A 57,007-nucleotide genomic window follows, 5' to 3' on the forward strand; every position below is an offset into this window, starting at 1 on the left:
TGCTCCCGAGCGTGGGGTTGTGGGGTGCGGTGGGAGCCCCCGCCCGCCGTTTGGGCGCCCGCGGGGGGGGCGCGCACCGCCGCGCCGTTGACATGAAGGGCGATCACCCAGTCGGGTGGTCGCCCTTCCGCGTTCCCGCAGGGGCTGCCTTGCTCTTCGTGCGACGGCGGGTATCGTGATCATCGCCGTGCCGCCGCCCGCCGAGTGACCTTCCGCATGGGGTGGGGGGCCTTGACGAACCGCATGGAGCGCGCAATTCTCAGGACGCGTCGTCACAATCGATCCGGATCCGAGGCATGGATCGGTGACGCAGAGGGCAGTAATGGTGTGCGCCTACGGCGCGAGGCTTGCAGCGGTTGAGACAAGGGTGTTGAGAACAACGAGGGTGTCGGAAAACCGGCTCTGGACATCAGTGTGCCAAGTGGCTACACTGACCCTTTGCGCTGCCTGTTAGCTGCTCCCTGCCCGTCACCAGGGGCACCCCCTCGCATGAGCATCGGTGATTGAACAGCTCCGAACTGGGCTTTCTCTCTCGATGTCCGGCTTGGGACACCGGTACGCGCGTAGTGAGTCCGAGCCCTCGGAAGGACCCCCTCTTGGCCGCCTCGCGCAACGCCTCGACCACGAATACGAACAACGGCGCAAGCACTGCCCCGCTGCGCATCTCCTTTGCAAAGATCAAGGAGCCGCTTGAGGTTCCGAACCTCCTGGCGCTCCAGACCGAGAGCTTTGACTGGCTGCTCGGCAACCCCGCCTGGAAGGCTCGTGTCGAGGCGGCTGTCGAGAGTGGACAGGACGTCCCCAGGAAGTCCGGTCTGGAGGAGATCTTCGAGGAGATCTCCCCGATCGAGGACTTCTCCGGGTCGATGTCGCTGACCTTCCGCGACCACCGCTTCGAGCCCTCGAAGAATTCGATCGACGAGTGCAAGGACCGCGACTTCACGTTCGCCGCCCCGCTCTTCGTGACCGCCGAGTTCACCAACAACGAGACCGGCGAGATCAAGTCCCAGACGGTCTTCATGGGCGACTTCCCGCTCATGACGAACAAGGGCACCTTCGTCATCAACGGCACCGAGCGTGTCGTGGTGTCGCAGCTCGTCCGCTCGCCGGGCGTGTACTTCGACTCCTCCATCGACAAGACGTCCGACAAGGACATCTTCTCCGCCAAGATCATCCCGTCCCGGGGTGCCTGGCTGGAGATGGAGATCGACAAGCGCGACATGGTCGGTGTCCGTATCGACCGCAAGCGCAAGCAGTCCGTGACCGTCCTCCTCAAGGCTCTCGGCTGGACGACCGAGCAGATCCTGGAGGAGTTCGGCGAGTACGAGTCCATGCGCGCCACCCTGGAGAAGGACCACACCCAGGGCCAGGACGACGCGCTGCTCGACATCTACCGCAAGCTGCGTCCGGGCGAGCCCCCGACGCGCGAGGCGGCCCAGACGCTGCTGGAGAACCTCTACTTCAACCCGAAGCGCTACGACCTCGCCAAGGTCGGCCGCTACAAGGTCAACAAGAAGCTCGGTGCGAACGAGCCGCTGGACGCCGGCGTGCTCACCACCGACGATGTCATCGCCACCATCAAGTACCTGGTCAAGCTGCACGCGGGCGAGACCGAGACGATGGGTGAGTCCGGCCGCTCGATCATGGTCGAGACCGACGACATCGACCACTTCGGCAACCGCCGCATCCGTAACGTCGGCGAGCTGATCCAGAACCAGGTCCGTACGGGTCTCGCCCGTATGGAGCGTGTCGTGCGTGAGCGCATGACCACCCAGGACGTCGAGGCGATCACGCCGCAGACCCTGATCAACATCCGGCCGGTCGTCGCCTCCATCAAGGAGTTCTTCGGCACCAGCCAGCTGTCCCAGTTCATGGACCAGAACAACCCGCTGTCGGGGCTGACGCACAAGCGTCGTCTCAACGCCCTCGGCCCGGGTGGTCTCTCCCGTGAGCGGGCCGGCTTCGAGGTCCGTGACGTGCACCCCTCGCACTACGGCCGCATGTGCCCGATCGAGACGCCGGAAGGCCCGAACATCGGTCTGATCGGCTCGCTGGCCTCGTACGGCCGGATCAACGCGTTCGGCTTCATCGAGACCCCGTACCGCAAGGTCGTCGGCGGTGTCGTCACCGACGAGGTCGACTACCTGACGGCCGACGAGGAAGACCGCTTCGTCATCGCCCAGGCCAACGCGACGCTCTCCGAGGAGATGCGGTTCACCGAGCCGCGCGTCCTCGTCCGGCGCCGTGGCGGCGAGATCGACTACATCCCCGGCGACGACGTCGACTACATGGACGTCTCGCCGCGCCAGATGGTGTCGGTCGCGACCGCGATGATCCCCTTCCTGGAGCACGACGACGCCAACCGTGCCCTCATGGGCGCGAACATGATGCGTCAGGCCGTGCCCCTGATCACGTCCGAGGCGCCGCTCGTCGGCACCGGCATGGAGTACCGCTGCGCGGTCGACGCCGGTGATGTCGTCAAGGCGGAGAAGGCGGGTGTGGTCCAGGAAGTCTCCGCGGACTACATCACCGTCACCAACGACGACGGCACGTACACGACGTACCGCATCGCCAAGTTCTCCCGCTCCAACCAGGGCACCTCGGTCAACCAGAAGGTTGTCGTCAACGAGGGCGACCGGGTCGTCGAGAGCCAGGTCCTCGCCGACGGGCCCGCCACCCAGCAGGGTGAGATGGCGCTCGGCAAGAACCTCCTCGTGGCCTTCATGCCGTGGGAGGGCCACAACTACGAAGACGCGATCATCCTCAGCCAGCGGCTGGTCCAGGACGACGTCCTCTCCTCGATCCACATCGAGGAGCACGAGGTCGACGCCCGGGACACCAAGCTCGGCCCCGAGGAGATCACCCGGGACATCCCGAACGTCTCCGAGGAGGTCCTCGCGGACCTCGACGAGCGCGGCATCATCCGTATCGGTGCCGAGGTCGTCGCCGGGGACATCCTGGTCGGCAAGGTCACGCCCAAGGGTGAGACCGAGCTGACCCCGGAGGAGCGCCTGCTCCGCGCGATCTTCGGCGAGAAGGCCCGTGAGGTCCGCGACACCTCGCTGAAGGTGCCGCACGGCGAGGTCGGCAAGGTCATCGGCGTCCGCGTCTTCGACCGCGAGGAGGGCGACGAGCTGCCGCCCGGCGTCAACCAGCTCGTCCGCGTCTACGTCGCCCAGAAGCGCAAGATCACGGACGGCGACAAGCTCGCCGGCCGTCACGGCAACAAGGGCGTCATCTCGAAGATCCTGCCGATCGAGGACATGCCGTTCCTGGAGGACGGCACTCCGGTCGACATCATCCTCAACCCGCTGGGTGTCCCGTCCCGAATGAACCCGGGACAGGTCCTGGAGATCCACCTCGGCTGGCTCGCCAGCCAGGGATGGAAGGTCGAGGGCAACGAGGAGTGGATGGAGCGGCTGAAGGTCATCGGCGCCGACGAGGTCGCGCCCGGCACCAATGTCGCCACCCCGGTCTTCGACGGCGCCCGCGAGGACGAGATCTCGGGCCTCTTCGAGTCGACGATCCCGAACCGCGACGGCGAGCGGATGGTCAAGGGCTCCGGTAAGGCCCGGATGTTCGACGGCCGCTCCGGTGAGCCGTTCCCCGACCCGATCTCGATCGGGTACATGTACATCCTCAAGCTCCACCACCTGGTCGACGACAAGCTGCACGCCCGCTCGACCGGCCCGTACTCGATGATCACCCAGCAGCCGCTGGGTGGTAAGGCTCAGTTCGGTGGTCAGCGCTTCGGTGAGATGGAGGTGTGGGCGCTGGAGGCTTACGGCGCCGCGTACGCCCTCCAGGAGCTGCTGACGATCAAGTCCGACGACGTGACCGGCCGCGTGAAGGTCTACGAGGCCATCGTCAAGGGCGAGAACATCCCCGAGCCCGGCATTCCCGAGTCCTTCAAGGTGCTCATCAAGGAAATGCAGTCGCTCTGCCTCAACGTGGAGGTGCTGTCCTCGGACGGCATGTCCATCGAGATGCGTGACACGGACGAGGACGTCTTCCGCGCGGCGGAGGAGCTCGGTATCGACCTGTCCCGGCGCGAGCCGAGCAGCGTCGAAGAGGTCTGACGGGTTCGCCGGCCGGATCCCGTATCCGGCCGGCTCTCCCCGGACCCGTTCAGACCATTGCTGAAGTGCCCCATCTACTCGCTCACGCGAGGGGCTCGAACCCCCGAAAGAGGGATTGACGACAAGTGCTCGACGTCAACTTCTTCGACGAGCTGCGGATCGGCCTTGCCACCGCGGACGACATCCGGACCTGGTCGCACGGCGAAGTGAAGAAGCCGGAGACCATCAACTACCGCACGCTCAAGCCCGAAAAGGACGGACTCTTCTGCGAGAAGATCTTCGGTCCGACCCGGGACTGGGAGTGCTACTGCGGCAAGTACAAGCGTGTCCGCTTCAAGGGCATCATCTGTGAGCGCTGTGGCGTGGAAGTCACGCGCGCCAAGGTGCGCCGTGAGCGGATGGGCCACATTGAGCTGGCCGCGCCTGTCACCCACATCTGGTACTTCAAGGGCGTGCCCTCGCGCCTCGGATACCTGCTCGACCTCGCGCCGAAGGACCTCGAGAAGGTCATCTACTTCGCCGCGTACATGATCACGTTCGTGGACGAGGAGCGCCGTACGCGCGATCTGCCGTCGCTGGAGGCGCATGTCTCCGTCGAGCGCCAGCAGACCGAGAACCGCCGCGACTCCGACCTCGAAGCCCGCGCCAAGAAGCTCGAGACCGACCTGGCCGAGCTGGAGGCCGAGGGCGCCAAGGCCGACGTGCGCCGCAAGGTGCGCGAAGGCGCCGAGCGTGAGATGAAGCAGCTCCGGGACCGCGCGCAGCGCGAGATCGACCGTCTCGACGAGGTGTGGAACCGCTTCAAGAACCTCAAGGTCCAGGACCTGGAGGGCGACGAGCTGCTCTACCGCGAGCTGCGCGACCGCTTCGGTACCTACTTCGACGGCTCGATGGGCGCCGCCGCGCTGCAGAAGCGCCTGGAGTCCTTCGACCTGAACGAGGAGGCCGAGCGCCTCCGCGAGATCATCCGTACCGGCAAGGGGCAGAAGAAGACCCGCGCGCTCAAGCGCCTCAAGGTCGTCTCCGCGTTCCTCCAGACCAGCAACAGCCCCAAGGGCATGGTGCTGGACTGCGTGCCGGTGATCCCGCCGGACCTGCGTCCGATGGTGCAGCTCGACGGTGGCCGCTTCGCGACCTCCGACCTGAACGACCTGTACCGCCGTGTGATCAACCGGAACAACCGCCTCAAGCGGCTTCTCGACCTCGGTGCCCCCGAGATCATCGTGAACAACGAGAAGCGGATGCTCCAGGAGGCCGTCGACGCGCTGTTCGACAACGGCCGCCGCGGCCGTCCGGTCACCGGTCCGGGCAACCGCCCGCTGAAGTCCCTGAGCGACATGCTCAAGGGCAAGCAGGGCCGTTTCCGTCAGAACCTGCTCGGCAAGCGCGTCGACTACTCGGCCCGTTCCGTGATCGTCGTCGGCCCGCAGCTCAAGCTGCACCAGTGCGGTCTGCCGAAGGCCATGGCGCTGGAGCTCTTCAAGCCGTTCGTGATGAAGCGCCTGGTGGACCTGAACCACGCGCAGAACATCAAGTCGGCGAAGCGCATGGTCGAGCGCGGCCGTACGGTCGTGTACGACGTGCTCGAAGAGGTCATCGCCGAGCACCCGGTGCTGCTGAACCGTGCGCCCACCCTGCACCGTCTGGGCATCCAGGCGTTCGAGCCGCAGCTCGTCGAGGGCAAGGCCATCCAGATCCACCCGCTCGTCTGCACCGCGTTCAACGCGGACTTCGACGGTGACCAGATGGCCGTCCACCTGCCGCTCTCCGCGGAGGCGCAGGCCGAGGCCCGCATCCTGATGCTGTCCTCGAACAACATCCTCAAGCCGGCCGACGGCCGTCCGGTCACCATGCCCACCCAGGACATGGTGCTCGGCCTCTTCTTCCTCACCACCGACGAGGAAGAGCGCACCGTCAAGGGCGAGGGCCGTTCCTTCGGCTCCACCGCCGAGGCCACCATGGCGTTCGACAACCGGGAGCTGTCGCTCCAGGCCAAGGTCGACATCCGCTTCCCGGTGGGCACCATCCCGCCGCGCGGCTGGACCCCGCCGGTCTCCGAGGAGGCCGACACCGACGGCACCGCGGTGGCGTGGCAGCAGGGCGACCCGTTCCGGCTGCGGACCACCCTGGGCCGCGCGCTCTTCAACGAGCTGCTGCCCGAGGACTACCCGTTCGTCGACTACACGGTCGGCAAGAAGCAGCTCTCCGAGATCGTCAACGACCTCGCCGAGCGCTACCCCAAGGTCATCGTGGCGGCGACGCTCGACAACCTGAAGGCGGCCGGCTTCTTCTGGGCGACCCGCTCCGGCGTCACCGTCGCCATCTCCGACATCGTCGTCCCCGACGCGAAGAAGGCGATCGTCAAGGGGTACGAGGCGCAGGACGAGAAGGTCCAGAAGCAGTACGAGCGCGGTCTGATCACCAAGGAAGAGCGCACGCAGGAACTCATCGCGATCTGGACGAAGGCGACCAACGAGGTCGCCGAGGCGATGAACGCGAACTTCCCGAAGACCAACCCGGTCTCGATGATGGTCAACTCGGGTGCGCGCGGAAACATGATGCAGATGCGTCAGATCGCCGGTATGCGTGGTCTGGTGTCCAACGCCAAGAACGAGACGATCCCGCGTCCCATCAAGGCGTCCTTCCGTGAAGGTCTGTCCGTGCTGGAGTACTTCATCTCCACCCACGGTGCCCGTAAGGGTCTGGCCGACACCGCCCTGCGTACCGCCGACTCGGGTTACCTGACCCGTCGTCTGGTGGACGTCTCGCAGGACGTCATCATCCGCGAGGAGGACTGCGGCACCGACCGCGGTCTGAAGCTGCGGATCGCCGAGCGCGGCGCCGACGGTGTGCTGCGCAAGGCGGAGGACGTCGAGACGTCCGTGTACGCGCGGATGCTCGCCGAGGACGTCGTCGTCGACGGCAAGGTCATCGCGCCGGCCAACGTCGACCTGGGCGATGTCCTGATCGACGCCGTCGTGGCCGCCGGGGTCGAGGAGGTCAAGACCCGCTCGGTCCTGACCTGCGAGTCCGCGGTCGGCACCTGTGCCTTCTGCTACGGCCGCTCGCTGGCCACCGGCAAGCTGGTCGACATCGGTGAGGCGGTCGGCATCATCGCCGCCCAGTCCATCGGTGAGCCCGGTACCCAGCTCACGATGCGTACCTTCCACACCGGTGGTGTGGCCGGTGACGACATCACCCAGGGTCTGCCCCGAGTCGTCGAGCTCTTCGAGGCCCGTACGCCCAAGGGTGTCGCCCCGATCTCGGAGGCGGCAGGCCGCGTCCGTATCGAGGAGACCGAGAAGACCAAGAAGCTCGTCGTCACCCCGGACGACGGCAGCGACGAGACGCCGTTCCCGATCTCGAAGCGTGCCCGTCTGCTCGTGGGCGAGGGCGACCACGTCCAGGTGGGCCAGAAGCTCACCGTCGGCGCCACCAACCCGCACGACGTGCTGCGGATCCTCGGTCAGCGCGCGGTCCAGGTCCACCTGGTCGGCGAGGTCCAGAAGGTCTACAACTCGCAGGGTGTGTCGATCCACGACAAGCACATCGAGATCATCATCCGGCAGATGCTGCGCCGTGTGACGATCATCGAGTCGGGTGACGCGGAGCTGCTGCCCGGCGAGCTGGTGGAGCGGTCGAGGTTCGAGACCGAGAACCGCCGTGTGGTCACGGAAGGCGGCCACCCGGCCTCCGGCCGTCCGCAGCTCATGGGTATCACCAAGGCGTCGCTGGCCACCGAGTCGTGGCTGTCGGCGGCGTCCTTCCAGGAGACGACCAGGGTCCTGACCGACGCGGCGATCAACGCCAAGTCGGACTCCCTGATCGGCCTCAAGGAGAACGTCATCATCGGTAAGCTCATCCCGGCCGGTACGGGTCTCTCCCGTTACCGCAACATCCGGGTCGAGCCGACCGAGGAGGCCAAGGCCGCGATGTACTCGGCCGTCGGCTACGACGACATCGACTACTCGCCGTTCGGCACGGGCTCCGGCCAGGCCGTTCCGCTGGAGGACTACGACTACGGTCCGTACAACCAGTAAGGCGTGAGCGAACGGAGGGCGGTCATCCCGTACGGGGTGGCCGCCCTCCGGCGTGTGCGGAATCCGGCGTGTGCGGAAGGTCCGGGCGAACCCCGCCTCCGCGGCAGATCGCGGCCGGGCGTTCGCCGTGTCCTGATCGCCGTGTCGATGAGATCAACGGCGCGAGCAGCCCGAGCAGCACGTCGATGAGGGTGCCCCTCATGGACTTGTTCAGCCAAGTTCATGCCCTTGGACGCCTGGTCGGCCCGGACGTGAACTTCCCGGCCTGACTCCCGCCCTTCTGCCCAATGATTCATCGATCGTCCTGACTCTCCGCGCGAATTCGTTACGGGCGGTCCGCTATTTGTGTCCACTTCCGGAAGCTGTGGAGTGGCACAGACTTTGCGCAGCGTTGACGGTCGAGCGACCCGCTGCTAAAGTTGCGGACCAGCGGTGGATTGTGTATTTCCTGGGGGCCGGTGAAATTCATTTCCGGTGTGGCGATAATCCTGCTTCTTTCCGTTTCTTTCGTGGCCTTTTTCGTGCTGCGCGCACTGCTACTCATGTTCCTTGAGAGGCTGCGCCTGAAGGTGCACGGAGAGAATGCCGAAGGTATCTGTACCGGATATTCAAGTGGGCGCTACGGAAACGGCGTGGCAATTGACTTCAAAGATCGTGACGGGCGATCTCGGCACATGATTTCCCACTCCTGGCGCGGGGTGTTGCCCGAGGTTGGGAGCGGGGTGACGGTCGTTCATCTTCCCCGGGATCCCGAGATCTCCGATGTCTTGCCGATTCGTTCCTTGATGCCGAATGCCATTTATCTGGCGGTGGCTCTCCCTGTTCTGGCTGCGGTTGGTGCCTCGGGAATTCTCCTGGCGGTCTTCGTGGTGCGCAGCGTGTGGTTTTAGGGAGACGCTACCAGGTCCCTGGCCAGGAGGAATGTGATGCTGTATTCAGTTATTTTCAGTGGTTTAGGGTTCTTCCTTTTTGGAATTGCTCTGCTCATTTCCGACCTGCGCGGGTTCAAGCGCCGCGAGCGAGCCTTCGTCACATGCAAAGGGTCTCGTTCCGGTGAATTCGGCGAAATGGTCTATGAAATGGAGCCGGTCGTTCGGAACGGGAAGGTCGCCGAAGGGGCAGTGAGAGGGAGATCCCTGGGGATCCGGGTCGGGCACCGGGTCGAGGTCGTGTACGACCCGAAGCATCCGCAGCGTATGCATCTCGTGGACAAGGCTCCTCGCCTTCCGACTCTCCCGGTCACTGCTTTCTTCGCGATCGTCGGAGTCCTTTTGTCGCTGTACGGGGTCACACGTTTCGGCTGAAGAGGCCGGCCAGGTCAGAGCCAACGATATTCAATGGGGGACCGCGTGAAGCCGCCGAACCCCGCGAATCCGCCGGCCGCGACGAGCCCGTCGACCCCTGTGAAGCCGCCGTACTCGTCGGACTCCGAGAACGCGCCGAATCCGTCGGAACCTGCGGCACCCTCGGTGCCGCCGGAGCCTGCGGAGTGTGCCGGGTCGGCCGACGCGGCGTCCGTGCTTCAGGGCGTGCCGGCCCGGCTCCATGAGTAACTGGAGCGTCATCCACCGGAGGATCTCCTGGTCGTGTCGCGCGGATGAGCTGGAGGCGCGGGAGATCAAGGCGTACGCGGGCGACTGGCGCGATGCCATGGACACGTACGAGTCCGGCGGGAGCGGGCCGGCGCGCGTCCGGCTGCGCCGCGGCTGAGGCTGGTCCACCGGGAGAACACGGGCCCGTCGGCCGCGGCGCCCCCGCCCTGCGGCGTACTCCCCGCCGGTGCCCGGCCGGACCCGGGGCCGGAACCGGAGCCGGGGGCGGGGACAGCCCCGGCGCCGATCCCGCCGTCCCGCCCCGACGGCCTCCGACCGGCCACCGCCGGTCTCGTACCGAAGAACCCCAGCTCGCGCGTGCCCACCATTCCCCGGCTCGGCCCTCCCCGTAGCCTGGGCGAGCGGGTGCGGCACGCTCCGGCCGGTGAGCCGCCCCGTTCTCGGGGCCGCCCCGGGGAGCGTGACCCCGGGGAGTCGTCCCCGAGCCGTCCGGATGGCTGAATCGCGCCTGGTCGTGAGGGCCGTCCCGTGCGTGCCCCGTGCGTGGGCATTTGTTTTGACCGGAGTCGATGAGGTAGGTACGCTCAGACCTTGTGCCTGGGGTGTGCCTGGGCTCCTGTGCGTGTCCTCAGCCGCACGAGGAGTTCGAGTACGGGCCACCGCAATCTGCGCCTTCCTCGCTCTCGGCGAGGGCTTTGCAGTATTCGACACACCCGACCGCGTGGGTCGGTGGTGTTCCAGGTTAGTTCCACTAACGGCACACAGAAACCGGAGAAGTAGTGCCTACGATCCAGCAGCTGGTCCGGAAGGGCCGGCAGGACAAGGTCGAGAAGAACAAGACGCCCGCTCTTGAGGGATCCCCTCAGCGCCGTGGCGTCTGCACGCGTGTCTTCACGACCACCCCGAAGAAGCCGAACTCGGCGCTCCGTAAGGTCGCGCGTGTGCGTCTGACCTCCGGCATCGAGGTCACGGCCTACATTCCGGGTGAGGGACACAACCTGCAGGAGCACTCGATCGTGCTCGTGCGTGGTGGCCGTGTGAAGGACCTGCCGGGTGTTCGGTACAAGATCATCCGCGGTTCCCTCGACACCCAGGGTGTCAAGAACCGCAAGCAGGCCCGCAGCCGCTACGGCGCCAAGAAGGAGAAGTAAGAATGCCTCGTAAGGGCCCCGCCCCGAAGCGCCCGGTCATCATCGACCCGGTCTACGGTTCTCCTCTTGTCACGTCGCTGATCAACAAGCTTCTGCTCAACGGCAAGCGTTCCACTGCCGAGCGGATTGTGTACGGCGCCATGGAAGGCCTCCGCGAGAAGACCGGCAACGACCCGGTCATCACGCTGAAGCGCGCGCTTGAGAACGTCAAGCCCACGCTCGAGGTCAAGTCCCGCCGTGTCGGTGGCGCCACCTACCAGGTGCCGATCGAGGTCAAGCCCGGTCGCGCCGCCACCCTCGCCCTGCGCTGGGTCGTGGGTTACTCCCGCGCCCGTCGCGAGAAGACGATGACCGAACGCCTCATGAACGAGCTGCTCGACGCCTCCAACGGTCTCGGCGCCTCGGTCAAGAAGCGTGAGGACACGCACAAGATGGCCGAGTCCAACAAGGCCTTCGCGCACTACCGCTGGTAGTCGCACCCACATCGAGACCGAGAGAAGATTGAGCCTCATGGCCACCACTTCGCTTGACCTGGCCAAGGTCCGCAACATCGGGATCATGGCCCACATCGACGCGGGCAAGACGACGACCACCGAGCGCATCCTGTTCTACACCGGTGTGAGCTACAAGATCGGTGAGGTCCACGACGGCGCTGCCACGATGGACTGGATGGAGCAGGAGCAGGAGCGCGGCATCACCATCACGTCCGCCGCGACGACCTGTCACTGGCCGCTCGACGACGTCGACCACACCATCAACATCATCGACACCCCGGGTCACGTGGACTTCACGGTCGAGGTGGAGCGTTCGCTCCGCGTCCTCGACGGTGCCGTCACCGTGTTCGACGGTGTCGCCGGTGTGGAACCGCAGTCCGAGACCGTTTGGCGCCAGGCCGACCGCTACGGCGTGCCGCGCATCTGCTTCGTCAACAAGCTCGACCGGACCGGCGCGGAGTTCCACCGCTGCGTCGAGATGATCGAGGACCGCCTCGGCGCGGTCCCGATCGTCATGCAGCTTCCGATCGGTGCCGAGATGGACTTCAAGGGCGTCGTCGACCTCGTGACGATGAAGGCCTTTGTCTGGTCCGCCGAGGCCGCCAAGGGCGAGATGTACGACGTCGTCGACATCCCCGCGACGCACACCGAGGCGGCCGAGGAGTGGCGCGGCAAGCTGCTCGAGGTCGTCTCGGAGAACGACGACGAGCTGATGGAGCTGTACCTGGAGGGCGTCGAGCCCACCGTGGAGCAGCTCTACGCGGCGATCCGTCGTATCACCATCGCCTCCGGCAAGTCCGACGGCACCACCATCACCCCGGTCTTCTGCGGCACCGCGTTCAAGAACAAGGGCGTCCAGCCCCTGCTCGACGCGGTCGTGCGCTACCTCCCGACCCCCCTGGACGTCGAGGCCATCGAGGGCCACGACGTGAAGGACCCGGAGAAGGTCGTCGCGCGCAAGCCCTCCGTGGACGAGCCGCTGTCGGCGCTGGCGTTCAAGATCATGAGCGACCCGCACCTCGGCAAGCTCACCTTCGTCCGCGTGTACTCCGGCAAGCTGGAGTCCGGCACCGCGGTGCTGAACTCGGTGAAGGGCCGCAAGGAGCGCATCGGCAAGATCTACCGCATGCACGCGAACAAGCGTGAGGAGATCGAGTCGGTGGGCGCCGGCGACATCGTCGCCGTCATGGGCCTGAAGCAGACCACCACCGGTGAGACGCTGTGCGACGACAAGAACCCGGTGATCCTGGAGTCCATGGACTTCCCGGCGCCGGTGATCGAGGTCGCGATCGAGCCCAAGTCCAAGGGCGACCAGGAAAAGCTGGGTGTGGCCATCCAGCGGCTCGCGGAGGAGGACCCCTCCTTCCAGGTGCACAGCAACGAGGAGACCGGCCAGACCGTCATCGGCGGTATGGGCGAGCTTCACCTCGAGGTGCTGGTCGACCGCATGCGGCGCGAGTTCCGCGTCGAGGCGAATGTCGGCAAGCCGCAGGTCGCCTACCGTGAGACGATCCGCAAGACCGTCGAGCGCGTGGACTACACGCACAAGAAGCAGACCGGTGGCACCGGGCAGTTCGCCAAGGTGCAGATCATGATCGAGCCCATCACGGACGGCGACGTCCCGTACGAGTTCGTGAACAAGGTCACCGGTGGGCGTATCCCGAAGGAGTACATCCCTTCGGTGGACGCCGGTGCTCAGGAGGCCATGCAGTTCGGCATCCTGGCCGGTTACGAGATGACCGGCGTGCGCCTCACGCTCCTCGACGGTGGCTACCACGAGGTCGACTCCTCCGAGCTGGCCTTCAAGATCGCCGGTTCGCAGGCGTTCAAGGAAGCCGCCCGCAAGGCGTCTCCCGTGCTCCTTGAGCCGATGATGTCCGTCGAGGTCACCACGCCCGAGGACTACATGGGTGACGTGATCGGCGACATCAACTCCCGCCGTGGGCAGATCCAGTCCATGGAGGACCGGGCGAACGCCAAGGTCATCAAGGGTCTGGTGCCGCTTTCGGAGATGTTCGGCTACGTCGGAGACCTCCGCAGCAAGACCTCGGGTCGCGCAAGCTACTCGATGCAGTTCGACTCCTACGCCGAGGTTCCCCGGAACGTCGCCGAGGAGATCATCGCGAAGGCCAAGGGCGAGTAACTCGACCGAGTTGACGCTTTAGGCTTGTCACCGGCAAGCCCTGGGGCCTCCCCGCCGTACCGCTGAGTACGGAGGGGGAGCCCCGGGCCCCGGCATCCCAGCAAAGATCACCTGGCGCCGATGAGTAAGGCGTACAGAACCACTCCAGGAGGACCCCAGTGGCGAAGGCGAAGTTCGAGCGGACTAAGCCGCACGTCAACATCGGCACCATCGGTCACATCGACCACGGTAAGACGACCCTCACGGCCGCCATTACCAAGGTGCTGCACGACGCGTACCCGACCCTGAACGAGGCCTCGGCCTTCGACCAGATCGACAAGGCTCCTGAGGAGCGCCAGCGCGGTATCACGATCTCGATCGCGCACGTCGAGTACCAGACGGAGTCGCGTCACTACGCGCACGTCGACTGCCCTGGTCACGCGGACTACATCAAGAACATGATCACGGGTGCGGCGCAGATGGACGGCGCCATCCTCGTGGTCGCCGCCACCGACGGCCCGATGCCGCAGACCAAGGAGCACGTGCTCCTGGCCCGCCAGGTCGGCGTGCCGTACATCGTTGTCGCGCTGAACAAGGCCGACATGGTGGACGACGAGGAGATCCTCGAGCTCGTCGAGCTCGAGGTCCGTGAGCTGCTCTCCGAGTACGAGTTCCCGGGCGACGACCTGCCGGTCGTCAAGGTCTCGGCGCTCAAGGCCCTTGAGGGCGACGCCGAGTGGGGCAAGACCGTCCTCGACCTGATGAAGGCCGTCGACGAGTCGATCCCGCAGCCCGAGCGTGACGTCGACAAGCCGTTCCTGATGCCGATCGAGGACGTCTTCACGATCACCGGTCGTGGCACCGTCGTCACCGGTCGTATCGAGCGTGGTGTCCTCAAGGTCAACGAGACCGTCGACATCGTCGGTATCAAGACCGAGAAGACCACCACCACGGTCACCGGCATCGAGATGTTCCGCAAGCTGCTCGACGAGGGCCAGGCCGGTGAGAACGTCGGTCTGCTCCTCCGTGGCATCAAGCGCGAGGACGTCGAGCGCGGCCAGGTCATCATCAAGCCGGGTTCGGTCACGCCGCACACCAGCTTCGAGGCCCAGGCCTACATCCTGTCGAAGGACGAGGGTGGCCGTCACACCCCCTTCTTCAACAACTACCGCCCGCAGTTCTACTTCCGTACCACGGACGTGACCGGCGTCGTGACCCTCCCCGAGGGCACCGAGATGGTCATGCCGGGCGACAACACCGTCATGACGGTCGAGCTGATCCAGCCCGTCGCCATGGAGGAGGGCCTCAAGTTCGCCATCCGTGAGGGTGGCCGGACCGTCGGCGCCGGCCAGGTCACCAAGATCAACAAGTAATTGTCGATCTGATCGGATCTCACGGTCCGGTCGGCCTGGTAGCTCCTCGGAGCAACTCAGGGAAGGGCCCGTACGACTTCGGTCGTACGGGCCCTTTCCGTTGCCTCGGGATTCGCGTACCCCCTAGGGGGCTCTCCTAGGGGCAAGTCCTGTTGGGGGCAGCCGAGTTGGTGTTTCGGGGCGTTGTCAGTGGGCCCGGGTACGGTTCTGGGAAATGCCGCCGCCCGCGTGTCGCACGGGCCGGCACCGCACGACGTCAGGAATGCGCATGGACCCGGTTTTCGCCGATTTCTCCGCCCGCCCGGCCAGGCTGTCGAACGCCGTCGTCGGTCACCACCGGTGCGGGATCGCCTCCTCGCATCTCGCGCTGGGCGGCGGCGGGTACATCAAGCTGGACTTCACGGTGGACGAGCGGGAGGACATCGCCGAGGCCGTCGTCACGGTCACCACTCTCGGCGGCGACGCGCCGATGGACGTCCGGCTCAACGGCAAGGCGCTCGTCGGTGGCGTGCTCAACGGCGAGGTGTCCGGCGACCGGTCGGCCGCTCCGGCGGGCCCCGGCCACGGCGCGCCCCAGGAGACCGTGCTCACCGCGCCGGGTGATCTGCTGGTGCCCGGCGACAACATCCTGGAGATACACAGCCCGCAGGGCGCGAAGGCGCTGCTCCGGCTGCGCGCCGTCACCGTGGACCCGGCGCACGACAGCGGCCGGGCAGAGCGGGCGCTGGCGGCCAGGACGGCCGGCCGCTCGGTCCTCGCGTTCAGCACCGAGCGCCGCGCCCGTGGCGCCGTCGCGTGGCAGCCGGCTGCCCGGCTCCTGTTCCACATCGACGGCGGCGAGCGGGCCGTCCCCGCGCATCTCGCCTGGCGTGGCGCCGACGGCTCGGAGGCGGCGATCGGGCTCCGCACCGACCTGTCGGGGTTCCAGGGGCACTGGCGGGCCGCCGACGGGGTGCAGGCCGAGTACCGCGGCACGCTCATGGAGCGCTCCGCCTACCCCGAGGGCACGTCCGGCACCCCGCTCCACCTCTTCTCGACCGAGGAGGCACAGGGCGAGAGCTGGTCCCCGTCCGGTGAGCTGAGGCTGCTGCTCGACGCGGGCGGGGCTCCTCCGGAGCGCGTGTCCTGGACGGACCGGCGCGGCAACACCGCCTCCATCACGCTGAGTTCCGCGGCCCCCGCCCCGGAGGCGGTCACCACGGGAGAGCTGCGCGACGTCACCGGTACGGTCACGGACGTACGGGCGAGCGAGGAGTTCGAAGCGGGGGGCGAGGTCGCGGAGAACCTGCTCCGCGGCTCCCGCAGCAAATGGCTGGCGCACGAGGAGATCGCCGATCTCGAATTCGTTCTCGACACGCCCGCCGCGGTCTCGGCCTACCGGCTGACCTCGGCGAACGACGCCTCGGATCGGGACCCGCAGGACTGGGAGCTGGCCGGTTCGTACGACGGACACACCTGGTCGGACCTGGACTCCCGCCGCGGCGAGCGTTTCCGGGGGCGCCACAGGACGAACGAGTACCACTTCACCAACACCACGCCGTACACCCGCTACCGCCTCTCCATCAGCCGTAACGCGGGCGGCGACGAGACGCAGCTCTCCCGGGTCGAATTCCTCGCGGGCGAGACCACCACGCACCCGACCCCCGACGCCGCGGACTTCACGGGCTACCGCACGCCCGCCGGGGGCGAGCCCACCGGATACCGGGGTACGACCGTTCCCGGCCCGTGGTCCGACGCGGAGCCGCAGGACGGTCACGTGGAGGAGCTGCTGGCCGGTGACCTGGGCGAGACGGCCCGCACCCTGGACGACGCGGCCCGACTCATCGGCAAACTGGCGGCGTACATGAAGAACTCCGGATGAAACAGGGAGGGAAATTATTTGCCGGACGTGAGGTGAATTCCAGTTTAATCGCACCTGAAGAAATATCGCCTCGACTTCCATTCGTCCGCCCGGAAGCCGCAGGTCATCGCCGTCCGTGGTGGCCCGGCCGCCCCGGCGGCGACGTAATCCGCCCGGAGTGAGAAGGCAACCCGGCGCATAACTCCGCCGTCCCACATGGTTGTTGGGACCACATATTTCTTATGGAGGTTATGCAATGCCCTCTCGTATGCTCAGCGGCCGGATCTCACGCGCCGCCTCGGCGGCGGCACTGGCTCTCGGCGCGGGGCTGGCCGCTCCGCTGCTGCTGGCCGGTACGGCCGGTGCTGCCGCGCCGTCGGCCACCGCCGCGCTCGACGGCCATGCCATCGCTTACACCGCCGCCGCCGAGCAGACCAACAAGGTAGCCGTCACCGCCTCCAGGAGCGGTGATGACATCACGTATGTCATCGACGACGTCGTCGCGATCAGCGCGGGCAGCGGCTGTTCGTACCCCAGCGCCACCGACCGTACGAAGGTCTCCTGCACGGTGGCCAGGTTGGAGAGCCAGGACCCGTACGCCACCCTGGAGATGTCCCTCGGTGACGGCGACGATGTCGTCACGTACGACAACAAGACCGACCAGACGTACTACTTCGCCTCGATCGACCTGGGCGCCGGCAAGGACACCCTCACGGAATCGGGCGATGTCCTGGGCAACGGGGTCCGGGGCGGCACGGGCGACGACACCCTCACCGTGGGGGCGTACACGGTGGTGCTCGGTGACGACGGCGACGACACGATCCACGCCGGCGAAGGCACCGTCGCACAGGGCGGCAACGGCAACGACACCATCAACTCGAAGGGCGACGTCGACGGCGGGGCCGGCGACGACGAGATCCACGGCGGTGCGGAAGGCCAGAGCCTGACCGGCGGCGACGGCGACGACATCATCCACGGCGGCGCCGGCAACGACTTCCTCTACGGAGGCAAGGGCGACGACGTCCTGTACGGAGACGAGGGCGACGACACGATCTACGGGAACAGCGGCAACGACAAGCTGTACGGCGGTCCCGGCAAGGACACCCTCTCCGGTGGCCCCGGCACGAACGTCGTCGTCCAGGACTGACGCCGCCGGGCACCACCGGCCGTGAGGCCGTGAGGCCCCGTCATGGGCCGCTTCCGCGCCGACGGGCCCGACAGGAATGCCGGGCCCGTCGGCGCGGATCGGCGCGCGGGCGGGGTCAGTACTCCGGCTTGATCCACTCGCTGCCGCCCAGCGGATAGACGTACTCCGGTCGGCCGACGCTGCCGCTCGTGCGGAACGGGGTGCCGTCGTTGTTGATCTGCACCGTGCCGCGGCGGTCGCCGCTGGACCACTCCAGGCTGAGGTCCCAGCGGACGTCGTGCGCCTCGACGCCCGCGGCGATGTAGAAGACCTCGGGGTCCGTCTCGCTGACCTTGTACGGGAAGTCGCGCTGGCCGCTCTTGGGGACGACCGTGGGGCTGCCCTTGTCGAGGTCGATGCTGAACGACTTGGTCTCGACGCCACCGCCGCAGCCGTTCCCCATCTCGTAGTCGTTCCAGGCGAGCGGGGCGCGCTTGGAGACGACGCGTACGTGCAGTGACTCCAGGACGACCGTGTCCTGTCCGGTGCCCTGAACGGTCAGGGCGACCCACTGTTCCCCCGAGGAGACCGCGCCGTAGGCGGCGGCCCAGCGCGGCGCGGTCTGCTCGTCCGCGGGCGGGCCGACCTGCTCGGGTTCCTTGTCCACGAGGAAATGCTGGCGGCACGGGCTCTCGTAGTAGTACGGACGGACGGCGACGTTCAGCGGTACGGCGGTGCTGTCCTCGCCGGCCCCGGACCCACCCGGCTTGCCGTCGCCCTGTTCGCCGGGGCCCTTCGAGGTGCTGGGCGTGGTCCTGGCGGACTCGCTGGGGGAGGGGGACGGTTCGTGGCTCGTACGGCTCGGGGAGGGGGAGGCGGAGTCTTTCGCCGAGGGATCCGCGGTGGCCGCCACGCCCTTACTCACCTCGCCACCGGGTGTCTCCTTGTCGCCCGCGCGTCTCTCGCCCCCGCCGGAGGTCAGGGCGAAGGCGAACGCTGCGGCTCCCACCACCGCGGCCACGACGAGGGAGGCGATCAGCGCGTTACGGCGCCGCCGCGGCGACGCGGGCTCGCGCGGTCCGTCGACGAGGACCGGCTCAGCGTCCGTGCCCTGCCCGTGCGTTGGCGCCGCGCCGCCCGAATCGGCGCCGACCGGGCCAGCACCGGCGGGCTCACCGCGCACGGGTCCGACGCCGGCGGGGCCGACCCCGGCCGGCTCACCGTGCCGGCTCTGGCCCTGGCCGTGGCCGTGGCTCTGGCCGTGGCCGTGGCCCTGGCCCTGGGGCGACGTCCCGTCGGCCGAGTCCGCCGAGTCCGCCGCCGAACCGGCGGCCACCGTCCCCGGCGTACCCCTTTCACGGCCCGCCCCGGCCGAACCGGCCGCCGGGGCCGATCCTGCCGCCGGGGCCGGCTCCTTCTCCGGACCCCTCGCCGGATCCGCCTCCGGACCCCTCTCCGGGGCGGGATCCGCGGCGATGCCACCCCCGTTCCTCGCCCCGGCCGGCGCGGTCCGGTCCGGCCTGCCCTTTCGTGCCGCGTCCGCCAGGATCCAGTGCCGGTGCAGCTCCACCAACTCCTGCGGCGTCGCCCGGCACACCCGTGCGAGGCGCTCGACCGGCGCGTAGTCGTTGGGCACCGCGGTGCCGTTGCAGTAGCGGTGCAGCGTCGACGTACTCATGTGCAGCCGCTTGGCCAGCGTCCCGTAGCTCAGCCCGGAGCGGTCCTTCAGCTCCCGCAGCCGCGCCGCGAACTCGTCCGCCGCCCCTGCCCCTGTTGTTTCCGGCACCCGTCCCACCCATCTCCCCGGTTCTGTCATCTCCCCCGCGTCCCATTCCCGCGTTCCAGGGTCACTTCGTTTCCCCTGGTCAGAGTCCGTTCCCGCGTTCCAGCGTCCCGAACTCCGTGCCATGCCTGGCGGCTGGGACGGATGACGGCGCAAGCTGCAGTCATCCAAGCAGCACACCCACCCGTACATCCAAGGGGCGCTACCGCATGTCCAGTATCCGGAACTCCCGCACCCGTTTTCTCACCGCCGCCGCGGGCGTCGCGCTCGCTGCGCTCTCCGTGACCGCGTTCAGCGCGGGGACGGGCGTGGCCGACGACGGCGCCCCGAAGGCCGCGTCCGCGAAGAACTCGGCCGCTGCCGCCTCGGTCACCTGTGAGGGCTCCGTCACCAAGACCGTTGCGACTCCGCTGAGCCGGCCGCTGAACCACCTGCTCCTCACGGTCACGAACACCGGGAAGAACACCTGCTTCCTGTACGGCTACCCGGCCGTCCAGTTCGATTACACCCAGTCCGTACCGCCGGTCATCAAGGAGTCGAAGCCGCAGGCCGTCGTCACTCTGAAGCCCGGTGAGTCCGGCTACGCCTCGGTGAACCTCTCCGCCGCCGATGGCAGCGGCAAGGACGGTTATACGTCGAAGGCCCTGGACGTCTACTTCCAGGGACGCAGCGGCATCGGGAGCGTCGGCAAGGGGGCCGCGCCCGCGCTGCCGGCCAAGGGTGTGTACGTCGACGACTCCCTCAAGGTCACCTACTGGCAGCAGTCGATGGACGACGCCATCATCTGGTGATGTGCCGTTGACGATGCCAGGCCACTACAGGGCCGGGGCCGGAGCTCGTACGCCCGGCCCCGGCCCCGTCCTTGTGCGCCTTGCGCTCCCCGCGGTCAGACCCAGTCCCAGCTCACGTTGATCCGGCCCGCGTTGAGGTCACCGATACGGGAGAACGCGGCGGGGCTGAGGTCCACGTCGTTCGTGGCGCAGCCGATGCACTTGTCCACGACCTTCACGGTGACCGAGCCGAGCGGTCCGTTGACGCGGATCTGCCGTCCGCACTGGGGCGAGTTGTTGGGGTTGGGATAGTTGCCGTACAGCGCGGTCGAGATCGCCACGACCAGCTCGCCGTCGTTGTTGGACCAACCGCAGGCGCCGAGGCCGGTGTTGTACCAGGTCGCCTGGCCGGTGGCCTGCGCCCCGCTCGGCGCGGCGGCGGCCGGCGCGGTGGTCGCACCGACGACGCCCAGCGCGAGCAGCGAGGAAGCCCCGGCCAGCAGGGCCGCGGTGCGGCCTGCGCGGGTGTGGGGGCGGACGCGGGTGTTGTTCCGGGTCGTGGCTGTGGTGGGGGACATGCGATCAACCCTTCGAACCGTAGGCAACGTGACTCTTGGTCTAGACCAAGAGTCCTGGGCGGGTGACCGCTTTCCCAGACCTTTTCCGGCTCACCCGCCGCACCTTCCGGCCACTCCCGCCCCGTCCGGCCCTCGGTGCCTGCTCGCTCAGCCGATCGTCTGGCGGGTCTTCCACCAGGAGGAGGGCGCGATGACGTCGGTGCCGGTGCCGCTCAGCGCCGTCCTGCTGCCCGGGTGGAGCCGTACGGAGCCGTTGGCGTGGACCGCCCAGATGTCGGGGATGCCGTCGCCCGTGACGTCCGGGGTCCCCATGAGGTGGGGGACCGCGGTGCCGGACCAGCCGGACGCCGCGTACTCGGTGTCCTTGCCGGCTCCCGAATTCGCGCCCGTGGCGAGGGAGTTGAGGTCGACCCCGCCGGACGCGGACTTGACGCCGGTACGGAGCAGCAGTCGGCCGGTCGAGTCGGAGCGGTAGACCAGGTCGGTGATGCCGTCGCCGGTGACGTCGAGGGCGATGACGGTGTCCCGGTCGGCCCAGGAGGCGCCGGAGAGGCGGGTGGCCTTCTCGATGGTCGCCCCGTTGTAGCCGGTGAGGACCCACAGCGCGTCCCCGACGGTGACGAAGAAGTCGGCTTTGCCGTCTCCCGTGGCATCGCCCGCGGAGACGAGCTGGGTGAAGGTGGCGGGGTCGGGGGCGTCCGACGGGAGCAGGATCTCGCGGCGCTTGTCGATGTTCACGGCGCCGTAGCCGTCGCCGGGGTAGACCCAGAGCTTTCCGCCGACCCGGGCGACGACGTCCTGGAGGCCGTCGCCGCCGTAGATGTCGCCGTTGTGGGTGATGAGGGCCTTGTCGAAGTGCCCGGTGGGCGCGGCGACGAAAGCCGGCAGGTCATCGCCGTTGGGGTCCTTGGCGGGGTTGGCGCGGTACGCGCTCGGCATGGAGTAGCCCAGCTTCCCCGTGGCCCTGGTGAGGTCGGTGTTGGTCTGGGAGATGTACAGGCTGAGGTTCCCCTTCTCCGTGACGGTCAGGAGATCGGGCAGCCCGTCGCCGGTCATGTCGCCGGGGGCGTCGGCCTTGTCGCGAGGGCTGACGTAGAAGAAGTACTTGGCCGGCGTCGAGACGTTGCCCGCGCCGTCGACGGTCCGTACGTACAGCACGTTCGGCCCCGCGGCCGGCGGCCTGGCGTTCGCGAGCGTCGCGCTGGTGGTGGTCGCGGTACCCGCGGTGCGGGCCAGGCTGAACGGGTAACTCGCCGAGTTGAAGCCGTACTCGTACCGTACGACGTCCTTGTCGAGGGCGCGCACCGTGAAGGAACCGGGCGTACCGAACTTCTTCGTGGACCAGACGGAGTCCTCCGGCTGGCTGCCGAAGCCGTTCTCGTTCTCGTCCGCGTTCGGGAAGTCGGCGGAGGAGACCTTGGGCGGCTTGGGCGCGGCGGTGTCCAGGACGAACCGGCAGGGGGTGTTCTTCGGGGAGAAGCCGGAGGAGGAACCCGTGGCGTCGAAGGCTTTCACCCGCCAGGAGTAGACGGTGTTGTCGGTCAGTTTGCCGGTGTCGAAGCCGGATGTGGTGACGCGGGCGCTGCCGGTGTCCTTGCCGACGGAGACTTTGCCCGTCGACTTGAGGAGGTCGCCGGTGGTCTCCCACTTTCCTGTCGGCCAGAGGTCGAAGTCCAGGTGGGTGAGGTTCTTGTCCTTGTCCGTGGCCGACGCGACGAAGGAGATCTCGCCCGCGCCCATTCGCGCGTAGGGCTCCGTGGTGGTGCATTTGGACTCGGGGTTGAGGTCGAGACCGGTGGGTGCGCCGGGGCGGCGGTTGTAGTCGAGGACGAGTGAGGGGCCGTTCTCGCCGTTGGCGGCGAACTTCTTCCATGCGTACTGGGACTTCTCGCTCACCGCGCGCATGCCGAAGGTGATGGAGTCCCAGCCCTTGTCCGCGGCGCTCTGCGCGGACTTCCTGACGTCGAAGGTCTCGTAGGCGTCGCGGCAGTGGGACTTCCAGCCGTGCGCGAAGCTCTTGGTGGCGATCTTGTTGCCGTTGTGGAGCTTGGGGGCGTTCTTCCAGTTGGTCTTGGAGTTGACCTCGCCGGTGAGATGGACGCTCACGGCGCGTTCGCTGCACGACCAGGCGTACGTCTCCAGGACCCGCAGCCTGGCCTTGGTGATGACCGCGCCCTTCAGGGACTTGTCGAAGTCGATGTTGAAGAAGGAGCGGGAGGTGCCCCAGGTGTCGGACTCGAAGCCGACGCGGGCCTCGTGCGTACCGCCCTTGTTGAAGCCCTTGCCGTTGTAGAAGGTGGCGTTCGGGTAGCGGTTGTAGACGGTCGTCCAGTTCTGGGTGTGCTTGGTGACCGACGGGTCGATGAAGACCGGGAAGACCGTGGACGGGTCGGACAGCAGCTCGGCGTCAGGGGTGATGTGCCAGTTGGCGCCGGAGAGGTCCGCGTCGACCAGGGCTCCGTGGGAGTCCGGGGACGGCCCGTCGAGCCCGGGGAGGGAGAGGGTGGCGTCGGGGCCGGAGTGGGTGGGACCGGCCGTCGGCTCCGCCGGGGCGGGCGGGAGCGGCGACTCCGGGGTGTCCGGTACGGGTTCGTCGCTCGCGGAGGGCAGGACTTCCTCGTACGGGTCGGACTGCTCGTCGGTCTCGCTGTCCGGCTCGGCGCCGGTGTCCGTACCGTCGCCGGGCGGACTCTCCTCGTCGGAGGGTGACTCCTGCGGCTCGGGTGTCGGGTCGGCGGGGAGTTCCTCGGGCGCGGTGGGCTGGGCGGTGGCGCCGACCCCGCCGTCGGTGACGGCCGTGGCGCCCGCGCTGTCCCACATCACGGGCGTGGGCGACATGGCCACTTCGTCCCCGTAGGCGTTCTCGGCGACGACGATGCCGGAGAGGGGGTCGAGGCGGAAGGTGAGGGTGGGGGAGGTGAGGCCGTAGGCGATCCGGGTGACGCGGGGGTCGGCCGCGGCGGTGCGGTTCTTCACCACGAGGAGCTGGGCGAACCCGTTGTCGTCCGCCGTGAGCACCAGATCCGCGCCGGGGATGATCTCGGGGTAGAGCGCCCGGTTGGCGTCGATGACCGGCTCGGGGACGGGGCCCGGCCAGGAGAGCTGGATGTCGTGCCCCTGCGAGCGGAGGGTGACCAGCGGGCTCCCGGGCTCGTCGGCGGTGAGGGCGTTCACGGCGGTGGTGTCCGCGGCGGTGTTCGTGGCGGGGCCCTGGAGGAACGGGACGCGGCGTGTGGGGGACGTACGGTCCGAGCGGCTCGTACGGTCCGAGCGTGACGCGCGCTCCCCACGGTTCTCGTCAGCCTTGGACCCCGCGGAGAAGACGACACCGCTGTTGCTCGCCCTCGGCTCCCACCCCCGCTCCGTCCTGCGCAGCGACAGGTCGATCGGTTTCCACTCGCCGCCGACCTTGGCCCGGATCGGCGACACGTGGATCTCGCGGGACATCAGACCGTCACCGCGCGCCCAGGTGGTGGAGTCGGCCGTACGCAGCGAGGTGACCTCCACCGGCTTTCCGGTTCTCGACGCCCGGGTGATCGCGTCGCTCTCGCTCACCTCCGAACCGCCGGATCGCGTCGATGACCTGGTCTCGGCGTCCGGCTCCGTACCGGCGAACCGCAGCCCGGCGTAGGTCAGTCCGCTCGCGGCGATGCCGGCGGCGCAGACCATGGCGATGGCGCGCCGGCCGGGCAGGCGGTACCGGCGTTCCGACATGAGCGAGATCCCCCCTCGGTTCCGGCGTACGGCGGAACGCCGGCCGGAGCTACGAAGCCACCCACACGGGTCCGGATCGTCCGGGCACACGGAGTGAGCGAGCGAGCAGATCATGACGCATTGGTGAGCGATCGTCACCCCAACGTGACGATGATCACTTTCTTTACGTTTTCTCTGGTCAATCTTCTCAACTCCCCTACAGAATCGGCGCGTTCTGCATCCGACCTGCATTTCATGTGGCGTCCCTGGGGGATCTGGCGTGTCTCGTATGTCTGAAACTCGCCGTCGTCGGCGTCGTGTCCACCGCACCCTCGTGCCGGGGCTCGGCCTCGCTCTGCTCGTGACGCTGCTGCCCGCTCAGGCGGCGCTGGCGATCCCGCCCGATCCGGCGAAGACGGGGCGCGAGGAACTGGTCCTGGAGAAGCTCGACCAGGACCGGACGGTGTCGGGCAGGACCGTCAACCGGAACCTCGACAGCCTGAAGACCGAGACCCCGGAGGATCTTCAGCGGGCGCCTGCGGGCACCACCACCGTGCCGCCCGCCGACACCGGGTCGGTCACCTTCGGCTCCGGAGCCTCCGGAACGGCGGGCGTCAGCACGGCGGCGGCCCCTACGGCCGCCGTCGACCTCCTGGCGGACGTGACCCCCGTGGCGGACCTCCCGGTCAGCCTGGGGCAGGCGCCCGGGGAAGCCGCGCCGACCGGCACCTGGCAGGTCACGGTCGCGGGCCGGACGGAAACGGTCGCCCAGGGACTCGACGGCGCGCTGCTCACCGTACGGCCCCCGGACTCCGGCGCGGTGCCGGTCTCCGTGCGGTTCGACTACGAGAAGTTCAAGAACCTGTACGGCGCCGACTGGGCCTCGCGGCTGCGCCTCGTCCAGTTCCCCGCGTGCTACCTGACCACCCCCGATCGGGAGGAGTGCCAGGCGTACGAGGAACTGGAGACGGTCAACGACACCGCCACGGGAACGGTCACCGCGACGGTCGACACGGGGGCGGAAACGGCCGCGGACGGCGCGAAGACGGCCTCCAGCGTCACGCGCGCCGGTTACCCGGGCCGTCCGCGAGCCGCCACGGCCGCCGGCGCCGCCACCGTCCTCGGCCTCACCGACTCCGGTAAGGGCACGAAGGGCTCCTTCACGGCAAGCCCGCTGGCCTCCAGCGGAACCTGGGCCGCGGGCGGCTCGTCCGGCTCCTTCTCCTGGTCGTATCCGTTGACCGTGCCACCGACGCCCGCCGGCCCGTCCCCGAACATCTCCCTCTCGTACGACTCCCAGGAGGTGGACGGCAAGACGGCCGTCTCCTCGCCGCAGGCCTCGTGGATCGGCGAGGGCTGGCAGTACGAGCCCGGCCACATCGAGCGGCGCTACCGCTCCTGCAAGGACGACACCAAGAAGCTCAAGGCCGGCACCCCCAACAACACCGCCGAGAAGAACCGGACGTCCGACCTGTGCTGGGTGTCGTACAACGCGGTGATGTCACTGAACGGCCGGACCACCGAACTGGTCAGAGTCGGCGACACCAACACCTACCGCCCGCAGAACGACGACGGCACGCGCGTCGAGCTGAAGACCGGTGCCGCCAACGGAGCCTATGACGGCGAGTACTGGGTGGTCACCACCTCGGACGGCACGGCGTACTACTACGGACTGAACGCCGTCGGCGGCGGCCACGCCACCACCAACTCCGTCTCCACCGTGCCCGTCTACAGCAACCACCCCGACGAGCCCTGCTACTCCGCCACCTTCGCGGCCTCCCGCTGCGGGGCGGGGACCCGGACGGCGTGGCAGTGGGGCATGGACAAGGTCGTCGACGTCCACGGCAACGCGATGGTCGTCAACTGGAAGCAGGAGACGAACCACTACTCCGTCAACAAGAAGTTCAAGTCCCCGGAGAAGTACGACCGGGCCGCCCACCCCGTCTCCATCGAGTACGGGATGCGCACCGCCGACCTGACCAAGCCGTCCGCCACCGTCGAGTTCGGCGTCCAGCAGCGCTGCCTGACGTCGGCCGCCGCCTGCGACCCGGCGAACTTCGCCAAGACCGACGACCCCGGCGCGTACCGCCCCTGGTGGGACACGCCCGGCAACCTCAACTGCAAGTCCACCTCGAAGTTGTGCCCCGCCTTCCCGTCCTTCTGGACCCAGCTGCGCCTGGACACGGTGACGACGAAGGCCGCCCGCCCCGGCCAGAGCGTCGGCACGCTGGGCAAGGTCGACACGTACACCCTCCACCAGTCCCTCCCCGAGGGCTGGTACGACACGACCCCCGGCCTCTGGCTCAACTCGATCACCCGCAGAGGCTTCGCCCCCGGCGACACCACCGGCACCCTCCAGTCCAAGGACGGCGTCAGCTTCGGCGAATACCGGGTGGGATCCTCCTCCCCGCTGCGCGCCCGTCTGAGGGACCGGCAGCTGCCCAACCGGGTGCCGACCGGGCCCGGGGACCAGGCCCCCGGCTTCACCCGCCCCCGCATCGGGACGGTCGCCACCGAGAACGGCGGCGACATCCAGGTCGAGTACACCGGCGGCTGCGCGGCCGAGCCCGCCACCGACAAGGGCAGGAACAACACCACCTGTTACCCGGTGCGCTGGTCCCCGGACGGGGAGGAGAAGACCCCGGCCAAGGCGTGGTTCAACAAGTACGTCGTCGCCTCCGTCACCGAGACCGACCGGGTCACCACGCACGGCAAGCCCGTCGTGACCGTGTACAAGTACACCTCCCCCGCCTGGCAGAAGGCCGACGACGAGTTCCTGCGTCCCGCGCTGCGCACGTACAGCGTCTGGCGCGGCTACCGGCAGGTCGCCGTCACCAAGGGCAGCAAGTCCACTTCCCAGCAGGGCGAACCGCAGTCCCAGTCGTACACCGTCACCCGCTTCTTCCAGGGTGCGGGCGGCCAGGTGAAGGACTCCAAGGACGCCGTCGTCCTGCTCGCCGACGACGCACCGCAGTTCGCGGGCATGACCGCCGAGACGCTGACGTACGCGCACTCGGAAGGCCGCGTCCTCACCCGGAGCCTGACCTTCCCCAGATCGAAGCAGACCGCCTCCAGACCTCGCCAGGCCGAGGACGGCACCGATCTCGACCCGCTGCTCGCCCACCGCACCTGGGTCGCCCGCACGGACGCCGTCCAGACGGTCCGCGACAGCTGGCGGGCGGTACGGACCGAGACGACCGTGGACGACACCTACGGGCTGCCCACCCAGCTGGAGATGTCGGTCGTCAAGCCCAACGGCACCGGCGAGACCCTCAGCGACCAGGTCTGCCTGCGGACCTCCTACCTCCACAACACGGCCGACTGGATCATCGGCAAGGCCAAGGAGACCCGCTCCACCGCCACGCCCTGCTCCGGCTTCGACACCGCCGACCCCGCGACGGAACTGCTGAGTTCGGCCCGTACCTCCTTCGACGGCCAGGCATGGGGAGCCGCCCCGACCAAGGGGCTGGAGACGGTCATCGCGGAGCTCGACGGCGGCGGCTCGGCCCACTCCGTGACGACCACGACGGCGTACGACCCGCTCGGCCGCGTCCGGAAGGTCACGACGCCGCTCAACGGCACGTCGGAGACGGTCTACACCCCGGGCGACAGCGGCGGCCCCGTCACCGCCGTCAAGCAGATCAACGCGAAGGGCCACGCCTCCACGACGGCGTACGACCCCGGGCGCGCCCTCGCGCTGACGGCCACCGACCCGAACGGCCGGGTCACCAGGACCGAGTACGACGCGCTCGGCCGCCTGGTCAAGGGCTGGTCGCCGGGGCGCTCCTCGGGCGGAAAGTCCCCGGACACCCAGATCTCCTACCGCGGTGCCGTCGCGACGCCCGACGAGACGCGCCCCGCCGCCGTCACCGTCAAGTCACTCAAGGACGACGGGAGTTACGCGACCGAGGTCACCCTCTACGACGGCCTGGGCCGCCCGGTGCAGACCCAGGGCGAGGCCCACGGCGCCGGCCGGATCATCACCGACACCAAGTACAACGACCACGGCCTGGTCCTGGAGCAGACCGGCGGCTACCTCGCCCAGGGCGAGCCCGAGACCAAACTGTTCGCCCGGGTCTCGGAGTCCCTCGTACCGAACAAGACGAAGACACGGTACGACGGCCTGGAACGCCCGATGCGCTCCTCCGTCTACCACGGCGCCGACTTCAAGTACGCGACGTACACCACGTACGGCGACGACTACGTCTACGTCGACCCGCCGGGCCAGACCGCCCCGACCACCCAGAGCTTCACCGACGCGCAGGGCCGCGTCACCTCGGTCCAGCACCACACCCAGGCCGGTGGCAGCGGCACCCAGCGGACGACGAAGTACACGTACGACGCGCGCGGCAACCACACCAAGGTCACCGACCCGGCCGGCAACACCTGGGAGTACACGTACGACGTCCGCGGGCGCCTGACCAGCTCCACCGACCCCGACACCGGCACCTCCACCTTCGCGTACGACGCCGCCGACCGCCGGACGCGGGCCACCGACGCGCTCGGTAAGAGTGTCCACACCCAGTACGACGAACTGGACCGCGTGGTCGCCGTCCGCGAGGGCTCGGCGACCTCGGCGCCGGTCAAGGAGTTCACGTACGACACCCTGCCCGGCGCGACCGGGCTGCCCGTCGCCTCGATCCGCCGCGACGCGACGGGCGACTACATCGACCGGGTAACCGGTTACGACACCGACTACCAGGTCACCGGCCGGGAAACGGTCATCCCCTCCCACGCGACAACAGCCGGGCTCTCCGGGACATACGCGTACTCCTACGCCTACACGCCCACCGGAAAGCCGCTGTCGGTCACGCTCCCGGCGAAGGGCGGGCTGGCGGCCGAGAAGGTCGTCACGCGGTACGACGACGGGCTGCCGGAGTCCACCTCGGGCATCTCCTGGTACACCTCCGACATCACCTACTCCCCGTACGGCGAGCCGCTGCGCTCGGTCAGCGGGTCGCAGCCGTCGCGGGTCTGGACCACCAACTTCGTGGACCAGCACACCGGGAGCCTCCAGCGCACGGTCACCGACCGCGAGACCGCGGGCACCTACCGGGTCGCGGACAGTTACTACTCGTACGACGCCTCGGGCACGATCAGCTCCAACTCCCGCAAGCTCACCGACGCGTCCGGCTCCACCTGGGACAACCAGTGCTACACGTACGACGCGCTCGGCGAACTGGTCCACGCCTGGACGTCGAACATCACCCCCGGCACCTCGGGCACCGGCTGCCGCTCGTCCGGCGGCACCAACTGGGGCTACCGCGCGGACGGCGAGCCCTCCGGCGGCCCGGTCGCGGACGCGCCGACGGCGGCCACCGACACGACGACCCCCAGCGCGGGCCTGACCACTTCGCTGGCAGCGGCGGCGCCCGCGCCGACGACGGTCTCGACGGGCTCCACGGCATACCGCCAGTCCTTCACCTACGACTGGCTGGGCAACCGGGCCACGCTGACGGACCACGACCCGGCCGACGCGGCATCGAGCGTCACGTACACCTCCCGGTACGGCCGCCAGGTCACCGGCAAGGGCCTGGTCCAGCCGCACACCCTCACCTCGGTGTCCGCCACGGCGGGCGGCAAGAGCAGCGCGTATTCGTACGACGACGTCGGCAACACCACGGTCCGCGACCTCCCCGCCACCACCCAGAACCTGGCCTGGACGGCGGAGAACAAGCTCGACACGATCACGGACGACGGTGTCAGGACGCGGTACGTGTACGACGCGGCGGGCAACCGCATCCTGGAGAACTCACCGACCGGCTCCACGCTCTACCTCGGCGAGACCGAGCTGACCACCGACGCCACCGGCAAGATCACGCGGGCCTCCCGGGCGTACTCCCAGCCGGGCGCCCCGACGGTCGTCCGCACCACGGTCAACGGCGCCACCACGGGCCACACCCTCAACGCCCTGATCTCCGACCACCTCGGCACGGCCAACACCACGGTCGAACTGGGCGCGTCCCAGACGGTCACGCGCCGCGCCTTCAAACCGTACGGCGAGGCCCGCGGCTCCAAGCCCACTGCCTGGCCGAACAGACGCGGCTACCTCGGCACCGGCATCGACGACGCGGCCACGGGCCTGACCCACCTGGGCGCCCGCGAATACGACCAGGCGGCGGGCCGCTTCCTCTCGGCAGACCCGGTCATGGACATGACCGAGCCGCTCCAGATGAACGGCTACGCGTACGCGGGCAACAGCCCGGTCAGTTCGAGCGACCCGACGGGGTTGTGCCCGGCGGACATCTGCGGAGAGGGGGCACAGAACCCTTCCCCGCACTACGGCGGCGGTACGAAGAAGGGCGGTGGCGGTGGCGGGGGCGGGGGCAAATCCACTGCGGGGAGCGGCAGTTCGGGCACCACGACGACGGTCACATACACGATCACCAAAACGGTCACGGTGACCAAGCCCGCCCCCTGTGACTTCATCTGCAAGGCCAAGGGCTTCTGGAAGAAGTACAAGACCGAGATCATCACCATCACCACCGAAGTGGTGGTGGGCGTGGCCTGCGGCACGGTAGCGGTCGGCGCGGGTGCGGTGACGGGCGGCGTCGGCGCCGTGGCGGTGGGAGCGTCCTGCGGGGCTATCGCGGGCGGGGTCGCGGGAGCGGTCGGCAACGCGATGGACTCCGAGGCGGACAAGAGCCTGGGCGGCTTCGCGAAAGCGGTCGGCAAGGGAGCCGCGGTCGGGGCTGTCGGCGGGGCCGTCGGCGGAGCGATCGGCAAGGCCGTCGCCAAGGGCGCCAAGGCGGTCGCCTCCAAGGTCGTCAAACGGGGAAGCGGGGGCGGCAGCCCGAAGGCTGCGCCGACGGGCCCCACCCCTCGTGGATCAGCCGGAGCAAAATCCAGGCCCTCGTATTCCAGTGTGGAAGCGGCACCGTCAGGATGGACGCCGGAAGGTCAAGCCGCTCGTGGAAACGAGTTGGCGAAAGAGGCTGCCGTGTCTCAAAGGACCGCGCGAACCGCCTCTCGTACCTACGCCTCCGGCTATCACACAGACACCGGGGACTTGGCGGTCGCTTCGTCCGGCCCCAGTACCGCTAACTGCGGGACCAGTTTCTGTGCAGAGGGAAATGTGGTGGAAGCTCTTGGTGGGGATTGGAGCAAGGTGAAGTTTGGAACGGCCTACGTTGCTGAGGCAACCGAGTCTGGATATCGAGCGGTTGGGAAACTTGTCTGCCCGAAATGCCAGCTAGACTATCCGTCGAGTAGTTTCAGTCCGGGAGTGGGCGGGGTTCCCGACGGGCCTTGGTTCGGCTGAGGGGTTGAGCGTGGGGACTCTCCGTATTGCAGACTTCAACTAAAGGTGTATTTTGTTATGTATCAAATGGTTCGTATGGAAATGGATCGCCATGATTGGCATTCCGTGGAGTGTGGGTGTGGAAAATCTGCGGATCACTTTCTAGGTGTTCTGCGGGAGGGTGTGGGGGGCAGTTTTTCTGCCATCCGTTCCCTTGAGGGGCATGTCTTCATCCAATCGAATCTCATGCCGCCTGCGCCTGCGGTCACTTCTGTGGCGATGGCGGCACTCGGAGGCCCTGACACGTTGGGTGGCAGGGAGGATCTTGTCTGGCTGATTCTCTCCATTGCGTCCGGAGAGGAGGATGGGGATTCTGTCGAGTCCAGCATTTACTGGAAATGTCATGAATTGATTCGCGATGGTCTTTGGGTGATTTACCGAGAAGCGATCAGCGGGGGGAGTGAGGTCAAAGCGAGAAATGCGCTAGATGTTGCGGAGATTGTGGAGTGGGATGAAGATCGACTTGACGGGTATCGACGAGCAATTCGGGAGATCCATGGCCGGGTAAGTTAGTTCGACTTCAGTACCGCCGCAGGCGAGCGCCACGGGACGAGGGATGTCCAGCCGACCACGGGCATCGTCTCGTTGTAGTGGGGAGCGAACTCCGCGGTGATGAGGGGCGGCATCCGGAAGCCTTGGCCGCGCACGTGCTCCGTGAACGCCTCGGGGAGCGCGGCGTGATGGGTCTCGACGTAGTGAGGGAAGTCCTGGCGCCAGAGCCAGGTGCCGTCGGTGAGTAGCGATGAGCAGCCCGCGGAGTGCCGGTGAGGGCGCCCAGTGAGGACGTCGCGGCCGGATTCCATCACGTCGATGAGGTAGTGGCCGGCGTCCAGGTAGGCCACCAGGTCCGCCTCGTCCGGCTTGCCTGTGGGGCGGACCGCGTCGTGCAGGGAGCCGTTCGGTTGGCCGGGCCCGGCGTCGAGTTCGTCGTAGAAGCCCAGCAGTCCCAGCACCCTGTCTCTCCTTTGTCGGCGGGTCGTCCCGAACGTAGTTCATGGAGCGGGGCGTGGAGGGGTGCGGACCGTCGCCGAGGGCGCTCGCACGAGCGGTGGTTCGAGGTTTGCGTCACGCTGTGTGGCCGGATATGCGTAGAGTCATCCGTAATGGCGTGCTTACGGGTGATTGCTGACCTGTGTGCACCCTTCGGGGCCTTCCGCGCGCTGAGATTCGTGTGGTGACCGACGTCGATCTCGGAGGTGCGCGCGGGCAGGAGAGCGGTACGGACGGAGTGGACGGCCCGGACGGGTCCGGCTGGGGGCCGGACTTCGAGGATGACGACTCGGGGGCCGTCGTCGCGGCGCTGGGGCGGCAGGATCGCCGCGATGAAGGAGGACATGGCGGAGGCGCACCACCCGAAGAAGGTCCGGGGCGTGAAGAAGCTGGAGGACGAGGCCGTCGAGCTGCTGGCCTACAACAACTCCGTCATCGAAGGGCTGTTGCAGACCGAGGAGTACGCGGAGGCCGTGTTCGGCAACCGGCGACCGCCGTTCTCCGAGGAGGAGGTGGAGCGGAGGATGGCCGGGGGTACGGCGCGGAAGCAGATCCTCGGGGCCCCGACCGCGCAGCCCCTCTTCAGCTTCGTTCAGTGCGAGGCCACCCTCCGCCGCGATGCCGGGGCACAAGGGTGATGCGGCGCCATCTCGAACACCTGCTGGAGGTAGGGCAGTTACGCAGTGTCGACTTTCAGGTGCTCCCGTTGGAGTGTGCGGAGAAGGTCGGCCTTGACGGTGCGTTCCGGCTGCTCAGGCTGAAGGACGGAACTACGATCGCGCTGAACGAGATCCAGCTCCTCAGCCGCGTGATCTCCAACCCGAAGAGGTCCAGCTCCTGGACATCCGCTACGGGACGATTCGGGCGCAGGCTCTCCCGCCTCGGGAGTCACTGGACTTCATCGAGAAACTGCTGGGAGAGACATGACCTTCAAGCCTTCTGCCGGAGACGCTTGCGGCCCGGCGTGGTTCAAGAGCAGCTACAGCACGGATGACGGCCCTTCGTGCGTCGAGGTCGGCGCTGCCTCGTGCACGGTCCATGTCCGTGACTCCAAGGACATACGGCTGCCCTCCCTCGGCTTCTCCGTCGCCGCGTGGGCCGATTTCGTTCCGTACGCCGCGGACATCCCGGAGAAGAAGCGCTGACCCTACGCGGCTGAGCGGTCGGGGAGTCAGGGAGTCACGGAGTCCTCGTCTCCGTGCCGGAACGCGGCGCGGGCACGGTCGGGAGGGTGCCGTCGGCGACCAGGTCCGTCACGGCGGCCGTGTGTTCGCGGATCAGGTAGTCCGTGGCGTGTTCGGTCGTGGACTGGTATTCCAGGTGCTCGCCGTAGAAGCGCAGGCGCGTCTGACAGCCATCGATGATCTCGCCCCAGGTCCGGACCCAGATGCGGTACGTGGGGTGGTCGGCCGCGCAGCCCGGTGCGCGGTCGCGCTGGTGGGCCTGTTCGCGGAGGGTCTCGTCCATGGTGTTGCCCACCAGCCAGAAGTCCCAGGTCACCCGGGTGTCCCGGAACCTCGGGTCCCGCCGGACGGCCTGTGCGTAGCTGCTGATCTGCGCGAACTCGGTCATGCCCAGGGTGACCTCGGGGCGCTTGAGTTCGATCACCAGATGGTGTCGCTCGTCGTGCCGTTGCCGTGCGGCTTTCGACAGCATGAGGTCGACGATGCCCGTCCGGCCGTCCTCCCGCAGCACCGGAGTGGGCGTCGGTGCCTCGCGGCCGAGCAGCCGGCAGTGCTGGGCCAGCACCTCGTTCAGGCTCCGGTCGCTCGCGTGCAGCCCGTACTCCTCGCCGAACACCCAGCACTCGTTCTCCAGGATGCGGTGGAGCTCCGAGCGCTCCTTCACCCGGCCCCTGGTCTCGGTGTCGAAGACGAGGTGTTCGAGGGCGGCCAGGAAGTCCAGCCGACTCGTCGCCACCGTTGATGCCTTGATCAGGGCGGAGAGCGGGGTCCGGTCGAGGAGCCGGGCCAGTTCCTCACGCTCCTGCTTGGAGAGGGTGAAGAGCTCTTCCACGATCCGCAGCACGTCGTGGGGCTCGTGCGCCAGTACGGACCGCATCAGCGCGAAGGTCGTCCGCTGGGTCTTCTTCACCTGCGGCAGATGCCGGATCACCGTCGTCGCCACCGCGTCGAACGTCTCCCGTTCCGCGCGCTCCTGGTCGCTGCCGGGCTCGCCCTCGTACGGGTAGATGCCGTCCGAACGCCAGGACCGTACGAGCTCTCTGCGACGCTCGTCGGCGCGGGAGCGGAAGTGCGTCCTCATGCGTTCACGGGCCGCCGCCACCACCTCGGCCGTAAATCCGTCGGGAGTCCAGTCGGCGAAGGTGAGGTCTCCCGCCTCCGCGTCCTCGAAGCCGGGCCAGGAGAGGTACGCCGTGAAGTGGAAGCCGGGGGCCTGGATCTCGGGCCTGAGCTGGGCCAGGGACATACCGCGGCCGTCGCAGAGGATCAGGGCCCGGGTGACGGGCCGCTTCCACTCGATGAGGCGGAGCTGCGCCGGGCCGGCCGGGCAGCCGGAGCCCGTCGGGATCTCGTACGGGCCGGTGACGTGCAGCTGTTCCGACGACGGGTCCAACCGGCGGCCGTCGTACTCGATGTCGATGTCCGGGTACGCGGCGAGATAGAGGGCGAAGGCGGCGGTCAGGGCCGAGCGGGCGGTGTCCTCGGTCAGCCGCTGCGCCTCCTCGCCGCCGAGCGCCTCGAAGACCGTGCCGGTCGGCCCGGTCGCCGGTTCGGGATCGCTGACGTCGAACTCGTCCATGGAGGCGCGGTCCGACTCGATGACCACGCGGTGGAGCCCGTGCGGGCCCTCGCTCACGCTGGTCCAGCGGATCTCCGTACCGAGCGCGAAGGCGCGCACCCGGCCTCGGCCGTTCTTGCCGTGCAGGGTCCGCTTCTTCACCGGGCTGGTCCCCGCGCTCTTCTTCCAGGAGACGCCGAGGTGCCGGAAGTACTCGTCACAGCGGTCCGCCGCGATGCCCGTGCCGTCGTCGGTGACGATCACCCGGTCGACCGCTCCGAGGTCGCCGCGCTCCAGGACGACGCTCACCCGCCCGGCGTCCGCGTCCAGCGCGTTCCAGATCAGTTCCTCGACGGCTCCCACAGGGTTGCTCAGGCGCGCGAGTTCCGCGACGTGCTCCCTGCCGATCATCAGCCGTAACTTTGCCATGACTCCCGGTACCTTTCACCGCTTCCGACCGCGCCGTTTCCGAGCGATCACGTTCGGGTGAGGATAGCCCGCGATTTCACTGTTCGTGACTCAATCACTACTTTAAGTGAGACTCTGGGGTGGGGGTGCACCCGGGTGTCCGGGTCGGTGTCCGTGCGTCCGGGTGGCGATGAGTAGCCGATCGCCGCGTGGGGTACGCTTTCCGGCCCGATTGGCCAGGGTCAAGGGCCCTGTGGCACACTGTTCAGGTTGCTCGGTTGAGTGCCAATGCTGCGCGCCTCCCGCCGGGAGGACCGGAAGCGAGTCCCACAGTACTCGTCGTCTCCAACTGCCTTACGGGGCAGCGCTGGGGCCGGACGTACGGGAATCTTCCGGGAAGTGTCAGCGGGGTGCCGACCAGGCTCCCGGTGGTGGAACGCGATGTACCCCGCGGTTCTCCCCGGCTCGCGGACGTTGGGCCCGCACCCCTTGCAGGGAAAATCCTTCGGGAGATTTTCATGGACGGGGCCGCGACACGCCCGACCGCGTGGGTCGGAGAAGAGCCCGGAACCACCGGGTCCCAGAGCGTTACGAGAGACAGGACTACGAAGCAGCCATGGCGGGACAGAAGATCCGCATCCGGCTCAAGGCCTACGACCACGAGGTCATCGACTCCTCGGCGAAGAAGATCGTCGAGACGGTGACGCGTACTGGTGCGTCGGTCGCGGGCCCGGTGCCGCTGCCCACTGAGAAGAACGTGTACTGCGTCATCAAGTCGCCGCACAAGTACAAGGACTCGCGCGAGCACTTCGAGATGCGCACGCACAAGCGCCTGATCGACATCCTCGACCCGACGCCCAAGACCGTTGACTCGCTGATGCGCCTGGACCTTCCGGCCGGCGTTGACATCGAGATCAAGCTCTGAGAGGCGCGGAAGAGATGGCAAAGCAGATCAAGGGTGTCCTGGGCGAGAAGCTCGGCATGACCCAGGTCTGGGACGAGAACAACCGTGTCGTCCCGGTGACCGTGGTCAAGGCCGGACCCTGCGTCGTTACCCAGGTCCGTACGAATGACTCCGACGGCTACGAGTCGGTCCAGATCGCCTTCGGCGAGATCGACCCGCGCAAGGTGAACAAGCCCCTCAAGGGCCACTTCGCCAAGGCCGACGTGACCCCCCGCCGCCACCTGGTGGAGCTGCGGACCTCCGACGCGAGCGAGTACACGCTCGGCCAGGAGATCACCGCCGCCGCGTTCGAGTCCGGCGTCAAGGTTGACGTCACGGGCAAGAGCAAGGGCAAGGGCTTCGCCGGTGTCATGAAGCGTCACAACTTCAAGGGCCTCGGCGCCGGTCACGGCACCCAGCGCAAGCACCGCTCTCCCGGTTCCATCGGTGGCTGCGCCACCCCGGGCCGTGTGTTCAAGGGCCTCCGCATGGCGGGCCGCATGGGCAACGAGCGGGTCACCACCCAGAACCTGACCGTTCACGCCGTTGACGCGGAGAAGGGCCTGCTCCTGATCAAGGGCGCGGTTCCTGGTCCGAACGGCGGCCTCGTCCTGGTCCGTACCGCGGCCAAGGGGGCCTGAGGTAACTGATGAGCACCGTTGACATCCTTTCGCCGGCAGGCGACAAGGCCGGGACCGTCGAACTCCCCGCGGAGATCTTCGACGCCAAGGTCAGCATCCCGCTGATCCACCAGGTCGTTGTCGCCCAGCTGGCCGCTGCCCGACAGGGCACGCACAAGACCAAGACCCGCGGCGAAGTCCGTGGCGGTGGCAAGAAGCCGTACCGCCAGAAGGGCACCGGCCGCGCCCGCCAGGGTTCGACCCGCGCTCCGCAGTTCGCCGGCGGTGGCGTCGTCCACGGCCCCGTGCCGCGTGACTACTCGCAGCGGACCCCGAAGAAGATGAAGGCCGCCGCCCTGCGCGGTGCCCTCACCGACCGGGCCCGTCACTCTCGTATCCACGTCGTCTCCGGCCTGGTCGAGGACGCGGTGTCCACCAAGGCCGCCAGGACCCTGCTGGGCAAGATCAGTGAGCGGAAGAACCTGCTCCTGGTCGTCGAGCGGGCCGACGAGGCCGCGTGGCTCTCCGCCCGCAACCTGCCCCAGGTGCACATCCTGGCGCCGGGCCAGCTGAACACGTACGACGTGATCGTCTCCGACGACGTGGTCTTCACCCAGGCCGCTTTCGAGTCCTTCGTGTCTGGCCCCCAGAAGGCCGATGACAACGAGGGGAGCGAAGCCTGATGGCCGAGATCACCAGCAAGTCCTTCCACGACCACCGCGACATTCTTGTCAAGCCGGTTGTGTCCGAGAAGAGCTACGCGCTGCTCGACGAGAACAAGTACACGTTCATCGTGGCGCCCACGGCCAACAAGACCCAGATCAAGCAGGCCGTGGAAGCGGTCTTCTCGGTCAAGGTCGCCGGGGTCAACACGATCAACCGCCAGGGCAAGCGCAAGCGCACCCGCACCGGTTTCGGTAAGCGCGCCAACACCAAGCGCGCCATCGTGACCCTCGCTGAGGGCGACCGTATCGACATCTTCGGCGGACCGACCTCCTGACGGAGGTCGAGACGTCCAGGATCCGGAATTCTTCCGAGGACTGAGAGACAATGGGTATCCGCAAGTACAAGCCGACGACCCCGGGCCGTCGTGGCTCCAGCGTCGCCGACTTTGTCGAGATCACGCGGTCCACGCCGGAGAAGTCGCTGGTCCGCCCGCTGCACAGCAAGGGCGGCCGTAACAACGCCGGTCGTGTGACCGTTCGCCACCAGGGTGGTGGCCACAAGCGCGCCTACCGCGTGATCGACTTCCGTCGTCACGACAAGGACGGCGTGCCTGCCAAGGTCGCGCACATCGAGTACGACCCGAACCGCACCGCGCGCATCGCGCTGCTCCACTACGCGGACGGCGAGAAGCGCTACATCATCGCCCCCCGTGGCCTGGCGCAGGGCGCCCGTGTCGAGAACGGTCCGGCCGCCGACATCAAGCCCGGCAACAACCTGGCGCTGCGCAACATCCCGGTCGGTACGACCATCCACGCCATCGAGCTGCGGCCCGGCGGCGGCGCGAAGTTCGCCCGCTCCGCGGGTGCCTCCGTGCAGCTGCTGGCGAAGGAGGGCTCCATGGCCCACCTGCGCATGCCGTCCGGTGAGATCCGGCTGGTCGACGTCCGCTGCCGCGCCACCATCGGCGAGGTCGGCAACGCCGAGCAGTCGAACATCAACTGGGGCAAGGCCGGCCGTATGCGCTGGAAGGGCGTTCGCCCGACCGTCCGCGGTGTCGCGATGAACCCGGTCGACCACCCGCACGGTGGTGGTGAGGGCAAGACCTCCGGTGGTCGCCACCCGGTCAGCCCGTGGGGTCAGAAGGAGGGTCGTACTCGCTCGCCGAAGAAGGCAAGCAGCAAGTACATCGTCCGCCGCCGCAAGACGAACAAGAAGCGCTAGGAGCGGGTTTAGATGCCGCGCAGTCTCAAGAAGGGGCCCTTCGTCGACGGACACCTCATCAAGAAGGTGGACGTACAGAACGAGGCAGGCACCAAGAACGTCATCAAGACCTGGTCCCGTCGCTCGATGATCGTCCCGGCCATGCTGGGCCACACGATCGCGGTGCACAACGGCAAGATCCACGTCCCGGTGTTCGTCACCGAGTCGATGGTCGGCCACAAGCTCGGCGAGTTCTCGCCGACTCGCACCTTCCGCGGCCACGTCAAGGACGACCGGAAGTCGAAGCGCCGCTAACGCGGGGTGAACTGACTATGACTCACACCGAAGGGACAACCATGGAAGCCAGGGCCCAGGCGCGGTACATCCGCGTCACGCCCATGAAGGCCCGCCGCGTGGTGGACCTCATCCGTGGCATGGATGCCACGGAGGCTCAGGCGGTCCTGCGCTTCGCCCCGCAGGCCGCGAGCGTGCCGGTCGGCAAGGTGCTGGACAGCGCCATTGCCAACGCCGCGCACAACTACGACCACTCCGACGCCAACTCGCTGGTCATCAGCGAGGCGTACGTGGACGAGGGTCCGACCCTGAAGCGGTTCCGGCCGCGCGCCCAGGGCCGTGCCTACCGGATCCGTAAGCGGACCAGCCACATCACCGTGGTCGTCAGCAGCAAGGAAGGAACCCGGTAATGGGCCAGAAGGTTAACCCGCATGGGTTCCGGCTCGGTATCACCACGGACTTCAAGTCCCGCTGGTATGCCGACAAGCTGTACAAGGACTACGTCAAGGAAGACGTTGCCATTCGTCGCATGATGACGAAGGGCATGGAGCGGGCCGGCATCTCCAAGGTGGAGATCGAGCGCACCCGCGACCGCGTCCGTGTCGACATCCACACCGCGCGTCCGGGCATCGTCATCGGCCGCCGCGGCGCCGAGGCCGACCGCATCCGCGGCGAGCTGGAGAAGCTGACCGGCAAGCAGGTCCAGCTCAACATCCTTGAGGTCAAGAACCCCGAGGTGGACGCTCAGCTCGTGGCCCAGGCCGTGGCCGAGCAGCTCTCCTCGCGTGTCTCCTTCCGTCGCGCCATGCGCAAGAGCATGCAGTCGACGATGAAGGCCGGCGCCAAGGGCATCAAGATCCAGTGCGGTGGCCGTCTCGGCGGCGCCGAGATGTCCCGCTCGGAGTTCTACCGCGAGGGCCGCGTGCCCCTGCACACGCTCCGCGCCAACGTGGACTACGGCTTCTTCGAGGCCAAGACGACCTTCGGCCGTATCGGTGTGAAGGTCTGGATCTACAAGGGCGACGTCAAGAACATCGCCGAGGTCCGCGCCGAGAACGCCGCGGCGCGCGCCGGCAACCGTCCCGCCCGCGGTGGCGGCAACGACCGCCCCGCCGGCCGCGGTGGCCGTGGTGGCGAGCGTGGCGGACGTGGCCGCAAGCCGCAGCAGAGCCCGGCTGCCGAGGCCCCCAAGGCCGACGCCACCGCCGCTCCTGCCGCTGAGGCGACGACCTCTTCTAACGGCGGAACGGAGGCCTGACCGAAATGCTGATCCCCCGTAGGGTCAAGCACCGCAAGCAGCACCACCCGAAGCGCAGCGGTATGTCCAAGGGTGGTACGCAGGTTGCGTTCGGCGAGTACGGCATCCAGGCGCTGACCCCCGCGTACGTGACGAACCGGCAGATCGAGTCCGCTCGTATCGCCATGACCCGTCACATCAAGCGTGGCGGCAAGGTCTGGATCAACATCTACCCGGACCGTCCGCTCACGAAGAAGCCCGCCGAGACCCGCATGGGTTCCGGTAAGGGTTCCCCCGAGTGGTGGATCGCCAACGTCAAGCCCGGTCGGGTGATGTTCGAGCTGTCCTACCCGAACGAGAAGATTGCGCGTGAGGCGCTTACCCGCGCTGCTCACAAGCTTCCGATGAAGTGCCGGATCGTTCGGCGCGAGGCAGGTGAGTCGTGATGGCGGCCGTGACCAAGGCGTCCGAACTGCGCGAGCTGGGCAACGAGGAGCTTGTCGACAAGCTCCGCGAGGCCAAGGAAGAGCTGTTCAACCTCCGCTTCCAGGCGGCGACCGGTCAGCTCGAAAACCACGGGCGGCTGAAGCTCGTGCGCAAGGACATCGCGCGGATCTACACCCTGATGCGTGAGCGCGAGCTGGGCATCGAGACGGTGGAGAGCGCCTGATGACTGAGAACAACGTGACCGAGACCAAGGCCGCGCGCGGCGACCGCAAGACCCGTGAGGGTCTTGTCGTCAGCGACAAGATGGACAAGACCGTCGTCGTCGCTGTCGAGGACCGCGTCAAGCACGCTCTGTACGGCAAGGTCATCCGCCGTACGAACAAGCTCAAGGCTCACGACGAGCAGAACGCCGCCGGCGTCGGCGACCGCGTCCTCCTGATGGAGACCCGGCCGCAGTCCGCCACGAAGCGGTGGCGCATCGTCGAGATCCTCGAGAAGGCCAAGTAAGAACCCTCCGAGGGGGTTTCCTCTCGGAACAGTTCCGCCAGGCTCCGGGGGCCGTTCGGTGAACGGCCCCCGGGGAACCGGCAGACGATCAGGAGATAGACGTGATCCAGCAGGAGTCGCGACTGCGCGTCGCCGACAACACGGGTGCGAAGGAAATTCTCACCATCCGTGTTCTCGGTGGCTCGGGTCGCCGCTACGCGGGCATCGGTGACGTCATCGTCGCCACCGTCAAGGACGCGATCCCCGGTGGCAACGTGAAGAAGGGTGACGTCGTCAAGGCGGTCATCGTTCGCACCGTCAAGGAGCGTCGTCGTCAGGACGGCTCGTACATCCGCTTCGACGAGAACGCCGCTGTCATTCTCAAGAACGACGGCGACCCTCGTGGCACCCGTATCTTCGGCCCGGTGGGCCGTGAGCTGCGCGAGAAGAAGTTCATGAAGATCATCTCGCTCGCGCCGGAGGTGCTGTAAGCATGAAGATCAAGAAGGGCGACCTGGTTCAGGTCATCACCGGCAAGGACAAGGGCAAGCAGGGCAAGGTCATCGTGGCCTACCCCACGCAGGACCGTGTTCTCGTCGAGGGTGTCAACCGGGTCAAGAAGCACACCAAGGCCGGCCAGACGGCTCGCGGTTCGCAGACCGGTGGCATCGTGACCACCGAGGCCCCCATCCACATCAGCAACGTTCAGCTGGTCGTGGAGAAGGACGGCAAGAAGGTCGTTACCCGCGTCGGCTACCGCTTTGACGACGAGGGCAACAAGATCCGCGTTGCCAAGCGGACCGGTGAGGACATCTGATGACTGCGACCACTACCGCGCCGCGTCTGAAGCTGCGCTACCGCGAGGAGATCGCCGGCAAGCTGCGTGAGGAGTTCTCGTACGAGAACGTCATGCAGATCCCCGGCCTCGTCAAGATCGTGGTCAACATGGGTGTGGGCGACGCCGCCCGCGACTCCAAGCTGATCGAGGGTGCCATCAAGGACCTCACCACGATCACCGGCCAGAAGCCGTCCGTCACCAAGGCCCGCAAGTCGATCGCGCAGTTCAAGCTGCGCGAGGGGCAGCCGATCGGCTGCCACGTCACCCTCCGCGGTGACCGCATGTGGGAGTTCCTGGACCGTACGCTGTCGCTCGCGCTGCCGCGTATCCGTGACTTCCGCGGCCTGTCGCCCAAGCAGTTCGACGGCCGTGGCAACTACACCTTCGGTCTCACGGAGCAGGTCATGTTCCACGAGATCGACCAGGACAAGATCGACCGGGTCCGGGGCATGGACATCACCGTGGTGACCACGGCGACCAACGACGACGAGGGTCGTGCCCTCCTTCGTCACCTCGGCTTCCCGTTCAAGGAGAACTGACCGTGGCGAAGAAGGCTCTGATCGCTAAGGCCGCCCGCAAGCCGAAGTTCGGCGTACGCGGCTACACCCGCTGCCAGCGCTGCGGCCGGCCCCACTCCGTCTACCGCAAGTTCGGCCTGTGCCGCGTGTGCCTTCGTGAGATGGCCCACCGTGGCGAGCTGCCGGGCGTGACCAAGAGTTCCTGGTAGTCCTCCGTTCCGGAGAACTGCCCGAACTCTCGGTAAGCAATTGGTTGGCGGGAGCCCTCTCCCACATGCCGTAGGCTTGTGGGGTTGGGCGCCCGCCGTCCACTAAGACTTACTACGCCGTAGGTCCCCGCACCGCACCCGTCCCGGCTCTGACCGGGGAGAGGGATGGCGCATACAGGAAACCCCGGCGAGAGAGGCCGAAGGCCAACTCATGACCATGACTGATCCCATCGCAGACATGCTCACGCGTCTGCGCAACGCGAACTCGGCATACCACGACGACGTCGTGATGCCGCACAGCAAGATCAAGTCGCACATCGCGGAGATCCTCCAGCAGGAGGGCTTCATCACCGGCTGGAAGGTCGAGGACGCCGAGGTCGGCAAGAACCTCGTCCTGGAGCTGAAGTTCGGCCCGAACCGCGAGCGTTCGATCGCCGGCATCAAGCGCATCTCCAAGCCGGGTCTGCGTGTGTACGCGAAGTCCACCAACCTGCCGAAGGTCCTCGGTGGCCTGGGCGTGGCGATCATCTCCACGTCCCACGGTCTTCTGACCGGCCAGCAGGCAGGCAAGAAGGGCGTAGGTGGGGAAGTCCTCGCCTACGTCTGGTAGTCGGGAACGGAGGAAAAGCTCATGTCGCGAATCGGCAAGCTCCCCATCCAGGTTCCCGCCGGTGTGGACGTCACCATCGATGGCCGCACGGTCGCGGTGAAGGGCCCCAAGGGTTCCCTCTCGCACACCGTCGCCGCGCCGATCGAGGTCACCAAGGGCGAGGACGGCACCCTCTCGGTGCTGCGCCCCAACGACGAGCGTCAGAACAAGGCCCTGCACGGCCTGTCCCGCACGCTGGTGGCGAACATGATCACCGGTGTGACCCAGGGATACATCAAGGCGCTCGAAATCAGCGGTGTCGGTTACCGCGTCCAGGCGAAGGGCTCCAACCTGGAGTTCGCCCTGGGCTACAGCCACCCGATCCTCATCGAGGCCCCCGAGGGCATCACCTTCAAGGTCGAGACGCCCACGAAGTTCACCGTCGAGGGCATCGACAAGCAGAAGGTCGGCGAGGTCGCCGCTAACATCCGCAAGCTGCGGAAGCCCGACCCGTACAAGGCCAAGGGCGTCAAGTACGCGGGCGAGGTCATCCGCCGCAAGGTCGGAAAGGCGGGTAAGTAAGCCATGGCATACGGTGTGAAGATCGCCAAGGGTGACGCGTACAAGCGCGCCGCCATCAAGCGCCGCCACATTCGCGTGCGCAAGCACGTCTCCGGCACGCCGGAGCGTCCGCGCCTCGTCGTGACGCGCTCCAACCGCAACATCGTGGCCCAGGTCATCGACGACATCGCGGGCCACACGCTCGCGTCCGCGTCGACCCTGGACACCTCGATCCGCGGTGGCGAGGGCGACAAGAGCAGCCAGGCGCAGAAGGTCGGCGCCCTGGTCGCCGAGCGCGCCAAGGCCGCGGGTGTCGAGGCTGTCGTGTTCGACCGTGGTGGCAACAGGTACGCCGGGCGCATTGCCGCTCTGGCTGACGCCGCCCGCGAAGCCGGGCTGAAGTTCTAGGCCCCGGTTCCGGGACTAACGGACGTAACAGAGAGAGGTAAATCCAATGGCTGGACCCCAGCGCCGCGGAAGCGGTGCCGGTGGCGGCGAGCGGCGGGACCGGAAGGGTCGCGACGGTGGCGCTGCCGCCGAGAAGACCGCTTACGTTGAGCGCGTCGTCGCGATCAACCGTGTCGCCAAGGTTGTGAAGGGTGGTCGTCGCTTCAGCTTCACCGCGCTGGTCGTGGTGGGCGACGGTGACGGCACCGTGGGTGTCGGTTACGGCAAGGCCAAGGAGGTGCCGGCCGCCATCGCCAAGGGTGTTGAGGAGGCCAAGAAGCACTTCTTCAAGGTCCCCCGTATCCAGGGCACCATCCCTCACCCGATCCAGGGCGAGAAGGCCGCGGGCGTCGTCCTGCTCAAGCCGGCGTCCCCCGGTACCGGCGTTATCGCCGGTGGCCCGGTGCGTGCCGTGCTGGAGTGCGCGGGCGTGCACGACATCCTGTCGAAGTCGCTCGGCTCGGACAACGCGATCAACATCGTGCACGCGACGGTGGCGGCCCTCCAGGGCCTGCAGCGTCCCGAGGAGATCGCGGCCCGCCGCGGTCTGCCCCTTGAGGACGTCGCCCCTGCCGCTCTCCTCCGTGCGCGTGCGGGAGCGGGTGCGTAATGGCCCGTCTCAAGATCACGCAGACGAAGTCGTACATCGGCAGCAAGCAGAACCACCGCGACACACTGCGTTCGCTCGGGCTGAAGCGCCTGAACGACGTGGTGGTCAAGGAGGACCGTCCCGAGTTCCGCGGCATGGCGAACACCGTGCGGCACCTCGTCACGGTCGAGGAGGTCGACTGACATGGCGGACAACACCAACCCGCTGAAGGCACACGACCTCCGTCCTGCCCCGGGCGCCAAGACCGCCAAGACCCGTGTGGGTCGTGGTGAGGCGTCCAAGGGTAAGACCGCTGGTCGTGGTACCAAGGGCACCAAGGCCCGCTACCAGGTTCCGGAGCGCTTCGAGGGTGGGCAGATGCCCCTCCACATGCGCCTCCCGAAGCTGAAGGGCTTCAAGAACCCGTTCCGCACCGAGTACCAGGTCGTGAACCTGGACAAGCTCTCCGCTCTCTACCCCGAGGGCGGCGAGGTCACGGTGGCCGACCTGGTCACCAAGGGTGCGGTGCGCAAGAACAGCCTCGTCAAGGTCCTGGGCCAGGGCGAGATCACCGTGGCGCTGCAGGTTTCGGTCGACGCCGTCTCCGGCTCCGCCAAGGAGAAGATCGCCGCCGCGGGCGGCACGGTCACCGAGCTGGTCTGAGTTCGGCTGATTCCAGGGCCTGGGCTGTACCTCGTGTCAGAGGTACGGCCCAGGCCTTTGTGCGCCTCTCGGTGGCTCCATGAGCCCCGCGGGGCTCATGGGAACACCGCGAACACCGTCCCGCCGCCCGGAGGGGCGCAGCGCCCCGGCAACGCGTGGCATGGCCGGAACGGGGCCGTCTTCGAGCCAGGCGGCGATACCCGGATGACCACAGAGCGCAGTGGATGTTCTGGAAGCGCGCGGTCCCCGGTAGGGTGTCAGACGCTGTCGCATGCCTCAAGGCCGCCGGCAGCGGTGGTGACACCGCTGACTGCGGTACCGGCGGCCCGGCAGGCTTCGGCAGACACCTATCCATCGAAACCTCAGACCGTCACCTCTGGCGCAGTAGCGCGGGGGTCGCAGGAGGCACCGTGCTCACCGCGTTCGCCCGGGCGTTCAAGACACCCGACCTGCGCAAGAAGCTGCTCTTCACGCTCGGCATCATCGTGCTGTACCGGATGGGGGCGCATGTACCCGCACCGGGTGTCAGTTACGAGAATGTCCAGATCTGTGTCGATGCGGCCCAGAAGGGCAACAACAGCCTGTTCGGCTTGGTGAACATGTTCAGCGGCGGGGCGCTGCTGCAGATCACGATCTTCGCGCTCGGCATCATGCCGTACATCACCGCGAGCATCATTCTGCAGCTCCTGACGGTGGTCATCCCCCGGCTGGAGGCCCTCAAGAAGGAGGGGCAGTCCGGCCAGGCGAAGATCACCCAGTACACCCGCTATCTGACGATCGCCCTGGCGGTCCTTCAGGGCACCGGCATCGTCGCCGCCGCCCGCAGCGGCTCGCTGTTCAGCGGCTGCCCGGTCGCGACACAGATCATCCCGGACCGGTCCATCTTCACCACGGTCGTCATGGTGATCACCCTGACCGCGGGCACCGCGGCCGTCATGTGGCTCGGTGAGCTGATCACCGACCGCGGCATCGGCAACGGCATGTCCATCCTCATGTTCATCTCGATCGCCGCCGGCTTCCCCGGCGCCCTGTGGGCCATCAAGGAGAGCGGCACGCTCGCGGGCGGCTGGATCGAGTTCGGCACGGTCATCCTGATCGGCTTCGTGATGGTCGGCCTCGTCGTCTTCGTCGAGCAGGCCCAGCGCCGGATCCCCGTGCAGTACGCGAAGCGCATGATCGGCCGCAGGTCCTACGGCGGTACTTCGACGTACATCCCGCTGAAGGTGAACCAGGCGGGTGTCATCCCCGTCATCTTCGCGTCGTCGCTGCTCTACATCCCGGCTCTGGTCGCGCAGTTCTCCAGCGGGAACTCCGCGTGGAAGACCTGGATCGAGGCCCACTTCGTCAAGGGCGACCACCCGTACTACATCGCGACGTACTTCCTGCTGATCGTCTTCTTCGCCTTCTTCTACGTGGCCATCTCGTTCAACCCCGAAGAAGTCGCGGACAACATGAAGAAGTATGGTGGGTTCATCCCGGGTATCCGGGCAGGCCGGCCCACGGCCGAGTACCTGAGCTACGTGCTCAACAGGATCACTTGGCCGGGCTCGCTGTACCTGGGGCTGATCGCTCTCGTACCGACGATGGCGTTGGCGGGCTTCGGCGGTGCCAACCAGAACTTCCCGTTCGGCGGGACGAGCATCCTGATCATCGTGGGTGTGGGGCTGGAGACCGTCAAGCAGATCGAGAGCCAGCTTCAGCAGCGCAATTACGAAGGGTTCCTCCGCTGATGCGAATCGTCCTCGTCGGACCGCCCGGTGCCGGCAAGGGAACGCAGGCCGCGTACCTTGCCAAGAACCTGTCGGTCCCGCACATCTCCACGGGCGACCTCTTCCGCGCCAACATCAGCCAGGGCACGGCCCTCGGCAAACAGGCGAAGGCATACATGGACGCCGGGAATCTCGTGCCCGACGAGGTCACCATCGCGATGGCGCAGGACCGCATGGCCCAGCCGGACGCCGAGAACGGCTTCCTGCTGGACGGCTTCCCCCGCAACGTGTCGCAGGCGAAGTCGCTCGACAAGGCGCTCACGGCGGACGGCGTACGGCTCGACGCCGTGCTGGACCTGGAGGTCCCCGAGGACGAGGTCGTGAAGCGGATCGCCGGCCGGCGCATCTGCCGCAACGACAGCGCGCACGTCTTCCACGTGACGTACAGCCCGCCGGAGCAGGAGGGCGTCTGCGACGTCTGCGGCGGCGAGCTGTACCAGCGGGACGACGACTCCGAGGAGACCGTACGGACGCGGCTTGAGGTCTACCACACGCAGACCGAGCCGATCATCGACCACTACCGGGCGCAGGACCTGGTCGTGACGATCTCGGCGCTCGGCAAGGTCACCGAGGTGACCGAGCGTGCGATGGCCGCGCTGGAGCGCGATCCGGCCTCACGGGCCTGAGGGATCGATGAGGGATCCCTCAGGGATCCCCGTACGAGAAGCAGTAGTACGGCCGTGGTGTCCCAAGGGGCGCCACGGCCGTAGTGTTGAGCAGTCGATCGCAGGGCGGACAGCCCGGCGTATCGGTTCTCCGGACAGTCGAAGGCGGAAGGCACAGGCATGGTGGAGATCAAGACCCCCGAGCAGATCGCGAAGATGCGCGAGGCGGGGCTGGTCGTCGCCGCGGTGCACGCGGCCACCGGCGAGGCGGCCGTGCCCGGCGCCACCACCCGGGATCTGGACCAGGTCGCCCGCAAGGTGCTCGCCGAGCACGATGCGAAGCCGAACTTCCTCGGGTACGGCGGGTTCCCCGCGACCATCTGCACCTCGGTCAACGAGGTCGTCGTCCACGGCATCCCCGACGACAGGACCGTCCTCAAGGACGGCGACATCATCTCGATCGACGCCGGCGCGATCATCGACGGCTGGCACGGCGACGCCGCCTTCACCGCATTCGTGGGCACCGGTCACGCTCCGGAGCTGGTGGAGCTGTCGCGGGTGACCGAGGAGTCGATGTGGGCGGGCATCGCGGCCATGCGGAACGGCAACCGCCTCGTGGACGTGTCCCGCGCGATCGAGACGTACATCAGGCGCCAGCCGCGCCCCGGCGGCGGCAAGTACGGGATCATCGAGGAGTACGGCGGCCACGGCATCGGCACCGAGATGCACATGGACCCCCACCTGCTGAACTACGTCACCCGCAAGCGCGGCAAGGGCCCCAAGCTGATCCCGGGGTTCTGCCTGGCGATCGAGCCGATGGTGTCGCTCGGCACACCCCGTACGCAGGTGCTGGAGGACGAGTGGACGGTCATCACGACCGACGGCACCTGGTCCTCGCACTGGGAGCACTCGGTGGCGCTGACGGAGGAGGGCCCCCTCGTCCTCACGGCCCCCGACGGCGGCCGGGCGAAGCTCGCGGAACTGGGTGTCACGGCGGCGCCGGACCCGCTGGCATCGTAGCGATTCCGCTTAAAAATCTTCCGCGGTGGGCAAACTGAACGGATTCGTCTTTTCGAGTGCGCTCCCGTAGACTGACGCGTCGGCTCTGGTGTACCCGTGTGTCTTCATGCGATCGCCAGAATCGATCAAGGTAGCCGATTCGAAGGGCGAAGCGTGGCCAAGAAGCAAGGTGCCATCGAGATCGAGGGCACCGTGATCGAGTCCCTCCCGAACGCCATGTTCAAGGTGGAGCTGCAGAACGGTCACAAGGTCCTCGCGCACATCAGCGGAAAGATGCGGATGCACTACATCCGTATCCTCCCCGATGACCGGGTCGTGGTGGAGCTGTCTCCGTACGACCTGACGCGTGGCCGGATCGTCTACCGATACAAGTAGATCTTGCGGACGTCCCCTCACCGGGGCGTGTGCACTGACCCGGAGAACCTCAATCCCATGAAGGTCAAGCCGAGCGTCAAGAAGATCTGCGACAAGTGCAAGGTGATCCGCCGTCACGGCCGGGTCATGGTCATCTGCGACAACCTGCGCCACAAGCAGCGCCAGGGCTGACGCAAGACTCCGCACCTCGCAGTACTTCGCGCGACGCGAGCAAACGTAATGACGCAGTGTCCGGCTCCCCCGCGAGGGGACCGACACCTCCGGCGGAGGCCGGAGACCCGGACCGTACGGACCTCGTACGGCGGCCGGGACAGACGCTGCGGTAGACCTCCGACATCATCAGGAGCCATGAATGGCACGCCTCGCAGGCGTTGACCTCCCGCGCGACAAGCGCGTCGAGGTCGCCCTCACCTACGTCTTCGGTATCGGGCGCACCCGGTCCAAGGAGACCCTCGCCGCCGTCGGCGTCGACGCGAACGTCCGCGTCCGCGACCTTGCCGAGGAAGACCTCGTCAAGATCCGCGAGTACGTCGACGCCAACCTCAAGACCGAGGGTGACCTCCGTCGCGAGATCGCCGCCGACATCCGCCGCAAGGTCGAGATCGGCTGCTACCAGGGTCTGCGTCACCGCCGCGGCCTGCCGGTGCACGGTCAGCGCACCAGCACGAACGCTCGTACCCGCAAGGGGCCGCGTCGCGCCATCGCCGGTAAGAAGAAGCCGGGCAAGAAGTAGTCCTCAGCCGACGCTCATCAGCGGTCTTCGCTGTAGGACCGACCACCTCCCTGTAGGAGAGATAGATGCCCCCCAAGGGTCGTCAGGGCGCTGCCAAGAAGGTGCGCCGCAAGGAAAAGAAGAACGTCGCTCACGGGCACGCCCACATCAAGAGCACGTTCAACAACACGATCGTCTCGATCACGGACCCCTCGGGCAACGTGATCTCCTGGGCCTCCGCCGGCCACGTCGGCTTCAAGGGCTCGCGCAAGTCCACCCCCTTCGCCGCGCAGATGGCCGCCGAGTCGGCCGCCCGCCGCGCGCAGGAGCACGGCATGCGCAAGGTCGACGTCTTCGTCAAGGGTCCCGGCTCCGGCCGTGAGACCGCGATCCGCTCGCTCCAGGCCACCGGCCTGGAGGTGGGCTCGATCCAGGACGTCACCCCCACCCCGCACAACGGCTGCCGCCCCCCCAAGCGGAGGCGCGTCTGACCTCAGGTGCGTCACGCACCTGTGGTGGATACGGGAACTGGGCGGTACGGCGCTTTCGCGTCGTGCCGCCCGTACCCTTGTCAGTATTGACGGACGTCAAATAGCGGGCGTCCCCAACTGAAGGATCGCACCATGCTGATTGCTCAGCGCCCCTCGTTGACCGAAGAGGTCGTCGACGAATACCGCTCCCGGTTCGTGATCGAGCCGCTGGAGCCGGGCTTCGGCTACACCCTCGGCAACTCGCTCCGCCGTACGCTCCTCTCCTCGATCCCCGGTGCCGCCGTCACCAGCATCCGGATCGACGGGGTCCTGCACGAGTTCACCACCGTGCCGGGCGTCAAGGAGGACGTCACCGACCTCATCCTCAACATCAAGCAGCTCGTCGTCTCCTCGGAGCACGACGAGCCGGTCGTGATGTACCTGCGCAAGCAGGGTCCCGGCCTGGTCACGGCCGCCGACATCGCCCCGCCGGCCGGTGTCGAGGTCCACAACCCGGACCTCGTCCTGGCCACGCTGAACGGCAAGGGCAAGCTGGAGATGGAGCTGACCGTCGAGCGCGGTCGCGGCTACGTCTCCGCCGTCCAGAACAAGCAGGTCGGCCAGGAGATCGGCCGTATCCCGGTCGACTCCATCTACTCGCCGGTGCTCAAGGTCACGTACAAGGTCGAGGCGACCCGTGTCGAGCAGCGCACCGACTTCGACAAGCTGATCGTCGACGTCGAGACCAAGCAGGCCATGCGGCCGCGCGACGCCATGGCGTCCGCCGGTAAGACGCTGGTCGAGCTGTTCGGCCTGGCGCGCGAGCTGAACATCGACGCCGAGGGCATCGACATGGGCCCGTCGCCGACGGACGCCGCGCTCGCCGCCGATCTCGCCCTGCCGATCGAGGAGCTGGAGCTCACCGTTCGGTCGTACAACTGCCTCAAGCGTGAGGGCATCCACTCCGTGGGTGAGCTCGTGGCGCGCTCCGAGGCTGACCTGCTCGACATCCGCAACTTCGGTGCCAAGTCGATCGACGAGGTCAAGGCGAAGCTGGCCGGCATGGGCCTCGCGCTCAAGGACAGCCCGCCCGGATTCGACCCGACCGCCGCCGCGGACGCCTTCGGCGCCGATGACGACGCGGACGCGGGCTTCGTGGAGACCGAGCAGTACTGATTTCGCTTCCGCGGGGCGACCGCCTCGCGGGAACTGACACCGGTACCTGATACGGCCGGTGCAGACACAAGGAGAAACACCATGCCGCAGCCCACCAAGGGTGCCCGTCTGGGCGGCAGCGCCGCGCACGAGAAGCTGCTCCTCGCGAACCTCGCGAAGTCGCTCTTCGAGCACGGCCGCATCACCACGACCGAGGCCAAGGCCCGCCGCCTGCGTCCGGTCGCGGAGCGCTTCATCACCAAGGCGAAGAAGGGCGACATCCACAACCGTCGCCTGGTGCTGCAGTCGATCACGGACAAGAGCGTCGTCCACACGCTCTTCACCGAGATCGCGCCGCGGTACGAGAACCGCCCCGGTGGTTACACCCGCATCACCAAGATCGGCAACCGTCGTGGCGACAACGCCCCGATGGCGGTCATCGAGCTGGTCGAGGCGCTGACCGTGGCGCAGGAGGCCACCGGTGAGGCCGAGGCCGCGACGAAGCGCGCGGTCAAGGAAGACGCCCTCAAGAAGGACGAGGCTCCGGCCGAGACCGTCGAGGACGCCAAGCCCGACGCCGAGGCCAAGGACGCCTGAGTCCCGCTGTCGGCTGTACGGACGGGTCCGCTCCCCCAGGGGGGGCGGACCCGTTCCGTTTGGAGCGGATCGGGTGGAGAGGAACGGACAGAGGTGCAGGAGAGCGAGAACCCCAAGGGCGTGGCGGACCCCGAGAACCCCGAGGGCCCGGCGGCCGGTCACGTACGGGTGCGGCTGGACCTGTCGTACGACGGCAAGGACTTCTCCGGCTGGGCCAGGCAGCGCACCCGGCGCACCGTCCAGGGCGAGATCGAGGACGCGCTCCGTACGGTGACGCGCTCCTCGCGGACGTACGACCTGACCGTGGCCGGGCGCACCGACGCGGGCGTGCACGCGCGCGGGCAGGTCGCCCATGTGGATCTTCCGCTGGACGTCTGGGCGGAGCACAAGGAGCGGCTGCTGCGGCGGCTCGCGGGGCGGCTCCCGCACGACGTACGGGTCTGGCGGGTCGCGGAGGCGCCGGCCGGCTTCAACGCGCGCTTCTCGGCGGTCTGGCGGCGGTACGCGTACCGCGTCACCGACCACCCCGGGGGCGTCGACCCGCTGCTGCGCGGCCATGTGCTGTGGCACGACTGGCCGCTGGACGTGGCGGCGATGAACGCGGCATCGGCCGGGCTCCTCGGCGAGCACGACTTCGCCGCGTACTGCAAGCGGCGCGAGGGCGCGACGACGATCCGCACGCTCCAGCGGCTGGAGTGGGTGCGGGACGCGAGCGGTGTCGTCACCGCGACCGTGCGGGCCGACGCCTTCTGCCACAACATGGTGCGCTCGCTGGTCGGCGCGCTGCTCTTCGTGGGCGACGGCCACCGGCCCGTGGAGTGGCCGGCGAAGGTTCTGGCGGCGGGCGTACGGGACTCGGCGGTGCATGTCGTACGGCCGCACGGGCTGACGCTGGAGGAGGTCGGCTACCCGGCCGACGAGCTGCTGGCCGCCCGCAACCGCGCGGCCCGCAACAAGCGGACGCTGGGCGGGGCCGCGGGCGGCGGCTGCGCGGGCTGTTGACGCCTGACGCGCACGGAAGACCCTACGCGCGGTGGGTCGCGCCGCGTAGCCGGTGCGTCACCCGGTGCAGCAGTATGCGGGTTCTGGGGGTGGCGGGCCGGGGTGTGGTCACGCGGAAGGACAGCTCCTGGCCGGGCGTGGTCCGGTACGGGGTGATCCCGTCGGCCGCCGGCAGCTCCTCGGGCAGGCCGGGGCCCCGGTGCGCGCCGAGCCGGGCCGTCTTCGTCCAGCCGAGCGCGGTGAGGCGTACGGAGGCGTCCCAGACGCCGTCGCGCAGGCCGGCCGCGGCGAGGGGCGCCGCTCCTGTGATGCTCAGCCCGCGGCCCCCGGTGTAGGCGACGGTGGACTCGGTGGGCAGCCGGTGTTCCTTGCCGGTCTCGCGGTCGCGCAGGACGAGGACGGCCGATGCCCGGTCGGGGTGCGCGCTCCTGGTGAGCGGTTCGCGGGCGAAGCGGTCGCGCAGGGGCCGGGCGAGCCCTGCCGGGGCCAGCGACCGCCGCGCCTCCGCGTCCGGCAGTGTGACGTCCAACGGGCCCTCGGCCGCGTGCAGATGCGCGGTGAAGGTGATCCGGAGCACCCCGTCGTCCTGGCGGGTCACCCGGTCCAGGCGGGCACGGCAGCCGATCGAGGTCTCCCAGCGCGCCAGCGTCGCCAGCTCGGCCAGGAGGCCGTCGGCGATCAGACCGGCCGCGACCCGGCGCTCGACGGGCAGCCCCGCGACGGCGGTGGGGGAGACGCCGTCCCTGACGACCTCCCGGATCGCGTCGAACAGCTCGCTCCGGGCCGAGTCGTCGAGGGCCGGCAGCGCGGTCCCGGTCAGCGGGCCCAGCAGCTCCAGGCGCAGCCAGCGCCGGTGCAGCCGGTCGCGGGCCGCGCCCGGCCCGGTGCGGGCGTCGGCCCTGGCCATGACCGCGCGCAGCGCCGGGTAGAACGTGCCGGGCGGGACGGCGGGGCCCTCCGGGGCCGGGCCGTAGCGGCAGCAGACATAGCCGCCGAGGACCGCGGTGCGGCCCGCGAGGAGGGTCGCCTCGGCGGTGAAGGCCTGCTCGGCCAGGGTCTCCCGGCCGCCGGTGCCCGCCTCCGGAGCCGCCGCCCCGAAGCGCAGCCCGTGCTCGGCCAGGAACGCCCGGTCGAAGAGCTTGTCCGCGCCGAGGCTGTCGGCCAGCGGGTCCTTGGCGAGGGTCGCCCGGGGCCGGTCCCGGGCGAAGAGCGCGTGCGGGACGGGTCTGCCCCGGCCCGCGGGCTTTCCGGCGACGATGTCGGCGTCGTGCTCGACGCCGTACGCGTACATCCGCTCCAGCGCCTCGGTGCCCAGCTCGGTGCCGGGCTCCAGGAAGAGGACGTACGCGCCCCTCGCGCCGGCGAGCCCGGAGTCGCGCTCCTCGGCCCTGATCACCTCGAACGCGTCGGGCGGGAGGGTCTGGGCGGCCAGGGAGTCGAGGGTGGCGCGTACGGCGTCCTCGGCGGCGCCCGCCGTCCGTACGACGACGCTCACCTTGACGCCGGCCGGGGGCGGGTCCGTACGCCGTACGGTCAGGGGACGGCCCCCGGCGTCGAGCACGGTCGCGTAGCGGTCGAATCCGGCGCCGCTGAGCCGTACCCGTACCTCCCACGCGCCGTCGTCCAGCGGACGGCCGCCCGCGGCGCGCAGCGGGTCCACGGCGAAGGTGCCGTGGACGACGGGGCGGACCAGGACCGTACCGTCCTCCCCGGGTGTCTCCCGTGGCTCCTCCAGGGCGAGTGAGGTCTCGCGCTCCACCGGCCACACGTGGGCGCTCTCCGTGTGCCGCAGCAGCACGTCCGCCTTGAACGTCCCCAGCGCGTCGGTCACGTCGACGGGTTCCGCCAGCACCCCGTCGGTCAGGGACGGGGCGAGGAAATACCGCTCGCCGCGCCGGGCCAGCAACAGCCCCGGGCCGCCCGGGTGTTCCTCGAAGCGGGCGGTGAAGGACGCCTTGATGCGGCCGCGGTTCCAGCGGGTGGGCCCGGCGTCGCAGTGGGCACGCAGGGTGCTCTGGCGCCGGGTGAACTCCGCGAGTTCCGCAGGTCTGTTGGCGCGCAGCAGCGTCGAGCGGACGCGGTGCAGGACCGGCAGCCCGTCGTGCACGCCGTCGGTCATGAACTCCTCGGCCAGCTCCCGTACGGCGTCGAACGGGTCGTCCCGGAACGGCGGGTCGTTCGGCAGGCCCTCGGGCTCCACCCCGAGCCGGTGCAGCATCTCGACCCGGTAGAAGCGGCGCAGCAGCCGGTCGCGGGCGGGGCCCGGCTCCGTACCCGCGACGACGGTGGCGAGGATCTGGCGCAGGTTGCGGTAGAAGCCGCGCGGGTCGATGGCCGCGGTACCGGCGTTCTCGGCGTCGTCGCGGGCCCAGTACGTGTAGCAGACGTAGTCGCCGAGGACGGAGACGACGGACGCCTTGAGGTAGGCGCGGGCCATGAAGAGCTGGTCCTCCAGGATCCAGGGCCCTTCGGGGTGCACGATGCCGTGTTCGCGCAGGAACGCGGTGCGGAACATCTTGTGCGGGGTGAGGCTGTCGATGAGCGGCGCGTTCCACACGGTGCAGGACTCGCGCGTACGGCTCATCAGGGCGTACGGGACTCCCCTGGCGCGGAAGTTGCTGGCGACCTTGCCGATGAGGATGTCGGAGCCGTTGCGCTCGGCCATCGCGTACAGCCGCTCCAGCGCCTCGGGCGCCAGCCGGTCGTCGTGGTCGGCGAACTGCACGTACGCGCCGTTCGCGCGTGCCACGCCGACGTTGCGGGGGCGGCCGGGCCAGCCCGAGTTGGGGAGGGAGACGGTGCGGAAGTGGGGGTGCTCGGCCGCGAGGGCGGCGAGGCGCGCCGGGGTCCCGTCCGTCGAGCCGTCGTCGACGAAGAGGACCTCGAACGCGTCGCGCGGCATGGTCTGCCGGAGCAGCGAGTCGACGAGCGGCTCGATGTGGGGTCCCGAGTT

At 68.1% G+C, this 57,007-nt stretch carries 52 protein-coding genes and 1 pseudogene (1 of these 53 running past the window's edge); 47 read left to right on the forward strand and 6 right to left on the reverse strand.

Annotated features, from left to right (window positions below):
* The first annotated feature begins 596 nt into the window (after positions 1 to 596).
* The 11 genes from rpoB (at position 597) to ACFXKG_RS10995 (ending at position 17,799) form a co-directional block, all read left to right on the forward strand.
* Positions 597 to 4,079: a DNA-directed RNA polymerase subunit beta gene (gene rpoB / locus ACFXKG_RS10945; RefSeq protein ID WP_384835591.1), complete on the forward strand. Its 3,483-nt coding sequence runs from the start codon at positions 597 to 599 to the stop codon at positions 4,077 to 4,079.
* A 125-nt stretch (positions 4,080 to 4,204) separates the two neighbouring features.
* Positions 4,205 to 8,119, forward strand: coding sequence for a DNA-directed RNA polymerase subunit beta' (locus ACFXKG_RS10950; RefSeq protein ID WP_384835594.1), 3,915 nt, complete (start codon positions 4,205 to 4,207; stop codon positions 8,117 to 8,119).
* Between the two features lie 458 nt (positions 8,120 to 8,577).
* Positions 8,578 to 9,009 carry a hypothetical protein gene (locus ACFXKG_RS10955; protein WP_384835596.1) on the forward strand — a complete coding sequence of 144 codons (432 nt, stop codon included), beginning with the start codon at positions 8,578 to 8,580 and terminating at the stop codon, positions 9,007 to 9,009.
* A 36-nt stretch (positions 9,010 to 9,045) separates the two neighbouring features.
* Positions 9,046 to 9,423, forward strand: a complete 378-nt coding sequence (locus ACFXKG_RS10960; protein ID WP_384835599.1) for a DUF3592 domain-containing protein — start codon at positions 9,046 to 9,048, stop codon at positions 9,421 to 9,423.
* Between the two features lie 241 nt (positions 9,424 to 9,664).
* Entirely contained in the window at positions 9,665 to 9,829 is a 165-nt protein-coding gene (locus tag ACFXKG_RS10965; RefSeq protein WP_384835602.1) for a hypothetical protein, read from the forward strand.
* A gap of 622 nt (positions 9,830 to 10,451) precedes the next feature.
* Positions 10,452 to 10,823, forward strand: a complete 372-nt coding sequence (gene rpsL / locus ACFXKG_RS10970) for a 30S ribosomal protein S12 (protein WP_003948652.1) — start codon at positions 10,452 to 10,454, stop codon at positions 10,821 to 10,823.
* A gap of 2 nt (positions 10,824 to 10,825) precedes the next feature.
* The gene (gene rpsG / locus ACFXKG_RS10975) at positions 10,826 to 11,296 is read left to right on the forward strand and encodes a 30S ribosomal protein S7 (protein WP_030351427.1); all 471 of its coding nucleotides are present in this window, start codon (positions 10,826 to 10,828) and stop codon (positions 11,294 to 11,296) included.
* Positions 11,297 to 11,333: 37 nt separating this feature from the next.
* The gene (gene fusA, locus ACFXKG_RS10980; RefSeq protein WP_384835605.1) at positions 11,334 to 13,460 is read left to right on the forward strand and encodes an elongation factor G; all 2,127 of its coding nucleotides are present in this window, start codon (positions 11,334 to 11,336) and stop codon (positions 13,458 to 13,460) included.
* Between the two features lie 158 nt (positions 13,461 to 13,618).
* On the forward strand, positions 13,619 to 14,812 hold the full coding sequence (gene tuf, locus ACFXKG_RS10985) for an elongation factor Tu (protein ID WP_384835611.1): 1,194 nt from the start codon (positions 13,619 to 13,621) through the stop codon (positions 14,810 to 14,812).
* A gap of 268 nt (positions 14,813 to 15,080) precedes the next feature.
* Positions 15,081 to 16,673, forward strand: a complete 1,593-nt coding sequence (locus tag ACFXKG_RS10990; protein ID WP_384835614.1) for an alpha-1,2-mannosidase — start codon at positions 15,081 to 15,083, stop codon at positions 16,671 to 16,673.
* Between the two features lie 235 nt (positions 16,674 to 16,908).
* Positions 16,909 to 17,799, forward strand: a complete 891-nt coding sequence (locus ACFXKG_RS10995; RefSeq protein WP_384835617.1) for a calcium-binding protein — start codon at positions 16,909 to 16,911, stop codon at positions 17,797 to 17,799.
* Between the two features lie 115 nt (positions 17,800 to 17,914).
* Here ACFXKG_RS10995 and ACFXKG_RS11000 read toward each other — a convergent pair whose 3' ends face one another.
* Positions 17,915 to 19,564, reverse strand: coding sequence for a helix-turn-helix domain-containing protein (locus ACFXKG_RS11000; RefSeq protein ID WP_384835620.1), 1,650 nt, complete (start codon positions 19,562 to 19,564; stop codon positions 17,915 to 17,917).
* A 206-nt stretch (positions 19,565 to 19,770) separates the two neighbouring features.
* On the opposite strand from ACFXKG_RS11000, the gene ACFXKG_RS11005 reads away from it, so the two are divergent.
* Entirely contained in the window at positions 19,771 to 20,352 is a 582-nt protein-coding gene (locus tag ACFXKG_RS11005) for a DUF4232 domain-containing protein (RefSeq protein ID WP_384835623.1), read from the forward strand.
* A gap of 95 nt (positions 20,353 to 20,447) precedes the next feature.
* On the opposite strand, the gene ACFXKG_RS11010 is transcribed toward ACFXKG_RS11005, so the two are convergent.
* Together ACFXKG_RS11010 and ACFXKG_RS11015 are read right to left on the reverse strand one after the other, a co-directional pair.
* Positions 20,448 to 20,909, reverse strand: a complete 462-nt coding sequence (locus ACFXKG_RS11010; protein ID WP_384835626.1) for an RlpA-like double-psi beta-barrel domain-containing protein — start codon at positions 20,907 to 20,909, stop codon at positions 20,448 to 20,450.
* Between the two features lie 147 nt (positions 20,910 to 21,056).
* A complete protein-coding gene (locus tag ACFXKG_RS11015; RefSeq protein WP_384835628.1) occupies positions 21,057 to 24,623 on the reverse strand; it encodes a DNRLRE domain-containing protein in 3,567 nt (1,188 codons plus the stop codon).
* Positions 24,624 to 24,891: 268 nt separating this feature from the next.
* Between ACFXKG_RS11015 and ACFXKG_RS11020 the strand changes: the two genes are divergently transcribed.
* Both ACFXKG_RS11020 and ACFXKG_RS11025 read left to right on the forward strand, forming a co-directional pair.
* On the forward strand, positions 24,892 to 31,863 hold the full coding sequence (locus tag ACFXKG_RS11020; protein WP_384835631.1) for an RHS repeat-associated core domain-containing protein: 6,972 nt from the start codon (positions 24,892 to 24,894) through the stop codon (positions 31,861 to 31,863).
* A gap of 57 nt (positions 31,864 to 31,920) precedes the next feature.
* Positions 31,921 to 32,415 (forward strand): hypothetical protein, encoded by a 495-nt coding sequence (locus tag ACFXKG_RS11025; protein ID WP_384835634.1) that lies wholly within the window; start codon positions 31,921 to 31,923, stop codon positions 32,413 to 32,415.
* Here the strand turns inward: ACFXKG_RS11025 and ACFXKG_RS11030 are convergent.
* Entirely contained in the window at positions 32,412 to 32,855 is a 444-nt protein-coding gene (locus ACFXKG_RS11030) for a hypothetical protein (protein WP_384835637.1), read from the reverse strand. The two genes, ACFXKG_RS11025 and ACFXKG_RS11030, sit on opposite strands and share 4 nt — an antisense overlap.
* Positions 32,856 to 33,236: 381 nt before the next feature.
* Here ACFXKG_RS11030 and ACFXKG_RS11035 point away from each other — a divergent pair.
* A pseudogene (locus ACFXKG_RS11035) lies at positions 33,237 to 33,886 on the forward strand (DUF5753 domain-containing protein).
* The gene (locus ACFXKG_RS11040; protein ID WP_384835639.1) at positions 33,816 to 34,037 is read left to right on the forward strand and encodes a DUF397 domain-containing protein; all 222 of its coding nucleotides are present in this window, start codon (positions 33,816 to 33,818) and stop codon (positions 34,035 to 34,037) included. Before ACFXKG_RS11035 ends, ACFXKG_RS11040 begins: the two are co-directional and overlap by 71 nt.
* A 34-nt stretch (positions 34,038 to 34,071) precedes the next feature.
* Here the strand turns inward: ACFXKG_RS11040 and ACFXKG_RS11045 are convergent, their stop codons facing one another.
* Positions 34,072 to 36,063 (reverse strand): ATP-binding protein, encoded by a 1,992-nt coding sequence (locus ACFXKG_RS11045; RefSeq protein ID WP_384835642.1) that lies wholly within the window; start codon positions 36,061 to 36,063, stop codon positions 34,072 to 34,074.
* 595 nt (positions 36,064 to 36,658) lie between these two features.
* Between ACFXKG_RS11045 and rpsJ the strand changes: the two genes are divergently transcribed.
* From rpsJ to truA, 31 genes are all read left to right on the forward strand, one after another.
* On the forward strand, positions 36,659 to 36,967 hold the full coding sequence (gene rpsJ, locus ACFXKG_RS11050) for a 30S ribosomal protein S10 (RefSeq protein WP_003948644.1): 309 nt from the start codon (positions 36,659 to 36,661) through the stop codon (positions 36,965 to 36,967).
* Between the two features lie 14 nt (positions 36,968 to 36,981).
* Positions 36,982 to 37,626 (forward strand): 50S ribosomal protein L3, encoded by a 645-nt coding sequence (gene rplC / locus ACFXKG_RS11055; RefSeq protein ID WP_365636756.1) that lies wholly within the window; start codon positions 36,982 to 36,984, stop codon positions 37,624 to 37,626.
* An 8-nt stretch (positions 37,627 to 37,634) separates the two neighbouring features.
* Positions 37,635 to 38,288, forward strand: coding sequence for a 50S ribosomal protein L4 (gene rplD, locus ACFXKG_RS11060; protein ID WP_384835645.1), 654 nt, complete (start codon positions 37,635 to 37,637; stop codon positions 38,286 to 38,288).
* Positions 38,288 to 38,605, forward strand: coding sequence for a 50S ribosomal protein L23 (gene rplW, locus ACFXKG_RS11065; RefSeq protein ID WP_365807055.1), 318 nt, complete (start codon positions 38,288 to 38,290; stop codon positions 38,603 to 38,605). The genes rplD and rplW overlap by 1 nt, the downstream gene beginning before the upstream one ends.
* A gap of 50 nt (positions 38,606 to 38,655) precedes the next feature.
* Positions 38,656 to 39,492 (forward strand): 50S ribosomal protein L2, encoded by an 837-nt coding sequence (gene rplB, locus ACFXKG_RS11070; protein ID WP_129770859.1) that lies wholly within the window; start codon positions 38,656 to 38,658, stop codon positions 39,490 to 39,492.
* Positions 39,493 to 39,504: 12 nt separating this feature from the next.
* The gene (gene rpsS, locus ACFXKG_RS11075) at positions 39,505 to 39,786 is read left to right on the forward strand and encodes a 30S ribosomal protein S19 (RefSeq protein WP_003966956.1); all 282 of its coding nucleotides are present in this window, start codon (positions 39,505 to 39,507) and stop codon (positions 39,784 to 39,786) included.
* 41 nt (positions 39,787 to 39,827) lie between these two features.
* Complete coding sequence (rplV, locus tag ACFXKG_RS11080; RefSeq protein WP_119286202.1) at positions 39,828 to 40,175, forward strand: 50S ribosomal protein L22; 348 nt, start codon at positions 39,828 to 39,830, stop codon at positions 40,173 to 40,175.
* A complete protein-coding gene (gene rpsC, locus ACFXKG_RS11085; protein WP_365807057.1) occupies positions 40,175 to 41,023 on the forward strand; it encodes a 30S ribosomal protein S3 in 849 nt (282 codons plus the stop codon). The genes rplV and rpsC overlap by 1 nt, the downstream gene beginning before the upstream one ends.
* A gap of 5 nt (positions 41,024 to 41,028) precedes the next feature.
* Complete coding sequence (gene rplP, locus ACFXKG_RS11090; protein ID WP_003966953.1) at positions 41,029 to 41,448, forward strand: 50S ribosomal protein L16; 420 nt, start codon at positions 41,029 to 41,031, stop codon at positions 41,446 to 41,448.
* Entirely contained in the window at positions 41,448 to 41,672 is a 225-nt protein-coding gene (gene rpmC / locus ACFXKG_RS11095; protein ID WP_031230018.1) for a 50S ribosomal protein L29, read from the forward strand. Before rplP ends, rpmC begins: the two co-directional genes overlap by 1 nt.
* Positions 41,672 to 41,956, forward strand: coding sequence for a 30S ribosomal protein S17 (gene rpsQ, locus ACFXKG_RS11100; protein WP_329828618.1), 285 nt, complete (start codon positions 41,672 to 41,674; stop codon positions 41,954 to 41,956). Before rpmC ends, rpsQ begins: the two co-directional genes overlap by 1 nt.
* Positions 41,957 to 42,057: 101 nt before the next feature.
* Complete coding sequence (gene rplN / locus ACFXKG_RS11105) at positions 42,058 to 42,426, forward strand: 50S ribosomal protein L14 (RefSeq protein ID WP_003966950.1); 369 nt, start codon at positions 42,058 to 42,060, stop codon at positions 42,424 to 42,426.
* A 2-nt stretch (positions 42,427 to 42,428) separates the two neighbouring features.
* A complete protein-coding gene (gene rplX / locus ACFXKG_RS11110) occupies positions 42,429 to 42,752 on the forward strand; it encodes a 50S ribosomal protein L24 (protein WP_030351442.1) in 324 nt (107 codons plus the stop codon).
* Positions 42,752 to 43,312, forward strand: a complete 561-nt coding sequence (gene rplE / locus ACFXKG_RS11115; RefSeq protein ID WP_030351443.1) for a 50S ribosomal protein L5 — start codon at positions 42,752 to 42,754, stop codon at positions 43,310 to 43,312. Before rplX ends, rplE begins: the two co-directional genes overlap by 1 nt.
* A 2-nt stretch (positions 43,313 to 43,314) precedes the next feature.
* Positions 43,315 to 43,500, forward strand: coding sequence for a type Z 30S ribosomal protein S14 (locus ACFXKG_RS11120; RefSeq protein ID WP_003948630.1), 186 nt, complete (start codon positions 43,315 to 43,317; stop codon positions 43,498 to 43,500).
* A 211-nt stretch (positions 43,501 to 43,711) separates the two neighbouring features.
* Positions 43,712 to 44,110: a 30S ribosomal protein S8 gene (gene rpsH / locus ACFXKG_RS11125; protein WP_319680019.1), complete on the forward strand. Its 399-nt coding sequence runs from the start codon at positions 43,712 to 43,714 to the stop codon at positions 44,108 to 44,110.
* Positions 44,111 to 44,131: 21 nt separating this feature from the next.
* Positions 44,132 to 44,671: a 50S ribosomal protein L6 gene (gene rplF / locus ACFXKG_RS11130; RefSeq protein WP_329828620.1), complete on the forward strand. Its 540-nt coding sequence runs from the start codon at positions 44,132 to 44,134 to the stop codon at positions 44,669 to 44,671.
* Between the two features lie 3 nt (positions 44,672 to 44,674).
* Positions 44,675 to 45,058 carry a 50S ribosomal protein L18 gene (gene rplR / locus ACFXKG_RS11135; protein WP_384835653.1) on the forward strand — a complete coding sequence of 128 codons (384 nt, stop codon included), beginning with the start codon at positions 44,675 to 44,677 and terminating at the stop codon, positions 45,056 to 45,058.
* Positions 45,059 to 45,104: 46 nt separating this feature from the next.
* Entirely contained in the window at positions 45,105 to 45,707 is a 603-nt protein-coding gene (gene rpsE, locus ACFXKG_RS11140) for a 30S ribosomal protein S5 (RefSeq protein ID WP_030351447.1), read from the forward strand.
* The gene (gene rpmD, locus ACFXKG_RS11145) at positions 45,707 to 45,889 is read left to right on the forward strand and encodes a 50S ribosomal protein L30 (protein WP_041985698.1); all 183 of its coding nucleotides are present in this window, start codon (positions 45,707 to 45,709) and stop codon (positions 45,887 to 45,889) included. The genes rpsE and rpmD overlap by 1 nt, the downstream gene beginning before the upstream one ends.
* A 1-nt stretch (position 45,890) precedes the next feature.
* Positions 45,891 to 46,349, forward strand: a complete 459-nt coding sequence (gene rplO / locus ACFXKG_RS11150; RefSeq protein WP_382888666.1) for a 50S ribosomal protein L15 — start codon at positions 45,891 to 45,893, stop codon at positions 46,347 to 46,349.
* Positions 46,350 to 46,759: 410 nt separating this feature from the next.
* Positions 46,760 to 48,079, forward strand: coding sequence for a preprotein translocase subunit SecY (gene secY, locus ACFXKG_RS11155; RefSeq protein ID WP_384835658.1), 1,320 nt, complete (start codon positions 46,760 to 46,762; stop codon positions 48,077 to 48,079).
* A complete protein-coding gene (locus ACFXKG_RS11160; RefSeq protein ID WP_384835661.1) occupies positions 48,079 to 48,744 on the forward strand; it encodes an adenylate kinase in 666 nt (221 codons plus the stop codon). The genes secY and ACFXKG_RS11160 overlap by 1 nt, the downstream gene beginning before the upstream one ends.
* A 159-nt stretch (positions 48,745 to 48,903) precedes the next feature.
* On the forward strand, positions 48,904 to 49,743 hold the full coding sequence (gene map, locus ACFXKG_RS11165; protein ID WP_384835664.1) for a type I methionyl aminopeptidase: 840 nt from the start codon (positions 48,904 to 48,906) through the stop codon (positions 49,741 to 49,743).
* A 153-nt stretch (positions 49,744 to 49,896) separates the two neighbouring features.
* A complete protein-coding gene (gene infA, locus ACFXKG_RS11170) occupies positions 49,897 to 50,118 on the forward strand; it encodes a translation initiation factor IF-1 (protein ID WP_003956442.1) in 222 nt (73 codons plus the stop codon).
* 57 nt (positions 50,119 to 50,175) lie between these two features.
* Complete coding sequence (rpmJ, locus tag ACFXKG_RS11175) at positions 50,176 to 50,289, forward strand: 50S ribosomal protein L36 (protein ID WP_003956441.1); 114 nt, start codon at positions 50,176 to 50,178, stop codon at positions 50,287 to 50,289.
* A gap of 181 nt (positions 50,290 to 50,470) precedes the next feature.
* On the forward strand, positions 50,471 to 50,851 hold the full coding sequence (gene rpsM / locus ACFXKG_RS11180) for a 30S ribosomal protein S13 (protein ID WP_114659649.1): 381 nt from the start codon (positions 50,471 to 50,473) through the stop codon (positions 50,849 to 50,851).
* 65 nt (positions 50,852 to 50,916) lie between these two features.
* Positions 50,917 to 51,321, forward strand: a complete 405-nt coding sequence (gene rpsK, locus ACFXKG_RS11185) for a 30S ribosomal protein S11 (protein WP_003956432.1) — start codon at positions 50,917 to 50,919, stop codon at positions 51,319 to 51,321.
* 132 nt (positions 51,322 to 51,453) lie between these two features.
* Positions 51,454 to 52,476: a DNA-directed RNA polymerase subunit alpha gene (locus tag ACFXKG_RS11190; protein WP_003956430.1), complete on the forward strand. Its 1,023-nt coding sequence runs from the start codon at positions 51,454 to 51,456 to the stop codon at positions 52,474 to 52,476.
* A gap of 81 nt (positions 52,477 to 52,557) precedes the next feature.
* Positions 52,558 to 53,052 (forward strand): 50S ribosomal protein L17, encoded by a 495-nt coding sequence (gene rplQ, locus ACFXKG_RS11195; RefSeq protein WP_365807077.1) that lies wholly within the window; start codon positions 52,558 to 52,560, stop codon positions 53,050 to 53,052.
* A gap of 120 nt (positions 53,053 to 53,172) precedes the next feature.
* Positions 53,173 to 54,054: a tRNA pseudouridine(38-40) synthase TruA gene (gene truA / locus ACFXKG_RS11200; protein ID WP_384835933.1), complete on the forward strand. Its 882-nt coding sequence runs from the start codon at positions 53,173 to 53,175 to the stop codon at positions 54,052 to 54,054.
* 22 nt (positions 54,055 to 54,076) lie between these two features.
* Here the strand turns inward: truA and ACFXKG_RS11205 are convergent, their stop codons facing one another.
* Positions 54,077 to 57,007, reverse strand: the 3' portion of a protein-coding gene (locus ACFXKG_RS11205; RefSeq protein WP_384835667.1) for a glycosyltransferase. 39 nt of this gene lie beyond the right edge of the window; only the last 2,931 of its 2,970 coding nucleotides appear in the window; its start codon lies off the right edge, out of view; the stop codon is at positions 54,077 to 54,079.

This window comes from Streptomyces sp. NPDC059255 (assembly GCF_042752355.1).
Lineage (GTDB): Bacteria > Actinomycetota > Actinomycetes > Streptomycetales > Streptomycetaceae > Streptomyces.

Bases quoted from the DNA above. Each gene is read 5' to 3' on its own strand.
- rplD (WP_384835645.1), top strand. From the start codon at position 37,635: ATGAGCACCGTTGACATCCTTTCGCCGGCAGGCGACAAGGCCGGGACC.
- rplP (WP_003966953.1), top strand. From the start codon at position 41,029: ATGCTGATCCCCCGTAGGGTCAAGCACCGCAAGCAGCACCACCCGAAG.
- rplQ (WP_365807077.1), top strand. From the start codon at position 52,558: ATGCCGCAGCCCACCAAGGGTGCCCGTCTGGGCGGCAGCGCCGCGCAC.
- rpsJ (WP_003948644.1), top strand. From the start codon at position 36,659: ATGGCGGGACAGAAGATCCGCATCCGGCTCAAGGCCTACGACCACGAG.
- rpsM (WP_114659649.1), top strand. From the start codon at position 50,471: ATGGCACGCCTCGCAGGCGTTGACCTCCCGCGCGACAAGCGCGTCGAG.
- ACFXKG_RS11015 (WP_384835628.1), bottom strand. From the start codon at position 24,623: ATGTCGGAACGCCGGTACCGCCTGCCCGGCCGGCGCGCCATCGCCATG.
- ACFXKG_RS11005 (WP_384835623.1), top strand. From the start codon at position 19,771: ATGTCCAGTATCCGGAACTCCCGCACCCGTTTTCTCACCGCCGCCGCG.
- rpsH (WP_319680019.1), top strand. From the start codon at position 43,712: ATGACCATGACTGATCCCATCGCAGACATGCTCACGCGTCTGCGCAAC.
- rpmC (WP_031230018.1), top strand. From the start codon at position 41,448: ATGGCGGCCGTGACCAAGGCGTCCGAACTGCGCGAGCTGGGCAACGAG.
- rpsC (WP_365807057.1), top strand. From the start codon at position 40,175: ATGGGCCAGAAGGTTAACCCGCATGGGTTCCGGCTCGGTATCACCACG.
- rplC (WP_365636756.1), top strand. From the start codon at position 36,982: ATGGCAAAGCAGATCAAGGGTGTCCTGGGCGAGAAGCTCGGCATGACC.
- rpmD (WP_041985698.1), top strand. From the start codon at position 45,707: ATGGCCCGTCTCAAGATCACGCAGACGAAGTCGTACATCGGCAGCAAG.
- ACFXKG_RS11010 (WP_384835626.1), bottom strand. From the start codon at position 20,909: ATGTCCCCCACCACAGCCACGACCCGGAACAACACCCGCGTCCGCCCC.
- ACFXKG_RS10995 (WP_384835617.1), top strand. From the start codon at position 16,909: ATGCCCTCTCGTATGCTCAGCGGCCGGATCTCACGCGCCGCCTCGGCG.
- rpsS (WP_003966956.1), top strand. From the start codon at position 39,505: ATGCCGCGCAGTCTCAAGAAGGGGCCCTTCGTCGACGGACACCTCATC.
- rplB (WP_129770859.1), top strand. From the start codon at position 38,656: ATGGGTATCCGCAAGTACAAGCCGACGACCCCGGGCCGTCGTGGCTCC.
- rplX (WP_030351442.1), top strand. From the start codon at position 42,429: ATGAAGATCAAGAAGGGCGACCTGGTTCAGGTCATCACCGGCAAGGAC.
- ACFXKG_RS11160 (WP_384835661.1), top strand. From the start codon at position 48,079: ATGCGAATCGTCCTCGTCGGACCGCCCGGTGCCGGCAAGGGAACGCAG.
- rplW (WP_365807055.1), top strand. From the start codon at position 38,288: ATGGCCGAGATCACCAGCAAGTCCTTCCACGACCACCGCGACATTCTT.
- rplF (WP_329828620.1), top strand. From the start codon at position 44,132: ATGTCGCGAATCGGCAAGCTCCCCATCCAGGTTCCCGCCGGTGTGGAC.
- rpmJ (WP_003956441.1), top strand. From the start codon at position 50,176: ATGAAGGTCAAGCCGAGCGTCAAGAAGATCTGCGACAAGTGCAAGGTG.
- rpsQ (WP_329828618.1), top strand. From the start codon at position 41,672: ATGACTGAGAACAACGTGACCGAGACCAAGGCCGCGCGCGGCGACCGC.
- rpsG (WP_030351427.1), top strand. From the start codon at position 10,826: ATGCCTCGTAAGGGCCCCGCCCCGAAGCGCCCGGTCATCATCGACCCG.
- ACFXKG_RS11190 (WP_003956430.1), top strand. From the start codon at position 51,454: ATGCTGATTGCTCAGCGCCCCTCGTTGACCGAAGAGGTCGTCGACGAA.
- ACFXKG_RS10990 (WP_384835614.1), top strand. From the start codon at position 15,081: ATGGACCCGGTTTTCGCCGATTTCTCCGCCCGCCCGGCCAGGCTGTCG.
- rplO (WP_382888666.1), top strand. From the start codon at position 45,891: ATGGCGGACAACACCAACCCGCTGAAGGCACACGACCTCCGTCCTGCC.
- ACFXKG_RS11020 (WP_384835631.1), top strand. From the start codon at position 24,892: ATGTCTGAAACTCGCCGTCGTCGGCGTCGTGTCCACCGCACCCTCGTG.
- ACFXKG_RS10960 (WP_384835599.1), top strand. From the start codon at position 9,046: ATGCTGTATTCAGTTATTTTCAGTGGTTTAGGGTTCTTCCTTTTTGGA.
- rplR (WP_384835653.1), top strand. From the start codon at position 44,675: ATGGCATACGGTGTGAAGATCGCCAAGGGTGACGCGTACAAGCGCGCC.
- rplE (WP_030351443.1), top strand. From the start codon at position 42,752: ATGACTGCGACCACTACCGCGCCGCGTCTGAAGCTGCGCTACCGCGAG.
- ACFXKG_RS11040 (WP_384835639.1), top strand. From the start codon at position 33,816: ATGACCTTCAAGCCTTCTGCCGGAGACGCTTGCGGCCCGGCGTGGTTC.
- ACFXKG_RS11025 (WP_384835634.1), top strand. From the start codon at position 31,921: ATGTATCAAATGGTTCGTATGGAAATGGATCGCCATGATTGGCATTCC.
- rpsE (WP_030351447.1), top strand. From the start codon at position 45,105: ATGGCTGGACCCCAGCGCCGCGGAAGCGGTGCCGGTGGCGGCGAGCGG.
- map (WP_384835664.1), top strand. From the start codon at position 48,904: ATGGTGGAGATCAAGACCCCCGAGCAGATCGCGAAGATGCGCGAGGCG.
- rpsK (WP_003956432.1), top strand. From the start codon at position 50,917: ATGCCCCCCAAGGGTCGTCAGGGCGCTGCCAAGAAGGTGCGCCGCAAG.
- fusA (WP_384835605.1), top strand. From the start codon at position 11,334: ATGGCCACCACTTCGCTTGACCTGGCCAAGGTCCGCAACATCGGGATC.
- ACFXKG_RS11045 (WP_384835642.1), bottom strand. From the start codon at position 36,063: ATGGCAAAGTTACGGCTGATGATCGGCAGGGAGCACGTCGCGGAACTC.
- rplV (WP_119286202.1), top strand. From the start codon at position 39,828: ATGGAAGCCAGGGCCCAGGCGCGGTACATCCGCGTCACGCCCATGAAG.
- ACFXKG_RS10965 (WP_384835602.1), top strand. From the start codon at position 9,665: ATGAGTAACTGGAGCGTCATCCACCGGAGGATCTCCTGGTCGTGTCGC.